General features: G+C 45.5%; 47 protein-coding genes, 6 rRNA genes and 1 riboswitch (1 of these 54 running past the window's edge). Of the genes, 49 read left to right on the forward strand and 4 right to left on the reverse strand.

Annotated elements, in window-relative coordinates; genetic code table 11:
• From dnaA to gyrB, 6 genes are all read left to right on the forward strand, one after another.
• Window positions 1–1347: a chromosomal replication initiator protein DnaA gene (gene dnaA / locus ACN6KS_RS00005; RefSeq protein ID WP_042183777.1), complete on the forward strand. Its 1347-nt coding sequence runs from the start codon at window positions 1–3 to the stop codon at window positions 1345–1347.
• Between the two features lie 198 nt (window positions 1348–1545).
• Window positions 1546–2688 carry a DNA polymerase III subunit beta gene (gene dnaN, locus ACN6KS_RS00010; protein ID WP_094869719.1) on the forward strand — a complete coding sequence of 381 codons (1143 nt, stop codon included), beginning with the start codon at window positions 1546–1548 and terminating at the stop codon, window positions 2686–2688.
• 48 nt (window positions 2689–2736) lie between these two features.
• Window positions 2737–2967: a S4 domain-containing protein YaaA gene (yaaA, locus tag ACN6KS_RS00015; protein ID WP_042123047.1), complete on the forward strand. Its 231-nt coding sequence runs from the start codon at window positions 2737–2739 to the stop codon at window positions 2965–2967.
• A 20-nt stretch (window positions 2968–2987) separates the two neighbouring features.
• Window positions 2988–4106 carry a DNA replication/repair protein RecF gene (recF, locus tag ACN6KS_RS00020; RefSeq protein ID WP_042123050.1) on the forward strand — a complete coding sequence of 373 codons (1119 nt, stop codon included), beginning with the start codon at window positions 2988–2990 and terminating at the stop codon, window positions 4104–4106.
• A 16-nt stretch (window positions 4107–4122) separates the two neighbouring features.
• On the forward strand, window positions 4123–4371 hold the full coding sequence (gene remB, locus ACN6KS_RS00025; protein ID WP_440961079.1) for an extracellular matrix regulator RemB: 249 nt from the start codon (window positions 4123–4125) through the stop codon (window positions 4369–4371).
• A gap of 47 nt (window positions 4372–4418) precedes the next feature.
• The gene (gyrB, locus tag ACN6KS_RS00030) at window positions 4419–6329 is read left to right on the forward strand and encodes a DNA topoisomerase (ATP-hydrolyzing) subunit B (RefSeq protein WP_094869718.1); all 1911 of its coding nucleotides are present in this window, start codon (window positions 4419–4421) and stop codon (window positions 6327–6329) included.
• Window positions 6330–6450: 121 nt separating this feature from the next.
• Here the strand turns inward: gyrB and ACN6KS_RS00035 are convergent, their stop codons facing one another.
• Complete coding sequence (locus ACN6KS_RS00035) at window positions 6451–7326, reverse strand: YheC/YheD family protein (protein WP_094874789.1); 876 nt, start codon at window positions 7324–7326, stop codon at window positions 6451–6453.
• A gap of 355 nt (window positions 7327–7681) precedes the next feature.
• Between ACN6KS_RS00035 and gyrA the strand changes: the two genes are divergently transcribed.
• The 16 genes from gyrA (at window position 7682) to ACN6KS_RS00115 (ending at window position 30427) form a co-directional block, all read left to right on the forward strand.
• The gene (gene gyrA / locus ACN6KS_RS00040; protein ID WP_094874790.1) at window positions 7682–10222 is read left to right on the forward strand and encodes a DNA gyrase subunit A; all 2541 of its coding nucleotides are present in this window, start codon (window positions 7682–7684) and stop codon (window positions 10220–10222) included.
• A 268-nt stretch (window positions 10223–10490) separates the two neighbouring features.
• Complete coding sequence (locus tag ACN6KS_RS00045; protein ID WP_280788005.1) at window positions 10491–11588, forward strand: HD-GYP domain-containing protein; 1098 nt, start codon at window positions 10491–10493, stop codon at window positions 11586–11588.
• A 389-nt stretch (window positions 11589–11977) separates the two neighbouring features.
• Window positions 11978–13535 (forward strand): 16S ribosomal RNA (locus tag ACN6KS_RS00050).
• A gap of 262 nt (window positions 13536–13797) precedes the next feature.
• Window positions 13798–16725, forward strand: a 23S ribosomal RNA gene (locus ACN6KS_RS00055).
• Window positions 16726–16857: 132 nt separating this feature from the next.
• Window positions 16858–16974, forward strand: a 5S ribosomal RNA gene (gene rrf / locus ACN6KS_RS00060).
• Together the 16S, 23S and 5S rRNA genes form the textbook arrangement of a ribosomal RNA operon.
• Window positions 16975–17129: 155 nt before the next feature.
• Window positions 17130–18746 (forward strand): ABC transporter substrate-binding protein, encoded by a 1617-nt coding sequence (locus ACN6KS_RS00065; RefSeq protein ID WP_440961080.1) that lies wholly within the window; start codon window positions 17130–17132, stop codon window positions 18744–18746.
• Window positions 18743–19732, forward strand: coding sequence for an ABC transporter permease (locus ACN6KS_RS00070; RefSeq protein ID WP_440961081.1), 990 nt, complete (start codon window positions 18743–18745; stop codon window positions 19730–19732). The genes ACN6KS_RS00065 and ACN6KS_RS00070 overlap by 4 nt, the downstream gene beginning before the upstream one ends.
• A complete protein-coding gene (locus ACN6KS_RS00075; RefSeq protein ID WP_440961082.1) occupies window positions 19729–20595 on the forward strand; it encodes an ABC transporter permease in 867 nt (288 codons plus the stop codon). Before ACN6KS_RS00070 ends, ACN6KS_RS00075 begins: the two co-directional genes overlap by 4 nt.
• Window positions 20592–21359: an ABC transporter ATP-binding protein gene (locus tag ACN6KS_RS00080; protein ID WP_280789135.1), complete on the forward strand. Its 768-nt coding sequence runs from the start codon at window positions 20592–20594 to the stop codon at window positions 21357–21359. The genes ACN6KS_RS00075 and ACN6KS_RS00080 overlap by 4 nt, the downstream gene beginning before the upstream one ends.
• Window positions 21350–22123, forward strand: coding sequence for an ABC transporter ATP-binding protein (locus tag ACN6KS_RS00085; RefSeq protein ID WP_440961083.1), 774 nt, complete (start codon window positions 21350–21352; stop codon window positions 22121–22123). Before ACN6KS_RS00080 ends, ACN6KS_RS00085 begins: the two co-directional genes overlap by 10 nt.
• Entirely contained in the window at window positions 22120–23178 is a 1059-nt protein-coding gene (locus tag ACN6KS_RS00090; RefSeq protein ID WP_440961084.1) for a pyridoxal-phosphate-dependent aminotransferase family protein, read from the forward strand. The genes ACN6KS_RS00085 and ACN6KS_RS00090 overlap by 4 nt, the downstream gene beginning before the upstream one ends.
• A 2-nt stretch (window positions 23179–23180) precedes the next feature.
• Window positions 23181–24332 (forward strand): amidohydrolase family protein, encoded by a 1152-nt coding sequence (locus ACN6KS_RS00095; protein ID WP_440961085.1) that lies wholly within the window; start codon window positions 23181–23183, stop codon window positions 24330–24332.
• Window positions 24333–24756: 424 nt separating this feature from the next.
• Window positions 24757–26314, forward strand: a 16S ribosomal RNA gene (locus tag ACN6KS_RS00100).
• A gap of 264 nt (window positions 26315–26578) precedes the next feature.
• Window positions 26579–29507, forward strand: a 23S ribosomal RNA gene (locus ACN6KS_RS00105).
• A gap of 133 nt (window positions 29508–29640) precedes the next feature.
• Window positions 29641–29757 (forward strand): 5S ribosomal RNA (rrf, locus tag ACN6KS_RS00110).
• A gap of 256 nt (window positions 29758–30013) precedes the next feature.
• On the forward strand, window positions 30014–30427 hold the full coding sequence (locus tag ACN6KS_RS00115; protein ID WP_094877212.1) for a hypothetical protein: 414 nt from the start codon (window positions 30014–30016) through the stop codon (window positions 30425–30427).
• Between the two features lie 72 nt (window positions 30428–30499).
• Here the strand turns inward: ACN6KS_RS00115 and ACN6KS_RS00120 are convergent, their stop codons facing one another.
• The gene (locus ACN6KS_RS00120; RefSeq protein ID WP_341133468.1) at window positions 30500–31024 is read right to left on the reverse strand and encodes a hypothetical protein; all 525 of its coding nucleotides are present in this window, start codon (window positions 31022–31024) and stop codon (window positions 30500–30502) included.
• A 208-nt stretch (window positions 31025–31232) separates the two neighbouring features.
• On the opposite strand from ACN6KS_RS00120, the gene ACN6KS_RS00125 reads away from it, so the two are divergent.
• The 10 genes from ACN6KS_RS00125 (at window position 31233) to rsmI (ending at window position 38996) form a co-directional block, all read left to right on the forward strand.
• Entirely contained in the window at window positions 31233–31418 is a 186-nt protein-coding gene (locus ACN6KS_RS00125) for a sigma factor G inhibitor Gin (protein ID WP_042123074.1), read from the forward strand.
• Between the two features lie 209 nt (window positions 31419–31627).
• Window positions 31628–33169, forward strand: coding sequence for an aminotransferase class I/II-fold pyridoxal phosphate-dependent enzyme (locus tag ACN6KS_RS00130; RefSeq protein WP_440961086.1), 1542 nt, complete (start codon window positions 31628–31630; stop codon window positions 33167–33169).
• On the forward strand, window positions 33170–33811 hold the full coding sequence (tmk, locus tag ACN6KS_RS00135; RefSeq protein WP_094877214.1) for a dTMP kinase: 642 nt from the start codon (window positions 33170–33172) through the stop codon (window positions 33809–33811).
• A 124-nt stretch (window positions 33812–33935) separates the two neighbouring features.
• Window positions 33936–34265, forward strand: a complete 330-nt coding sequence (locus ACN6KS_RS00140) for a cyclic-di-AMP receptor (RefSeq protein ID WP_042183817.1) — start codon at window positions 33936–33938, stop codon at window positions 34263–34265.
• Between the two features lie 49 nt (window positions 34266–34314).
• Window positions 34315–34758, forward strand: coding sequence for a YaaR family protein (locus tag ACN6KS_RS00145; RefSeq protein WP_094872035.1), 444 nt, complete (start codon window positions 34315–34317; stop codon window positions 34756–34758).
• A 117-nt stretch (window positions 34759–34875) separates the two neighbouring features.
• On the forward strand, window positions 34876–35850 hold the full coding sequence (gene holB, locus ACN6KS_RS00150) for a DNA polymerase III subunit delta' (protein ID WP_094872033.1): 975 nt from the start codon (window positions 34876–34878) through the stop codon (window positions 35848–35850).
• A 139-nt stretch (window positions 35851–35989) separates the two neighbouring features.
• Window positions 35990–36790 carry a PSP1 domain-containing protein gene (locus ACN6KS_RS00155; RefSeq protein ID WP_042123087.1) on the forward strand — a complete coding sequence of 267 codons (801 nt, stop codon included), beginning with the start codon at window positions 35990–35992 and terminating at the stop codon, window positions 36788–36790.
• A gap of 31 nt (window positions 36791–36821) precedes the next feature.
• Entirely contained in the window at window positions 36822–37187 is a 366-nt protein-coding gene (gene yabA, locus ACN6KS_RS00160; protein ID WP_042123089.1) for a DNA replication initiation control protein YabA, read from the forward strand.
• A gap of 124 nt (window positions 37188–37311) precedes the next feature.
• A complete protein-coding gene (locus ACN6KS_RS00165; RefSeq protein ID WP_440961087.1) occupies window positions 37312–38085 on the forward strand; it encodes a tRNA1(Val) (adenine(37)-N6)-methyltransferase in 774 nt (257 codons plus the stop codon).
• Window positions 38082–38996, forward strand: coding sequence for a 16S rRNA (cytidine(1402)-2'-O)-methyltransferase (rsmI, locus tag ACN6KS_RS00170; protein WP_440961088.1), 915 nt, complete (start codon window positions 38082–38084; stop codon window positions 38994–38996). Before ACN6KS_RS00165 ends, rsmI begins: the two co-directional genes overlap by 4 nt.
• A gap of 324 nt (window positions 38997–39320) precedes the next feature.
• Here rsmI and ACN6KS_RS00175 read toward each other — a convergent pair whose 3' ends face one another.
• Entirely contained in the window at window positions 39321–39575 is a 255-nt protein-coding gene (locus ACN6KS_RS00175) for an AbrB/MazE/SpoVT family DNA-binding domain-containing protein (RefSeq protein WP_042123095.1), read from the reverse strand.
• Between the two features lie 305 nt (window positions 39576–39880).
• On the opposite strand from ACN6KS_RS00175, the gene ACN6KS_RS00180 reads away from it, so the two are divergent.
• The 13 genes from ACN6KS_RS00180 to ACN6KS_RS00240 all read left to right on the forward strand — a co-directional run bounded on the left by ACN6KS_RS00180 (window position 39881) and on the right by ACN6KS_RS00240 (window position 52450).
• The gene (locus tag ACN6KS_RS00180; protein ID WP_440961089.1) at window positions 39881–41164 is read left to right on the forward strand and encodes an HD domain-containing protein; all 1284 of its coding nucleotides are present in this window, start codon (window positions 39881–39883) and stop codon (window positions 41162–41164) included.
• Window positions 41165–41206: 42 nt separating this feature from the next.
• Entirely contained in the window at window positions 41207–41977 is a 771-nt protein-coding gene (locus ACN6KS_RS00185; protein ID WP_440961090.1) for a TatD family hydrolase, read from the forward strand.
• 197 nt (window positions 41978–42174) lie between these two features.
• A riboswitch (cyclic di-AMP (ydaO/yuaA leader) is annotated at window positions 42175–42404 on the forward strand.
• Between the two features lie 281 nt (window positions 42405–42685).
• On the forward strand, window positions 42686–43849 hold the full coding sequence (locus tag ACN6KS_RS00190; RefSeq protein WP_440961091.1) for a ubiquitin-like domain-containing protein: 1164 nt from the start codon (window positions 42686–42688) through the stop codon (window positions 43847–43849).
• Window positions 43850–44024: 175 nt separating this feature from the next.
• Window positions 44025–44576, forward strand: a complete 552-nt coding sequence (gene rnmV, locus ACN6KS_RS00195) for a ribonuclease M5 (RefSeq protein WP_440961092.1) — start codon at window positions 44025–44027, stop codon at window positions 44574–44576.
• The gene (gene rsmA / locus ACN6KS_RS00200) at window positions 44573–45457 is read left to right on the forward strand and encodes a 16S rRNA (adenine(1518)-N(6)/adenine(1519)-N(6))-dimethyltransferase RsmA (protein ID WP_440961093.1); all 885 of its coding nucleotides are present in this window, start codon (window positions 44573–44575) and stop codon (window positions 45455–45457) included. Before rnmV ends, rsmA begins: the two co-directional genes overlap by 4 nt.
• A gap of 71 nt (window positions 45458–45528) precedes the next feature.
• Window positions 45529–46431 (forward strand): sporulation peptidase YabG, encoded by a 903-nt coding sequence (yabG, locus tag ACN6KS_RS00205; RefSeq protein ID WP_440961094.1) that lies wholly within the window; start codon window positions 45529–45531, stop codon window positions 46429–46431.
• Between the two features lie 317 nt (window positions 46432–46748).
• On the forward strand, window positions 46749–47024 hold the full coding sequence (veg, locus tag ACN6KS_RS00210; protein ID WP_019914493.1) for a biofilm formation stimulator Veg: 276 nt from the start codon (window positions 46749–46751) through the stop codon (window positions 47022–47024).
• Between the two features lie 135 nt (window positions 47025–47159).
• Entirely contained in the window at window positions 47160–47336 is a 177-nt protein-coding gene (locus ACN6KS_RS00215; RefSeq protein WP_042183837.1) for a small, acid-soluble spore protein, alpha/beta type, read from the forward strand.
• 140 nt (window positions 47337–47476) lie between these two features.
• Window positions 47477–48331, forward strand: a complete 855-nt coding sequence (gene ispE, locus ACN6KS_RS00220) for a 4-(cytidine 5'-diphospho)-2-C-methyl-D-erythritol kinase (RefSeq protein WP_094872022.1) — start codon at window positions 47477–47479, stop codon at window positions 48329–48331.
• 76 nt (window positions 48332–48407) lie between these two features.
• Complete coding sequence (purR, locus tag ACN6KS_RS00225) at window positions 48408–49235, forward strand: pur operon repressor (protein ID WP_042183840.1); 828 nt, start codon at window positions 48408–48410, stop codon at window positions 49233–49235.
• A 210-nt stretch (window positions 49236–49445) separates the two neighbouring features.
• On the forward strand, window positions 49446–49736 hold the full coding sequence (spoVG, locus tag ACN6KS_RS00230; protein WP_042123119.1) for a septation regulator SpoVG: 291 nt from the start codon (window positions 49446–49448) through the stop codon (window positions 49734–49736).
• A gap of 272 nt (window positions 49737–50008) precedes the next feature.
• Window positions 50009–51409 carry a bifunctional UDP-N-acetylglucosamine diphosphorylase/glucosamine-1-phosphate N-acetyltransferase GlmU gene (gene glmU, locus ACN6KS_RS00235; protein WP_440961095.1) on the forward strand — a complete coding sequence of 467 codons (1401 nt, stop codon included), beginning with the start codon at window positions 50009–50011 and terminating at the stop codon, window positions 51407–51409.
• An 87-nt stretch (window positions 51410–51496) separates the two neighbouring features.
• A complete protein-coding gene (locus tag ACN6KS_RS00240) occupies window positions 51497–52450 on the forward strand; it encodes a ribose-phosphate diphosphokinase (protein WP_036678796.1) in 954 nt (317 codons plus the stop codon).
• Window positions 52451–52633: 183 nt separating this feature from the next.
• Here the strand turns inward: ACN6KS_RS00240 and ACN6KS_RS00245 are convergent, their stop codons facing one another.
• Window positions 52634–52834 carry a hypothetical protein gene (locus ACN6KS_RS00245; protein ID WP_094872014.1) on the reverse strand — a complete coding sequence of 67 codons (201 nt, stop codon included), beginning with the start codon at window positions 52832–52834 and terminating at the stop codon, window positions 52634–52636.
• 125 nt (window positions 52835–52959) lie between these two features.
• On the opposite strand from ACN6KS_RS00245, the gene pth reads away from it, so the two are divergent.
• The 4 genes from pth to ACN6KS_RS00265 form a co-directional block, all read left to right on the forward strand.
• Window positions 52960–53520: an aminoacyl-tRNA hydrolase gene (gene pth / locus ACN6KS_RS00250; RefSeq protein ID WP_440961096.1), complete on the forward strand. Its 561-nt coding sequence runs from the start codon at window positions 52960–52962 to the stop codon at window positions 53518–53520.
• A gap of 83 nt (window positions 53521–53603) precedes the next feature.
• Entirely contained in the window at window positions 53604–53834 is a 231-nt protein-coding gene (locus ACN6KS_RS00255; RefSeq protein WP_094872013.1) for an anti-sigma-F factor Fin family protein, read from the forward strand.
• Between the two features lie 131 nt (window positions 53835–53965).
• Window positions 53966–57490: a transcription-repair coupling factor gene (gene mfd / locus ACN6KS_RS00260; RefSeq protein ID WP_440961097.1), complete on the forward strand. Its 3525-nt coding sequence runs from the start codon at window positions 53966–53968 to the stop codon at window positions 57488–57490.
• Window positions 57477–57671 carry the start of a foldase protein PrsA gene (locus ACN6KS_RS00265; RefSeq protein WP_440961098.1) on the forward strand. The gene runs 849 nt beyond the window's last position, so the window shows 195 of its 1044 coding nt (coding positions 1–195); its start codon is at window positions 57477–57479; its stop codon lies beyond the right edge, outside the window. Before mfd ends, ACN6KS_RS00265 begins: the two co-directional genes overlap by 14 nt.

Genomic DNA, 57671 nt, shown 5'->3' on the forward strand with positions numbered 1-57671 from the left:
GTGGACAGCCATACTTCCGAATTATGGCAGCAAATTTTATCGATTATTCAAACCAAATTAAGCAAGCCGAGCTTTGATACCTGGTTTAAGGCTACTAAAGCGATAACCTTCAACTCCCAGGTTCTCATTATCTCGGCACCTACAACGTTCGCAGTAGAATGGCTGGAAAGTCGCTACACCAAACTAGTAGGAGCAACGGTCTACGAAGTCACTGGGAAACAAGTGGATGTAAAATTCGTGATTGAAGAAAGCAAGCCGCCTGAGCTTGTGGTTCAACAATCCGCCCCCACTCCCGTAGTATCACGAGAAGAAGCGCAAACGCATCTCCTCAATCCCAAGTACACTTTTGACACTTTTGTAATCGGCTCCGGCAACCGTTTTGCGCATGCGGCCTCACTGGCAGTAGCCGAAGCGCCGGCCAAAGCATACAATCCCTTGTTTTTATATGGTGGTGTAGGTCTGGGCAAAACCCATTTAATGCATGCCATTGGGCACTATGTTCTAGAACATAACCCGAATAACAAGGTTATTTACATCTCATCAGAGAAATTCACGAATGAATTTATCAATTCGATCCGTGATAACCGCGGTGAAAGCTTCCGCAATAAGTATCGTAACGTTGACATTTTGCTTATTGACGATATTCAATTCCTCGCCGGAAAAGAGTCCACGCAGGAGGAATTTTTTCATACGTTCAATGCGCTCCACGAAGAACGCAAGCAAATTATCATCTCCAGCGACCGACCGCCAAAGGAAATTCCCACACTGGAAGAACGGCTGCGTTCACGGTTCGAGTGGGGCTTGATTACGGATATTCAACCACCCGATCTAGAAACCCGAATTGCGATTTTGCGCAAAAAGGCGAAGGCAGAGAACCTTGATATCCCTAATGAGGCCATGATGTATATTGCTAATCAGATTGATACCAATATTCGTGAGCTTGAGGGTGCATTAATCCGGGTTGTTGCTTACTCTTCGCTAACCAACCAGGATGTAACCACACATTTGGCAGCTGAAGCACTCAAGGATATCATTCCTTCCAGCCGCCCGAAAATGATTACCATCGCTGATATTCAGCAAAAAGTCGGTGAATACTACAATTTGCGCCTTGAAGACTTCAAAGCACGAAAACGTACAAAAGCCGTAGCGTTTCCACGTCAAATCGCAATGTATCTCTCCCGTGAACTAACGGATTATTCGCTGCCTAAGATTGGTGAGGCGTTCGGAGGACGTGACCATACGACCGTAATTCACGCGCATGATAAAATTACACAGTCATTAAAGGTCGATCAGGAGTTGTACAAAGTGGTAAATAATCTTGCGGAGAAAATTAAAAATCCTTCCTAAGAGGAACAAAGAGCCTATACACAATCTATACACATGTGGGTAGGCTTAATTTTATGCTATTTGATAGGGTTATCCACATATTAGACGCCCCTACTACTAATACTATTAAATAACTATAATAATTCATCATGTAAAGACTCGTAATAACGAGCAACAAAATACAACGAAATTCCCAATTTTTCAGCTAGGAGTGAAATCATGAAAATAAGCATTCTTAAAAATGAACTCAACGAATCCATTCAACACGTATCCAAAGCAATCTCCAGTAGAACAACCATCCCTATTCTGACCGGTATTAAGCTGGAAGTTAGCCATCAAGGCGTCACATTAACTGCAAGCGACACCGATATTTCCATCCAATCGTTTATTCCAGCAGAGAATGACAGCCATACGATCGTGAAAATAGATCAGCCCGGAAGTGTTGTTCTTCCCGCTAAATTTTTCGTAGAGATTATTAAGAAGCTGCCCTCCAAAGAGATTCACATGGAAGTTAAAGAAGGATTCCAAACATATATTTCTTCTGGATCCACTGAGATTCAGATTGTAGGTTTAGACCCTGAAGAATTCCCGGTGCTACCGAGTATTGAGGAGAACGAAACTATCTCTATACCAGGTGATTTGCTGAAAAATATGATTAAACAAACTGCTTTTTCTATTTCTACCCAAGAGACAACTCCGATTTTAACAGGTATACTGTGGAATCTGGCCGATAATGAATTTAAGTTTACAGCGACTGACCGTCACCGCTTAGCTACAAGAGCAGCAAGACTAGAAGGTACGGAGAATGTTCAATTTGCCAATATCGTAATCGCTGGTAAAACCCTTAATGAGCTAAGCAAAATTATCCCTGATCAAAATATGCTCGTTGATATTGTCGTTGCGGACAATCAAGTTCTTTTTAAACTCGACAAAGTTCTGTTCTATTCACGGATCCTCGATGGAATTTATCCGGATACTTCTAGAATTATTCCAACAACCTACAAAACAGAACTAACTTTGGACACAAAAAAATTAAGTGAATCAATTGATCGTGCTTATTTGCTGTCCCGTGAAGAAAAAACGAATATTGTGCGCATGCAGACACTTGATCAAGGCGGCATTGAAATTTCTTCTAGCTCTTCCGAGCTTGGTAAAGTTCGTGAGGAACTTGAAGTCATTGATTTCAAAGGTGAACCACTCAAAATATCTTTCAACTCCAAATATATGCTCGATGTCCTAAAAGTTATTGAGAGTGAGCAGCTTGTTATAGCCTTCACAGGGATGATGAGTCCGATCATTTTGAAGCCACTCGATCAAACCAATAGCTTGTATATCATTTTGCCTTACCGTACAACAAATTAATGCCAACATTCATGAACATGTGGATAAGTGGCTGAAAGGATAAAAATCATGAAAAAAATACTTATCCACAGTGGATATATCAAGCTAGATCAATTCCTGAAACTTTCCGATTGTGTATCCACAGGTGGAATGGCTAAAGCTTTATTGCAAGAAGGACATGTGCTGGTTAACGGAGAAGTAGAGGAACGGCGTGGAAGAAAGCTTTATCCGGGTGATCAAATTGAAGTGCAGGATAACGGCACATTTCAGGTTGAAGGCGGAGGAGTTAAAGAGGAGTAGGCTAGGGGAGGAACCATTTCGTGTTTGTTAAAAATATCGGTCTGCAGCATTATCGAAATTACGGGCTGCTGCGTCTGGAGAGCCTGGGCGATGTGAATCTGATTCTGGGTCAGAACGCCCAAGGCAAAACAAACCTCATGGAGGCATTGTTCGTCCTGGCGATGACCAAAAGCCACCGCACCTCGAAGGATCGCGAACTTATCTCATTCGATGCCCCTGGAGACGCTGCTCAGATCATTGCTGAGGTAGAACGTAAGTACGGCGATCTCAAGCTAGAGCTCACCCTATCTGCCAAAGGTAAAAAAGCTAAGATTAACGGTTTAGAACAACGACGTCTTAGTGAGTTTGTGGGATCACTCAATGTGGTCATGTTCGCACCGGAAGATTTAGAGATCGTAAAAGGCACACCTGGGATCAGACGGCGTTTTCTCGATATGGAGATTGGCCAAGTCCAGCCTAGTTATCTCTTTCACCTCCAGCAGTATCAAAAAATCCTCTTACAAAGGGGCAATTTGCTAAAGCAGTTGTGGGGAAAAGAGGCAGCGGGAAAAGACCTTTTGGAAATCTGGGATGCTCAACTTGTGGAGCACGGTGTTAAAATCGTAAAAAAAAGGAAACAATTCATAAAGAAGCTGCAAATATGGGCTGAAAGCATACACCGGGGGATTACGAACGGCGGAGAAGAACTGAAATTGCTTTATGTCCCCTCTTTCGGCGATCGGGATGAGGAAGATGAAGCTGTCTTATTAGACAATTTTATGTTAAAGTTATCACAAACGAGAGAACAAGAAATCAGGCGCGGCATGACGCTGACGGGTCCCCATCGGGATGACCTGTCCTTTTTTATCAACGGAAGGGAAGCTCAGGTCTACGGTTCTCAGGGACAGCAGCGTACAACGGCTTTATCGCTCAAGCTGGCGGAAATCGAGCTGATCCATGAAGAAATCGGAGAATATCCTGTGCTGCTTCTTGATGATGTTTTATCCGAGCTTGATCCTTACCGACAGACCCAGCTTATTGAAACCTTTCAAAGCAAGGTACAGACATTCATTACCGCTACTGGGATTGAGGGTCTGAATGCCGATAAATTAAAGGGCGCCAGCCTATATCATGTTCATGATGGAAAAGTGGAGTTATAAAGAGCGGAGGAAGATCATGTATATTCATTTGGGCGGGGAGAAGATTATTCGCTCTTCGGAGTTAATTGCAATATTTGATATTTCGATTGAGAAATCTTCCAAGGTGTCTAAGCAATTCGTCACTCACTCTGAGCAGGACAAGAAGCTTGAGCGGATTGGTGAAGAGGAAGCAAAATCTATTGTTGTAACTAAAAATATCGTGTATTACTCCCCCATTTCCTCCTCCACTCTCAAAAAAAGAGCCAAAATTTTGCTCGAAATATAACTTACGTTTAGTAACAAAGAGATAATCTGAAAGAAGTAGGTGAAGGCATGTCAATGAATCAACCGACATATGATGAGAGCCAGATTCAGGTACTGGAAGGGCTAGAAGCTGTCCGGAAACGTCCGGGCATGTATATTGGTTCCACTAGTTCTAAAGGTCTCCATCACTTGGTGTGGGAGGTCGTAGATAATAGTATCGATGAGGCCCTAGCAGGTTATTGTGACCGGATTCAAGTGATTATTCATGAGGATAACGGGATTACTGTTATCGATAATGGACGTGGCATACCTGTAGGTGAAAATGAAAAACTTAAAAAGTCGACGCTTGAAGTTGTAATGACAGTACTGCATGCAGGCGGTAAATTCGGCGGCGGCGGATATAAAGTATCAGGCGGCTTACACGGTGTGGGTATCTCCGTAGTAAATGCCTTGTCTGAGAAGGTTGTTGTTAATGTTAAGCGTGATGGGCATATTTATCAGCAGGAATACAGACGTGGTGCACCACAGTATGAGATTAAAGTTGTTGGAGATACGGACGAGACAGGTACGACTACAACTTTCCATCCGGATCCTGAGATCTTTACTGAAACCACGGTCTTTGAATATGCGACACTGCTTACTCGTATTCGGGAGCTAGCTTTTCTTAACAAAGGAATTGAGCTTTCACTCCATGATGAGCGGACCGATGTTACCAACGTGTTCAAATACGAGGGCGGTATCGTTGAATATGTGAAATATCTGAATGAGAAAAAAGAAGCGCTGCACGAGGATCCAATCTACGTGGAAGGCTCACGGGATATGATTCAGGTTGAAGTAGCTCTCCAATATAATGATTCGTATACAGAGAACATCTACTCTTTTGCGAATAATATTAATACCCATGAGGGCGGAACGCATGAATCCGGCTTCAAAAGTGCTCTAACACGTATCATCAACGATTACGCCCGTAAAGCCGGTGTGCTGAAGGATGGTAATTCAAACCTGACTGGCGACGACGTGCGTGAAGGATTGACAGCCATTATTTCTGTCAAAATTCCAGAGCCGCAGTTCGAAGGTCAAACGAAGACTAAGCTCGGAAATAGTGAAGTCCGTGGAATAGTAGAATCACTGTTCGGAGAGAAATTACAGGAATTCCTGGAAGAGAATCCGGCAGTATCACGCCGTGTCCTTGAGAAGTCGCTTTCAGCTTCACGTGCACGAGAAGCCGCTCGTAAGGCTCGTGAGTTAACCCGCCGTAAGAGTGCGCTTGAAGTCAGTGCACTACCTGGTAAACTTGCGGACTGTTCATCCAAGGATGCGTCTATCAGCGAACTGTATATCGTCGAAGGTGACTCTGCGGGTGGATCGGCCAAGCAGGGCCGGGATCGTCATTTCCAAGCGATTCTACCGCTGCGTGGTAAGATTCTAAACGTAGAAAAGGCACGCTTAGACCGTATTTTATCCAACGCCGAGATCCGGGCTATTATTACTGCTCTTGGTACAGGAATCAGTGAAGATTTTGACCTATCGAAGGCTCGTTACCATAAAGTCGTTATTATGACGGATGCCGACGTCGATGGAGCTCATATTAGAACTCTGTTGTTAACATTCTTCTACCGTTACATGCGGAAGCTGGTAGATGCAGGTTATATCTATATCGCACAACCGCCTTTGTTCAAGATAGAACGCAACAAAGTGATCCGTTATGCAGGCAGCGAGAAGGAACGCGATGAGATTATCGCCTCTTTTGGTGAGAATGTTAAGGTCAATGTCCAGCGCTACAAAGGTTTGGGTGAAATGAATGCTACCCAGCTGTGGGACACGACGATGGATCCTGAGGCTCGTATGATGCTACAAGTAACGATTGAAGATGCGATGCTTGCTGATAGTATCTTTGATACGCTGATGGGCGATAATGTTGAACCAAGACGTGACTTTATCCATGAGCATGCGAAGAGTGTCAGATACCTTGATGTGTAAGAAAATATAAGGATAATGTATAAAGTGAAACTTATACTTTCTTATATTTTAATAAAACCTCCGGCTTCTGTTCCTAATGGAATGAGAATGCTGGAGGTTTTTTGTTTTCAGATCCGGTTTTTTAGGCTTTATTATATTGTCTATTGCGGGTAGTATATGGCGATTTTCTAGCTTTTACACGTCCGTATGCTACAGCATAGCGGTGTATTCTACGATAGATAGATTTATCAGGAAATAACTTGAATACAACAATAGATGGAAGCGTGTTGACCTCAAGCAGCCACATATCCATATGCTGATCCATGGCAATATCCAGACCAATTTCTTTAATTCCTGGATAGGTAGTTTCCAATTGGCCTGCAATTTGTACACCTAAAGATTTTAATTGATTAATCGTGGAGAGTGTTTCAGAAGGGTTCATATGATTTTTTAATAATGTATTTACTGACTGAATACTGCCTCCACTATGATAATTGGTGACAATTTTCTGAGGGGCAGCTACTCTTCCGAGCATTCCTGTTGTTTCCCATGCACCTGATGGAGTCTTTTGGGCAAGAACTCGAAGGTCGAAGGGACGATCTTGGTGACGCAGGAGATCAATTCCTTTTTGGACGAGGTAGGTACGGTTCTGAATTCGTTTCTGTAAGGCCTCATGCAGCTCTTCGGGGGAGAAGAAAACTTCTGCCATCTTTGCATATCTTAGAATATATAGGACCTGTGCTTCTTGCTGTTGTCTCTCCTCGTTATCGGCGGTGACATTTATTTCAGTCTTTTGCTGGCTAGGACTTAAAATCACCGTACGCTGCTCAGCTCTCATTACACCAATACCAAAGCTTCCGCGATCAGGTTTTATATAGACCATAGCATATAACGCAAGCATTTCTTTAAGAACACTTAAATCGTATTTACGGGTATCAGGCACATATAGAGATAGAGATTGATTTTGAAGGATAACTTTTGTTTTAGCCCATTTACTTGGGACACGTTGAATCTTCATTATCTTCCTCCTTAACAATTTTGTGCAGCAATTGCTCATTTGAATTCCCTTGTACAAAACTTGCTGTGGAAGCATAATCTTTGGCAGCTGAAAATCAGGACAAGCTACCTAAACAATGGTATAATATAAGGATATGGGGTTATGCCTTATCGAACGATACTAGGATAATAAAACCGTGTTTCTTGTCTTTACAGTCTATGTACTAAAGACATTTGCGGAAAGGGCGAATACCCTAATCAGCGCAAAAGAAATCAATATTAGAAGATAAAAGGCTATCATGTTTAATTGTGCTACTTTTGTGAAAGTAATATAATTAAGGGTAGCGGTTTTTTAACTGAAGGAGGTCCAGCAACTCATGGCTGAACAAAATAACCCACAAGTCAAAGATCGGGACATTGGCGTGGAAATGCGTGAATCCTTTATGGATTACGCAATGAGCATCATTGTTAGCCGGGCTTTGCCAGATGTGCGGGACGGACTCAAGCCGGTTCACCGACGCATTTTGTTTGCGATGTCGGAACTTGGAATGTCTGCGGATAAGCCTCATAAGAAATCGGCAAGAATCGTCGGTGAGGTTATCGGTAAGTACCACCCTCACGGTGACTCAGCTGTCTATGAAACAATGGTACGGATGGCTCAGGATTTCTCTATGCGCTATATGCTTGTGGACGGTCACGGGAACTTTGGTTCGATCGATGGTGATATGGCTGCAGCGATGCGTTATACAGAAGCCCGTCTTTCCAAGATTGCAGGCGAAATGCTTCGAGATTTGAACAAAGAAACAGTAGATTTCGCACCCAACTATGATGGTGAAGAGAATGAGCCAGTTGTATTACCAGCTCGCTATCCGAACCTGCTCGTGAATGGGGTATCTGGTATAGCTGTAGGTATGGCTACTAATATTCCACCGCATAACCTAGGCGAAGTTATCGATGGTGTGCAGGCGATGATTAAGAATCCTGATATCACACCTATGGAATTGATGGAGTATATCCAAGGCCCTGATTTCCCTACGGCTGGATATATCTTGGGTCGTGAGGGCATTCGTCAAGCTTATCGTACAGGGCGTGGTTCAGTGACCATGCGTGCTAAGGCAACGATTGAAGAAAACAACGGTAAGGCGCGCATCATTGTACATGAGCTGCCATATCAGGTGAACAAGGCAAGATTGGTTGAGAAAATTGCAGAATTAGTACGTGAGAAACGGATCGAGGGTATAACAGATCTTCGAGATGAGTCTGACCGTAACGGTATGCGTGTAGTTGTTGAGATGAGACGCGATGTGAATCCAAATGTTGTGTTGAACAATCTATATAAACATACTTCTATGCAATCCACATTTGGGATCAACATGCTTGCCATTGTAAACAACGAGCCGAAAATTCTTAATCTGCGTGATGTGCTCTATCATTATTTGCAGCACCAGATTGAAGTTATCCGTCGTCGTACAATATTTGATCTTAAAAAAGCTGAAGCACGCGCTCATATTTTAGAAGGTCTGCGTATTGCGCTGGATCATCTGGATGAAGTTATTGCGTTAATTCGCGCGTCACGGACAACGGATATCGCCCGTGATGGATTAATGAGCACCTTTAGCCTCAGTATAGAACAGGCTCAAGCAATCCTCGATATGCGGATGCAACGTCTGACCGGTCTGGAACGGGAAAAGATCGAGAATGAATATAACGAATTGCTCGCTAAAATCGCAGAGTACCGTGAAATTTTGGCGAATGAGCATCTTGTACTGGAAATCATCAGCAACGAGCTGCAGGATATTCGTGATAGATATTCTGATGATCGCCGGACAGAGATTACGGTTGGTGAAGAAAGTATCCTGGATGAAGACCTTATTCCGCGTGAAGAGGTTGTTATCACTATTACACATACGGGATACATCAAACGTCTACCTGTCAGCACCTACCGCAGCCAGAAGCGCGGAGGGCGCGGAGTTATAGGAATGGACACCAAGGACCAGGATTTTGTGGAGCATCTCTTCGTGAGTAACTCTCATAACTATCTGATGTTCTTTACCGATAAGGGTAAGGTGTACCGGATTAAGGCTTATGAGATCCCAGAGCTGGGTCGTACTGCACGTGGGACACCAATCATCAACCTGATTCAAATTGAACAAGGTGAGAAGATTAGTGCCGTAATCCAAGTGGAAGAGAGCGATAGTGACAAGTACTTGTTCTTTGCTACCCGCGAAGGTATCGTGAAGAAGACGCCACTTGAGGATTACAATAACATCCGCAAGGGCGGACTTATCGCTATTAATCTTCGTGAAGAGGATTCCCTAATTGAGGTTAAGCTGACAGATGGTCAGCAGAATCTTATTATCGGTACAGCTCGCGGAATGTCGATTACGTTCTCAGAGAATGATGTTCGTTCTATGGGCCGTAGCGCGACTGGCGTGAAGGGCATTACGCTTGACAGTAATGACCATGTCATCGGTATGGACTGTGTTGATAAGGAGCTTGAGGTCCTGATTGTTACTAGCAAGGGTTATGGTAAACGGACCCCAGCTGGTGATTATCGTTCTCAGACTCGTGGCGGTAAAGGGATCAAGACCATTAATCTCACAGAGAAGAATGGCCCTGTAGTTGGTCTTAAGGTTGTTAGAGATGACGAAGACTTAATGATCATTACTACAAGCGGTACCTTGATCCGTACCAGCATGGATGGAATTTCTACTATGGGCCGTTATGCGCAAGGGGTTAAGCTAATTAACATCCGCGAGGATGATGCTGTGGCTACCCTGTGTAGAGCGGATAAGAACGAAGAGGACGAAATGTCTGAAGAGATGGAAGGCCTCGAGGAACAAGTAACAGTAGATGAATCTGGTGATATTGATCAACCGGAAACTATCGCTGAGGATCAAGAAGATAACTTAGAGTAGGTTATATTCAATAAAGAGCAAGGGATTCTATTACAGAGTCCCTTGCTCTTTTTGCTGTGATTAATTAATAGCAAGTTATTTAAAGAAATTTAATGAGAATTTTTATAAGAATAGTTTTCATTTCACTAGTCGCTTCCTTTTATCCGTACTATAATTAGCCGATAGAGTATAAATCAGTATATAAAGTACTATTTTCTCAGAAATTATCTGTCATATTAGATTTCGGTAATCCTGAGCTTATTGTTATAGAAATTAAGGGGCTGAGTATATGCCAAGTGTGTTGGCTGGAGAAGTTAAAGCAGGCTCAAAGATAACCAAAGATGTAACTACACCTCTGGGGGGGATTTTGTTCACTAAGGGAAAAATACTACTTCCCCGTGATCTAGAAATTTTAGAAGCTTTTTTGGTTGGGCAAGTGGAGATCGAAGGTGTTCAGGGAGAGGCCAACTCTGATGCTGTCAAAAAAAACGCCAAGCAGACAGCACTTAAAGCTGGAGCGATTATAAATGAATCGATGCTGATCAAGAACAATTCCCCACTACATGATGAATATGAAAAAATGATCGCACTTATTAGAACCAGCTATCGTTCGGTAACAGCAGCCTCACTTCCTATTTTTGAGTTGCGGAGTCAGTTAGAGTTACTAATTAGTCATTTAAAGGATTATCATGTGTTGAAGTTTTCTCCACGTACGCTAAAAGACGAGGATTACAACTATCACAATGCCGTGCTGTCCGCGTTAACATCCTATAAGATCGCTCAGTGGTGCGGGTATCCGCAAAAGGATTGGATGCAGATCGCTTTTGCTGGATTACTACATGACATCGGAAACGCGAAAGTAGATAGTTCTCTTTTACATAAGCCGGAATCACTTAATAGTGCCGAAATAGAAGAGGTTCGCAGACATACTACATATGGCTATCAATTACTGCGTAATGTCACAGCGATTAATGAAGGGGTAAGACTAACGGCATTGCAGCATCATGAGAAGGTCGATGGGTCTGGTTACCCACTTAAGCTAGAAGGTAGCCAGATTCATTTTTACGCCAAAGTAGTAGCGGTAGCAGATATATTCCATGCTATGACTCTAGAAAGGGCTTATAGAAAAGCACAGTCTCCTTATTTAGTGTTAGAGCAGATAATGACAGAAAGCTTCGGTAAGCTTGACCCAGTTGTTGTACAGACCTTTATACAGAAGAGCACAGATTTGTTTAATGGAACCAGAATACGTCTGAGCGATGGACGTCATGGAGAGATCATATTTACTGACCGTGCTAATCCAACACGTCCTATGATTAAGGTAGAGGGTACGATTGTTAACCTAATGTTGGAGCGAGATTTGTATATTCAGGAGATCATTGCTTAGAGAAAGAAGTATTAAGAGACTCCATAAATGTGACTGTGCTAACAGGTATACACCAATATATAAAGGGTGATTGATAGTACAGTCTCTTATTTATAGATTATTTTGAAAAAAGTGTTGCAATGAATCTCTATACATGATATATTCTAAGTCCGGCCAAGAAATACACATGCCGAGCTCGAAAAAGAAGTTAAAAAAAGAGCTTGACATTAAATAGCCGGACATGATATAGTATAAGAGTTGCTGCTGAGACATTAAACGGCGCCAACGAGAACTTGATCTTTGAAAACTGAACAACGAGTGAGTAGGAAATCACGAAAGTGAAATCCAAAATTAGAGAATTAATTTTCTCGTCAGATGTTTCAAAATGAGCATATCGCTCTTTTCAATACTAATTGGAGAGTTTGATCCTGGCTCAGGACGAACGCTGGCGGCGTGCCTAATACATGCAAGTCGAGCGGAGTTATTTTGAAAGCTTGCTTTCAAAATAACTTAGCGGCGGACGGGTGAGTAACACGTAGGCAACCTGCCCTTTAGACTGGGATAACTACCGGAAACGGTAGCTAATACCGGATAATTTCTTTTTTCTCCTGAAGAAAGAATGAAAGACGGAGCAATCTGTCACTGAGGGATGGGCCTGCGGCGCATTAGCTAGTTGGTGGGGTAACGGCCCACCAAGGCGACGATGCGTAGCCGACCTGAGAGGGTGAACGGCCACACTGGGACTGAGACACGGCCCAGACTCCTACGGGAGGCAGCAGTAGGGAATCTTCCGCAATGGACGAAAGTCTGACGGAGCAACGCCGCGTGAGTGATGAAGGTTTTCGGATCGTAAAGCTCTGTTGCCAGGGAAGAACGTCCGGTAGAGTAACTGCTACCGGAGTGACGGTACCTGAGAAGAAAGCCCCGGCTAACTACGTGCCAGCAGCCGCGGTAATACGTAGGGGGCAAGCGTTGTCCGGAATTATTGGGCGTAAAGCGCGCGCAGGCGGTCATTTAAGTCTGGTGTTTAAACCTTGGGCTCAACCTGAGGTCGCACTGGAAACTGGGTGACTTGAGTACAGAAGAGGAAAGTGGAATTCCACGTGTAGCGGTGAAATGCGTAGATATGTGGAGGAACACCAGTGGCGAAGGCGACTTTCTGGGCTGTAACTGACGCTGAGGCGCGAAAGCGTGGGGAGCAAACAGGATTAGATACCCTGGTAGTCCACGCCGTAAACGATGAGTGCTAGGTGTTAGGGGTTTCGATACCCTTGGTGCCGAAGTTAACACAGTAAGCACTCCGCCTGGGGAGTACGGTCGCAAGACTGAAACTCAAAGGAATTGACGGGGACCCGCACAAGCAGTGGAGTATGTGGTTTAATTCGAAGCAACGCGAAGAACCTTACCAGGTCTTGACATCCCTCTGAATCTGCTAGAGATAGTGGCGGCCTTCGGGACAGAGGAGACAGGTGGTGCATGGTTGTCGTCAGCTCGTGTCGTGAGATGTTGGGTTAAGTCCCGCAACGAGCGCAACCCTTAACTTTAGTTGCCAGCAAGTAATGTTGGGCACTCTAGAGTGACTGCCGGTGACAAACCGGAGGAAGGTGGGGATGACGTCAAATCATCATGCCCCTTATGACCTGGGCTACACACGTACTACAATGGCCGGTACAACGGGAAGCGAAACCGCGAGGTGAAGCCAATCCCATCAAAGCCGGTCTCAGTTCGGATTGCAGGCTGCAACTCGCCTGCATGAAGTCGGAATTGCTAGTAATCGCGGATCAGCATGCCGCGGTGAATACGTTCCCGGGTCTTGTACACACCGCCCGTCACACCACGAGAGTTTACAACACCCGAAGTCGGTGGGGTAACCCGCAAGGGAGCCAGCCGCCGAAGGTGGGGTAGATGATTGGGGTGAAGTCGTAACAAGGTAGCCGTATCGGAAGGTGCGGCTGGATCACCTCCTTTCTATGGAGAATCGTTTCCTGCAATGGAGACATTCAAATCGGAAGTTAAACTTCCAAATCTCAGGTTTAGGCCTGTTACTCACTCGTTGCTCAGTTTTGAGAGTTTAAGCTCTCAAGTAAGACTTGATCCTTGAAAACTGGATACCGAAACGAATTTGCGTTTTAGAACATCTTTTAGCTATAACTTGTGTAAACAAGTATGTTAGTTATTAGCTGGAAGCGAAGATTTTCGATTGTGTAAACAAGCGAAACATCAGAGCGAAGGTTAAGCTAATAAGAGCACACGGAGGATGCCTAGGCGCCAGGAGCCGACGAAGGACGTGGCGAACAACGAAACTGCCTCGGGGAGCTGTAAGCAAGCTTTGATCCGGGGGTGTCCGAATGGGGAAACCCAGCTGTGGTAATTCGCAGTTACTCATCTCTGAACACATAGGAGATGTAGAGGCAGACCAGGGGAACTGAAACATCTAAGTACCCTGAGGAAGAGAAAACAATAGTGATTCCGTCAGTAGCGGCGAGCGAACGCGGAACAGCCTAAACCTAAGAGCTTGCTCTTAGGGGTTGTGGGACGTCTCACATGGAGTTACAAAGGAATATGGTAGGCGAAGAGGTCTGGAAAGGCCCGCGATAGAGGTAAAAGCCCTGTAGCCTAAACTGTGTTCTCTCCGAGACGGATCCCGAGTAGTGCGGGGCACGTGAAACCCCGTATGAATCCAGCAGGACCATCTGCTAAGGCTAAATACTACCTGGCGACCGATAGTGAAACAGTACCGTGAGGGAAAGGTGAAAAGCACCCCGGAAGGGGAGTGAAATAGAACCTGAAACCGTGTGCTTACAAAAAGTCAGAGCCCTATTAATGGGTGATGGCGTGCCTTTTGTAGAATGAACCGGCGAGTTACGTTTAACATGCAAGGTTAAGTCGAGAAGACGGAGCCGCAGCGAAAGCGAGTCTGAATAGGGCGATTTAGTATGTGGACGTAGACCCGAAACCGTGTGATCTACCCCTGTCCAGGGTGAAGGTGCGGTAACACGCACTGGAGGCCCGAACCCACGCATGTTGAAAAATGCGGGGATGAGGTGGGGGTAGCGGAGAAATTCCAATCGAACTCGGAGATAGCTGGTTCTCCCCGAAATAGCTTTAGGGCTAGCCTCGGTATAAGAGTAGTGGAGGTAGAGCACTGATTGGGTGCGGGGTCCGCAAGGATTACCAAGCTCAGTCAAACTCCGAATGCCATATACTTATTGCCGGGAGTCAGACAGTGAGTGCTAAGATCCATTGTCAAAAGGGAAACAGCCCAGACCATCAGCTAAGGTCCCCAAGTGTGTGTTAAGTGGGAAAGGATGTGGAGTTGCACAGACAACCAGGATGTTGGCTTAGAAGCAGCCACCATTGAAAGAGTGCGTAATAGCTCACTGGTCGAGTGACTCTGCGCCGAAAATGTAACGGGGCTAAACACACCACCGAAGCTATGGCTAGATACTATGTATCTGGGGTAGGGGAGCGTTGTATGTGGGTTGAAGGTGTACCGTAAGGAGCGCTGGACAGCATACAAGTGAGAATGCCGGTATGAGTAACGAAAAGATCAGTGAGAATCTGATCCGCCGAAAGCCCAAGGTTTCCTGAGGAAGGCTCGTCCGCTCAGGGTAAGTCGGGACCTAAGGCGAGGCCGAAAGGCGTAGTCGAAGGACAACAGTTTGAAATTACTGTACCACCGTAATCCGCTATGAGCGATGGGGTGACGCAGGAGGGTAGTGACGCGGACTGATGGATATGTCCGTCTAAGCAGTGAGGCTGATGTGTAGGCAAATCCGCACATCGTTAAGGCTGGGCTGTGATGGGGAGCGAAAATTACAGTAGCGAAGGTCATGATCTCACACTGCCAAGAAAAGCCTCTAGCCAGGAGAAGGTGCCCGTACCGCAAACCGACACAGGTAGGCGAGAAGAGAATTCTAAGGCGCGCGGAAGAACTCTCGTTAAGGAACTCGGCAAAATGACCCCGTAACTTCGGGAGAAGGGGTGCCCCGGTAGTGTGAATAGCACGAGGGGGCCGCAGTGAAAAGGCCCAAGCGACTGTTTAGCAAAAACACAGGTCTGTGCGAAGCCGCAAGGCGAAGTATACGGGCTGACGCCTGCCCGGTGCTGGAAGGTTAAGGGGAGTGGTTAGGAGCAATCCGAAGCTATGAACCGAAGCCCCAGTAAACGGCGGCCGTAACTATAACGGTCCTAAGGTAGCGAAATTCCTTGTCAGGTAAATTCTGACCCGCACGAATGGCGTAACGACTTGGGCGCTGTCTCAACGAGAGATCCGGTGAAATTTTAATACCTGTGAAGATGCAGGTTACCCGCGACAAGACGGAAAGACCCCATGGAGCTTTACTGCAGCTTGATATTGAATTTGGGTACGATCTGTACAGGATAGGTGGGAGCCGTAGAAATCGGAGCGCAAGCTTCGGTGGAGGCGCCGTTGGGATACCACCCTGATCGTATCTAGGTTCTAACCTAGTACCGTAATCCGGTACGGGGACCGTGTCAGGCGGGCAGTTTGACTGGGGCGGTCGCCTCCTAAAGAGTAACGGAGGCGTTCCAAGGTTCCCTCAGAATGGTTGGAAATCATTCGAAGAGTGCAAAGGCATAAGGGAGCTTGACTGCGAGACCTACAAGTCGAGCAGGGACGAAAGTCGGACTTAGTGATCCGGTGGTACCGCATGGAAGGGCCATCGCTCAACGGATAAAAGCTACCCTGGGGATAACAGGCTTATCTCCCCCAAGAGTCCACATCGACGGGGAGGTTTGGCACCTCGATGTCGGCTCATCGCATCCTGGGGCTGAAGTAGGTCCCAAGGGTTGGGCTGTTCGCCCATTAAAGCGGTACGCGAGCTGGGTTCAGAACGTCGTGAGACAGTTCGGTCCCTATCTGTCGTGGGCGCAGGAAATTTGAGAGGAGCTGTCCTTAGTACGAGAGGACCGGGATGGACGTACCGCTGGTGCACCAGTTGTTTCGCCAGAAGCATGGCTGGGTAGCTACGTACGGACGGGATAAGCGCTGAAAGCATCTAAGCGTGAAGCCCCCCTCAAGATGAGATTTCCCAATTAGTAAGACCCCTTGAAGACGACGAGGTAGATAGGTTGGAGGTGGAAGTGCAGTAATGCATGGAGCTGACCAATACTAATCGGTCGAGGGCTTATCCTATACTTAAGACGCAAATTCAATTCGGATTCAGTTTTCAGGCATCAAGCCTGTAACCAATAAGCTGCATGTCCTTTCTGAGGACTGATATTTTCTAGCAGCGATTTCGAGAAGCGGAAGCTTCGAAAAATCATGTTTGGTGGCGATAGCGGAGGGGTTCCACGCGTACCCATCCCGAACACGACCGTTAAGCCCTCCAGCGCCGATGGTACTTGGACCGAAGGGTCCTGGGAGAGTAGGACGTTGCCAAGCACGCAAGACCACTGTTGAGTCATCGACAGTGGTCTTTTTGTTGTATTTATTTACTTAAAGGGTTAGTACGATTTAAATTTTGTTTGACAGACTACAGTGTTTAACCCATAATACAATTCATACTAAACATATATGAATTGTAGGGGGAATGGAGTATGTCATATTTTAATTTATCTTTAAAGAAGCCGCTTCTGTTTGGGGCAATATCAATATTACTATTGATGGTAATCGCGGGTTGCTCCGGATCTAATAATAAGGCTGATTCCAATAAGGAAGCTTCGGAAAATGCGAGTGCAGCAACTCAGAGTCCTCAAGCAGCAGAGCCGGCAGCAGGAGGAACCTTCGTCTATGGTCGGCCTGCTTCTGTAACCTCGCTGGATCTGCATAACCAGATTACGTCCAACAATGCTTTTGCTATCGACAAAGTATTTGAATCATTGGTTGCTTTTGACAGCAAGGGCGAAATTGTAGATTGGCTTGCGAAGTCACACAGTATTAGTGAGGATGGATTGACGTATACTTTTGAACTTCGTGAGGGTCTGAAGTTTTCAAACGGTACGGATGTGACTGCGGAAGATGCTGTATTCTCCCTTGAGCGCCACTTGAAGGTTGGTGGCCCACTGGCAATATCTGCAAAGGTGGACGCAATCAAAGCGCAAGATAACAAAACGCTTGTTATTACGCTTAAAGAGCCTTATACACCATTTATCTCAGAGCTATCCAATTTTTCAAATGGCATCTTGCCTAACCATTTTGGTGGAGTTCCCGAAGAAGAATTCTTTAAGAAGCCCATCGGAACGGGGCCCTTTGTCGTTGAATCATGGGATACAGCGGGTGATCTGACCTTCACTAAGAATAAATTCTACTGGCAAGAAGGTAAACCATATATTGATAAGCTAGTTTATAAGTTGATTGAGGATGATAGTCAAGCAATCAATCAGCTGAAAGCTGGAGAAGTTAATGCTATTGAATCTTTAGCGCTGCAAAATGCTAATGAGATCAAAGATGGAGCTGACACAAAGGTAATTACTAATGGTAGTTGGGTAACAGAGCAATTGTTCTTTAATACGCTGGATGAACATTTTTCGGATGTGCATGTTCGCCGCGCTCTGGCTCTGGCGCTTGATCGTGAAGGCTTGACCAAAGCGTTAACCTTTGGATATGCACAGACGGCAAACTCATTGCTGCCAACAACGATTCCTTACAACTCCAATGATACAATTAAGGCTCTGAACTTCAATGTCGAGGCGGCCAAGGAGGAGCTTGCTAAATCTGCCTTCCCTAATGGATTCACTACTAAATTACTTGTAGCTTCGGGCAATAGTACAAGAGCACAAGAAGCACAAATTATTCAGGCAGCGGGTCAAACGATCGGAATTACAATTGAGATTGAGTCGATTGAGCTTGCTACTTTCCGTGAACGGTTCTTTGCATATGATTTCGCCGCAATGCTCAACAGCGGTCAAGCCGACTCCCCAGAAGCGAACTCGATTATTGCTTTTCAAACTGATCCGGAAGGCTTCAGTAAATCATATTGGACCCATTATACGAATGATGAAGTAACGAAGCTGCTATATGAGGGCCAAAAAACAGCGGATGGCGATGGCCGTGCGCAAATCTATACTAAGCTGCTGCAGACACTTGCTGATGAAGTGCCGTATATTCCGCTTTATTATCCAGATGTTCTGAAAGGTATCCGTTCTTCAGTCGACGGCCTTGTTGTTCTACCTAACGGCAGCGCCCGTTTCGAAGATGTCCGCATCAGCCAATGACGAATCTTAAGCAGGTGTTAAATCAACCGAGAGGAAGCAAAGACTCTTACAACTGGCTTGTGATATCACTTATAAAAGCGCTGGCAGTAATCTGCTGCGTAATGATAGCAGTCTTTTTCATCATCCGGATTGTGCCTGGAGATCCAGCTAAAATGATATTGGGAGAATACAGTACCCCTGAGGCGCTTAAGAGTATGCATCATACTCTTGGGCTGGACCTCCCTTTGTGGGAGCAGTTCCTGCGATTTCTGAAGACGCTATTTACTCAGGGGGATACCGGAAACTCCATTGTTATGGGTACATCAACAAGAGAGTTGATTATGCAGCGAGCCCCTGTCACATTGTTGCTCATAGTAATAGCGTGTGTGTTGGCGATTTTGGTATCGCTTCTGCTTGCTACAGTAGCAGCTACGCATAAGGATAAACTGCTGGATCATTTAATACGTATTTTTCCTACAATAACTTTGGGTATGCCAATCTTCTGGGTTGGCTTACTTTTAATTTTGCTCTTTAGTGTCCGGCTTGGCTGGTTCCCCGTTGGGGGAGTAAGTGAAGGGTGGATTGGAACCTTGCACAGTCTTGCACTTCCGGCAATCACCGTTGCTTTCTCGCAGATTCCTACGCTGGTCCGTTCGTTAAGAGCGCAGATGCTTGAAGTGTTAGAATCGGATTTTGTAGTCACACTTAAGGCTGCCAGAATACCAAGCAGGGTTATTTTATTTAAACATGTGCTGCGTAATTCGGCTCTTCCAACACTGATGCTGATGGGTGTTAATATTTCTTATCTAATCGGCGGTACATTGGTCGTTGAACAGGTGTTTGGAATAAAGGGAATTGGCAGCTTGTTGTTCACTTCAATTTCGAAACGGGACTTTCCGGTTATTCAAGGAATAGCACTTTACTGTGCGTTAGCTGTTGTGATCATCAGTCTCTTGATTGAAATCATTTCTTGGTGGCTTGATCCCAGAACGAAGGGAAAACAATGAAAACTATAAGAATAGAGCCACGAATGTATGAGGGTGGCAAGATGACTAGTGGCTTAAAGCGAATATGGAATACCCCTTCACTTCTAGTGGGAATTATTATGTTTGCAGCTCTTATGTTCTTGACTGTATTCATACCGTATATAAGTCCCTATGATCCCTCCGAGCAAAATTTGAGTGCCTTTCTACAGCCTCCGTCAGCCGAGCATTGGTTGGGAACAGACCAACTGGGACGTGATCTGTTTACTAGATTGATTTATGCAGCGAGGACGGATTTAAAAATCATGGTCTTGGCAGAAATCATTCCCTTTTGCATAGGTGTGTTTCTAGGAATGCTAGCAGGATATTACGGCAAATGGATTGATACAGTTATTACGCTGCTGTCAGATACGTTGATCGCTTTTCCTTTTTATCTAATCGTCATTATCGTGGCTTTTGCCAGTGGAGCAGGAGAACGAGGCATCTATATTACGTTTATCCTTGTAGGTTGGATTGTTTTTGCTCGTGTAGTGAGAGGTCTTAGCGCATCTTTTCGCAATCAGGAATGGGTGGCATCCGCTCAAACCTTAGGGCTACCCGGAGTAAAAATTATTTTGCGTCATCTGCTGCCCAATGTGCTTCCGCAAGCCGTGGTCGTTCTTATGACAGACATGATAGGATTGCTTGTTGCCATTGTTACACTAGGGTATCTTGGGATCGGTATTACACCGCCAACTCCAGACTGGGGAACTATGATCTCGGATGGACAACCCTTCATCACTACAGCTTGGTGGCTCTCAGCTGTCCCAGGATTTGCAGTGGTGTATACCGGAATAGCTTTGTCGCTCCTAGGTGATGGTTTGGCAGACATATGGAGGAAAAAATGATGTCTATACAACCCATTTTAGAAATAAATGCACTATCGCTGGCTGCAAAATCAAAAGAGAGATTAGTCAACAATGTTAGCTTTTCGCTGAGCAAAGGGGAGAGTCTAGGATTAGTAGGTGAGTCGGGTTCAGGAAAATCGCTTACGCTGCGTGCAATTCTGGGACTACTTCCAAATGGTGTTGAACAGACAGGTGGCACCATTAAGAGTGACGTAAGCAGTGCGATGGTGTTTCAAGACCCGAGAAGTGCGCTTGATCCACTCTGTATGGTTGTCAATCAGCTGGCTGAAGTCGTGTATTACAGACAGAGAGTAAGCCGAAAGGCTTCGCGAATGATTGCGCTGGAGCTACTCGAAAGACTTGGTCTCCCTGATTCTTTAAAGAAAAAGGACCGATATCCAAGTCAGCTGTCAGGCGGTCAGTGTCAACGGGTAGTCATCGCTTTGGCACTGGCATGCAAGCCAGGCATTCTTCTCTGTGATGAGCCGACAACGGCGCTGGATGTCACGGTTCAACGGCAAATTATTGAAACGATCACGAACCTCCAGCAGGAGCTCAGTTTTGCCATGGTTTTTGTAACCCATAATCTCGCGATTGCAGCCAGCTTATGCTCACGCCTATGTGTAATGAAACAAGGGCAGATTGTTGAGCATGGTGCTACCCTTGATATTTTGCAAAATCCATCCGACCCTTACACACAGATGCTGATTGATTCGGTGCTTCCTTTGCCAGAGCTTGAAGGGAGTAGAGACTTATGGAACTAGCCTTGCAAATAAAAGATTTAACTGTTCACTATGGCGGATTTACTGCACTTGATGGTATCAATCTGAATCTTGAGCAGCACACCACTCTTGGACTTGTTGGTGAATCCGGCTCAGGCAAATCTACGCTGGCTCGAGTAATTGCTGGACTGATTGCCCCGCATGAGGGAAAGATCCTGTTAGGTACCCAAGAGTTAAAAAAGAAAAGAAGCCGGGAGCATCGTAAAATAATCCAGATGATCTTTCAAAATCCTGATGCATCGCTGAATCCAAAGCATTCGATTAGGCAAATTCTTTCCGAGCCCTTATTGTTTCATAAAATAGTGGGACGTTCGGGCGTTGAGCAAAGATGTAAAGAGCTTTTGAACCAGGTTCATTTGGAGCAAAAGGCTTTAGATAAATTCCCTCACGAATTTTCTGGTGGTCAGCGGCAACGGATAGCGATCGCTCGTGCATTAAGCGTTGAACCAAATATCCTGATCGCCGATGAACCTACGAGCGCGCTGGATGTATCTGTGCAGCTTAGTGTGCTCGAGCTGTTCAATACGCTGAAAACTGAGCTTAATCTCACTATGCTTTTTATTTCCCATGATCTAGGAGTTATCAATGCAATTAGCGATACGGTAGCAGTTATGCGGCAAGGAAAGCTCGTGGAGCAGAGTCCCAAGGATCAATTCTTCATCCGGCCTAAACATGAATATAGTTACGAGCTGTTGTCGGCGGTTCCTAAAATGCCAAAATCAAGTACATCAGGAGGTTTCTTATGAGCCCAGAACATAATATACATGTGCCACTTTCAGTGACTGAGTATAATAAGCTTACACAATTAATTTCTACAATCTTGTTTACTGAGCATCCACCAGTTATCATCCCAGCTGAGGCAATTCTGGGAATCGAGGCAGTGGCTGCAGGAATAGCCGCGCCTGGTCGAACCATTGTAAATGTAGTAACAGGTCCCTATGGAAGTCTATTTGGAAAATGGCTTGAGCGGGGAGGAGCAACGGTAATTGAAGTAAAGGTTCCTTTTGATGAAGTGGTCACTGGAGACCAAGTTGCTTCCGCAATTAAAGAGTTTAACCCTTGTGCCCTTTCCTTTGTTCAGGCTGAAGTGGTTACAGGTGGATCTAATCCGGCTAAAGAAATATTCAGGATTGCAAAGGAGTACAATCTCATTACTGTGACGGACTCGGTTTCTGCGGTTGGGGGAGAGGTGTTACTGGTCGATGAATGGGGAGTTGATTTTGCTGTGATAGGCGCGCAAAAAGCCTTGGCTGGACCTAACGGCGTTAGCGCCGTCAGTATTTCACCACGTGGCTGGAAATTTCTTGAGTCTAATAAAAATGCACCACGTAACTCCATTTTGTCCTTGCTGGATCTCAAACCTTCGCTGGATGGCGCCGCGCCACTACGAGTTGCTCCAAATATTCCGACATTAGAGGCTAGAGCTTTGATCCTGACCTTGACACGAATTGAAGAAGAGGGATTGGAGCAAATCATTCAGCGTCATGAAAGGGCTGCAGCTGCTACATTAGCGGGTATAGAATGCTTGGGGCTTGAGCCTTGGCAAAAGGACAGCAGACATTATTCTACACTGACTACAACGGTTCGGATTGGTGGAAGGCAAGACTTGCAGATCGAAAAACCTATAGGCATTGTGGCTCCAGGAGACGGAGAATTATTTGTACATCTTTTGCGGATCAATCATTTTGGAACAAATGCTGCTCGTAAAAGTGTAGAGGAAGCCATGTCAACGCTTGCTGAGTTGTTGAAACAAAACCCTGATCAGGCATTACAAGCTGTTCGGCTGGCTTGGGGGGTATGAAGATGATCCATAAGCATCCAGAGCTACATACATTCATGGATATTCATATAGCAGGCATCGAAGGAAAACGTTTTAATGTTGTGATCAAGGATGGCTATTTTTCATCTATTACTGAAGCGGAGCCGCAACAAAATAATACAACTCCTACAGGCACAGAACTATGGATAACGCCTGGTATTATTGATCTTCATACGCATCTTGCTTGGACAGACTTTGATCATACGGACCAATTGAAGCGCGACTCCCATCAGATCGAGGCCATGCAGGCGCAAGCATTTGAGGCTACTCTAAGGACTGGTGTAACGACTGTACGGGATGCAGGAGGAATTACCCCCAGCACAGTGAAGCATCTTGTTCAGCAGTATCAGCAGCCTTTAAGAGTGCATACGAGCAGTGAGATGCTTGGAGCAGCAGATGCCCGTGGATTTAAGTATTTGGAACAACGGATGGCGCAAATCTTTGCTACAGGAGCGGGCTGGATAAAAATCATGTCCACAGTCGGTCTTGGGGCACCCACCGAGAAAGTCGTAGATCCGATCTTTTCCGAAGAAGAGTTCGCATTCATTGTTCGTAATGCACATGCTTATGATAAGAAGGTACTGGTTCATACCTGGGGTGGAGTAACGATAGACTGGTCCATTCAGGCCGGCGTGGAATCTATAGAGCATGGGATGTTTCTAACTGAAGATCAGGCAGGGAGACTTGCTAGTTCAGGGGTGGCTTTTGTACCTACTACATCTATCTATCGCATTGCTGCAGATCCGAAAGGCGTTCTAGCCTTGAACCCGATTATTTGCGAACGAGCTGCCCGCGCTGCTGAATCGCATTCCAAAGCCATTAATTATGCAAAAAGAGAAGGCGTTCGTATAGGATTCGGTACAGATTATGCTACACCTTCATTACATGGTTATAACCTTCAAGAGCTGGATACGTTGATTGATTATGGCTTAACACGCAAAGAAGCATGGCAATCTGCTACTAAAAGCGCTGCTGATATTCTAGGGAATGGAAATGAGCTGGGGCAGATTGCAGAGGGTTTTATTGCAGATGCTGTTATTTTCAATGTTGATCCATACCAGGCCTATAATGCGGAGATACTTCGAAACAGTATCGTTTCCGTAATTACTGGAGCGAAGGAAGCGGAATTAATTTAGATTCTTTTAAGCTCTCTTCTAAAAACAACTGATATCTTTTGCAGTTGTTTTTCTTTTATATTATGGAATGTATACAAGGCAACAGTATATAAAGATAGAGTGTAATCATTAATACTTGATTTATGGTTTTTAAATATTTGAAAAAAGTGTTGCAATGAATCTCTATACATGATATATTCTAAGTCCGGCCAAGAAATACACATGCCGAGCTCGAAAAAGAAGTTAAAAAAAGAGCTTGACATTAAATAGCCGAACATGATATAGTATAAGAGTTGCTGCTGAGACATTAAACAGCGCCAACGAGAACTTGATCTTTGAAAACTGAACAACGAGTGAGTAGGAAATCACGAAAGTGAATTCCAAAATTAGAGAATTAATTTTCTCGTCAGATGTTTCAAAATGAGCATATCGCTCTTTTCAATACTAATTGGAGAGTTTGATCCTGGCTCAGGACGAACGCTGGCGGCGTGCCTAATACATGCAAGTCGAGCGGAGTCATTTTGAAAGCTTGCTTTCAAAATGACTTAGCGGCGGACGGGTGAGTAACACGTAGGCAACCTGCCCCTTAGACTGGGATAACTACCGGAAACGGTAGCTAATACCGGATAATTTCTTTTTTCTCCTGAAGAAAGAATGAAAGACGGAGCAATCTGTCACTGAGGGATGGGCCTGCGGCGCATTAGCTAGTTGGTGGGGTAACGGCCCACCAAGGCGACGATGCGTAGCCGACCTGAGAGGGTGAACGGCCACACTGGGACTGAGACACGGCCCAGACTCCTACGGGAGGCAGCAGTAGGGAATCTTCCGCAATGGACGAAAGTCTGACGGAGCAACGCCGCGTGAGTGATGAAGGTTTTCGGATCGTAAAGCTCTGTTGCCAGGGAAGAACGTCCGGTAGAGTAACTGCTATCGGAGTGACGGTACCTGAGAAGAAAGCCCCGGCTAACTACGTGCCAGCAGCCGCGGTAATACGTAGGGGGCAAGCGTTGTCCGGAATTATTGGGCGTAAAGCGCGCGCAGGCGGTCATTTAAGTCTGGTGTTTAAACCTTGGGCTCAACCTGAGGTCGCACTGGAAACTGGGTGACTTGAGTACAGAAGAGGAAAGTGGAATTCCACGTGTAGCGGTGAAATGCGTAGATATGTGGAGGAACACCAGTGGCGAAGGCGACTTTCTGGGCTGTAACTGACGCTGAGGCGCGAAAGCGTGGGGAGCAAACAGGATTAGATACCCTGGTAGTCCACGCCGTAAACGATGAGTGCTAGGTGTTAGGGGTTTCGATACCCTTGGTGCCGAAGTTAACACAGTAAGCACTCCGCCTGGGGAGTACGGTCGCAAGACTGAAACTCAAAGGAATTGACGGGGACCCGCACAAGCAGTGGAGTATGTGGTTTAATTCGAAGCAACGCGAAGAACCTTACCAGGTCTTGACATCCCTCTGAATCTGCTAGAGATAGCAGCGGCCTTCGGGACAGAGGAGACAGGTGGTGCATGGTTGTCGTCAGCTCGTGTCGTGAGATGTTGGGTTAAGTCCCGCAACGAGCGCAACCCTTAACTTTAGTTGCCAGCAAGTAATGTTGGGCACTCTAGAGTGACTGCCGGTGACAAACCGGAGGAAGGTGGGGATGACGTCAAATCATCATGCCCCTTATGACCTGGGCTACACACGTACTACAATGGCCGGTACAACGGGAAGCGAAACCGCGAGGTGAAGCCAATCCCATCAAAGCCGGTCTCAGTTCGGATTGCAGGCTGCAACTCGCCTGCATGAAGTCGGAATTGCTAGTAATCGCGGATCAGCATGCCGCGGTGAATACGTTCCCGGGTCTTGTACACACCGCCCGTCACACCACGAGAGTTTACAACACCCGAAGTCGGTGGGGTAACCCGCAAGGGAGCCAGCCGCCGAAGGTGGGGTAGATGATTGGGGTGAAGTCGTAACAAGGTAGCCGTATCGGAAGGTGCGGCTGGATCACCTCCTTTCTATGGAGAATCGTTTCCTGCAATGGAGACATTCAAATCGGAAGTTAAACTTCCAAAATAGGACCTTCGGGTTCGAACACTCACTCGTTGCTCAGTTTTGAGAGTTTAAGCTCTCAAGTAAGACTTGATCCTTGAAAACTGGATACCGAAACGAATTTGCGTTTTAGAACATCTTTTAGCAACTTGTGAAAACAAGTAAATGTTATTAGTGAGATTTTTCCAAGAGAAATGTCATTGTATGATATTTTCCTTAGGAAAAATCGAGGTTAAGCTAATAAGAGCACACGGAGGATGCCTAGGCGCCAGGAGCCGACGAAGGACGTGGCGAACAACGAAACTGCCTCGGGGAGCTGTAAGCAAGCTTTGATCCGGGGGTGTCCGAATGGGGAAACCCAGCTGTGGTAATTCGCAGTTACTCATCTCTGAACACATAGGAGATGTAGAGGCAGACCAGGGGAACTGAAACATCTAAGTACCCTGAGGAAGAGAAAACAATAGTGATTCCGTCAGTAGCGGCGAGCGAACGCGGAACAGCCTAAACCTAAGAGCTTGCTCTTAGGGGTTGTGGGACGTCTCACATGGAGTTACAAAGGAATATGGTAGGCGAAGAGGTCTGGAAAGGCCCGCGATAGAGGTAAAAGCCCTGTAGCCTAAACTGTGTTCTCTCCGAGACGGATCCCGAGTAGTGCGGGGCACGTGAAACCCCGTATGAATCCAGCAGGACCATCTGCTAAGGCTAAATACTACCTGGCGACCGATAGTGAAACAGTACCGTGAGGGAAAGGTGAAAAGCACCCCGGAAGGGGAGTGAAATAGAACCTGAAACCGTGTGCTTACAAAAAGTCAGAGCCCTATTAATGGGTGATGGCGTGCCTTTTGTAGAATGAACCGGCGAGTTACGTTTAACATGCAAGGTTAAGTCGAGAAGACGGAGCCGCAGCGAAAGCGAGTCTGAATAGGGCGAATGAGTATGTGGACGTAGACCCGAAACCGTGTGATCTACCCCTGTCCAGGGTGAAGGTGCGGTAACACGCACTGGAGGCCCGAACCCACGCATGTTGAAAAATGCGGGGATGAGGTGGGGGTAGCGGAGAAATTCCAATCGAACTCGGAGATAGCTGGTTCTCCCCGAAATAGCTTTAGGGCTAGCCTCGGTATTAGAGTAGTGGAGGTAGAGCACTGATTGGGTGCGGGGTCCGCAAGGATTACCAAGCTCAGTCAAACTCCGAATGCCATATACTTATTGCCGGGAGTCAGACAGTGAGTGCTAAGATCCATTGTCAAAAGGGAAACAGCCCAGACCATCAGCTAAGGTCCCCAAGTGTGTGTTAAGTGGGAAAGGATGTGGAGTTGCACAGACAACCAGGATGTTGGCTTAGAAGCAGCCACCATTGAAAGAGTGCGTAATAGCTCACTGGTCGAGTGACTCTGCGCCGAAAATGTAACGGGGCTAAACACACCACCGAAGCTATGGCTAGATACGTATGTATCTGGGGTAGGGGAGCGTTGTATGTGGGTTGAAGGTGTACCGTAAGGAGCGCTGGACAGCATACAAGTGAGAATGCCGGTATGAGTAACGAAAAGATCAGTGAGAATCTGATCCGCCGAAAGCCCAAGGTTTCCTGAGGAAGGCTCGTCCGCTCAGGGTAAGTCGGGACCTAAGGCGAGGCCGAAAGGCGTAGTCGAAGGACAACAGTTTGAAATTACTGTACCACCGTAATCCGCTATGAGCGATGGGGTGACGCAGGAGGGTAGTGACGCGGACTGATGGATATGTCCGTCTAAGCAGTGAGGCTGATGTGTAGGCAAATCCGCACATCGTTAAGGCTGGGCTGTGATGGGGAGCGAAAATTACAGTAGCGAAGGTCATGATCTCACACTGCCAAGAAAAGCCTCTAGCCAGGAGAAGGTGCCCGTACCGCAAACCGACACAGGTAGGCGAGAAGAGAATTCTAAGGCGCGCGGAAGAACTCTCGTTAAGGAACTCGGCAAAATGACCCCGTAACTTCGGGAGAAGGGGTGCCCCGGTAGTGTGAATAGCACGAGGGGGCCGCAGTGAAAAGGCCCAAGCGACTGTTTAGCAAAAACACAGGTCTGTGCGAAGCCGCAAGGCGAAGTATACGGGCTGACGCCTGCCCGGTGCTGGAAGGTTAAGGGGAGTGGTTAGGAGCAATCCGAAGCTATGAACCGAAGCCCCAGTAAACGGCGGCCGTAACTATAACGGTCCTAAGGTAGCGAAATTCCTTGTCAGGTAAATTCTGACCCGCACGAATGGCGTAACGACTTGGGCGCTGTCTCAACGAGAGATCCGGTGAAATTTTAATACCTGTGAAGATGCAGGTTACCCGCGACAAGACGGAAAGACCCCATGGAGCTTTACTGCAGCTTGATATTGAATTTGGGTACGATCTGTACAGGATAGGTGGGAGCCGTAGAAATCGGAGCGCAAGCTTCGGTGGAGGCGCCGTTGGGATACCACCCTGATCGTATCTAGGTTCTAACCTAGTACCGTAATCCGGTACGGGGACCGTGTCAGGCGGGCAGTTTGACTGGGGCGGTCGCCTCCTAAAGAGTAACGGAGGCGTTCCAAGGTTCCCTCAGAATGGTTGGAAATCATTCGAAGAGTGCAAAGGCATAAGGGAGCTTGACTGCGAGACCTACAAGTCGAGCAGGGACGAAAGTCGGACTTAGTGATCCGGTGGTACCGCATGGAAGGGCCATCGCTCAACGGATAAAAGCTACCCTGGGGATAACAGGCTTATCTCCCCCAAGAGTCCACATCGACGGGGAGGTTTGGCACCTCGATGTCGGCTCATCGCATCCTGGGGCTGAAGTAGGTCCCAAGGGTTGGGCTGTTCGCCCATTAAAGCGGTACGCGAGCTGGGTTCAGAACGTCGTGAGACAGTTCGGTCCCTATCTGTCGTGGGCGCAGGAAATTTGAGAGGAGCTGTCCTTAGTACGAGAGGACCGGGATGGACGTACCGCTGGTGCACCAGTTGTTTCGCCAGAAGCATGGCTGGGTAGCTACGTACGGACGGGATAAGCGCTGAAAGCATCTAAGCGTGAAGCCCCCCTCAAGATGAGATTTCCCAATTAGTAAGACCCCTTGAAGACGACGAGGTAGATAGGTTGGAGGTGGAAGTGCAGTAATGCATGGAGCTGACCAATACTAATCGGTCGAGGGCTTATCCTATACTTAAAACGCAAATTCGATTCGGATTCAGTTTTCAGGCGATTAAGCCTGTAACCAATAAGCTGCATGTCCTTTCTGAGGACTGATATTTTCTAGCAGCGATTTCGAGAAGCGAAAGCTTCGAAAAATCATGTTTGGTGGCGATAGCGGAGGGGTTCCACGCGTACCCATCCCGAACACGACCGTTAAGCCCTCCAGCGCCGATGGTACTTGGACCGAAGGGTCCTGGGAGAGTAGGACGTTGCCAAGCAGATTAAGCCATTGTTGATAATATCAGCAGTGGCTTTTTTTCTTTTTTTATTATGCAAGTATTTAAGGATAGTAATAACATTAGTATAGGTTACTGTGGAATGACATTTTTGTTACCGACGCTGCGGTGGATACAAGTATAATAGAAAAGTGCTAATAGTTAGCAGATCTTTAATACGAAGGAACTACTCATAAATTCTAACTTTGAATTTTCTTGTGTCTTTAGATGCATTGTAGAGGTAGGGAGGATTTAAGGCATGAAACAATTAAAAATATTTAAGTTAATAATGATTTCTTGTATTTTAACTTTAATACTGGCAAGCTGCGGGACTAAAGAACCTAAGTGGGATACTTTTGAGAGTGCACTCATTGAGAAAAGCTTTCCTGTCCCGCATGAAGCAAACTCACCAGACCAGACTACTACTAACGTTGCTATGGATTATGTACGTTATTCTTTACCTGGATTAAAGGAGAAGAATGGTATTCCGGATCCTTATTTGGAAGCTATTAAAGCCTGGGGATGGACAGAACAGGAAGATGATGATAGTGATTCTTCGGGTGTTTTTCTGAAGGATGGGTTAACGGTTCATTTAACAGTGCATGATGATTATTTTGTAGTGATGATTCCTAAAGAAAAGAAGACCTCCATTAAAGGCCTTAAGACAAAATAAAGAATCGCCATCCCTAAGGATGGCGGTTTATTTTTTAATAAGTGAAAATAATAAGAGATGTACTGATGCACTTTACTGAGAGTAATAGGATACATCGGTCGGATTGAATTTTAGCATACCTCCCTGATCCTGTCGATTCAGTCTGAACAGGGTATAAAGACGAGGCAGTAGGAGCCATAAGTGGCAAGTGATCAGTGAGACTGTAAATGCTGGCGGTGACCAGAAAATAAAGAGTGCTGCAATACAAAGACCGATATAGAAATTATGTAGCTGTACTTTACGGAATATACGGTAGCTAATGTGTTGATCAGGCATAAACCCTAACCAAGGCAGTTTAAATGAGACAGACCATCTTTTTGAAATGGGGTGTCCTGAGATTAAAAGAACTGAGCGTGAAATGACATATTGAACCCAGAAGGCTACAGGCGCTGCTATGATTATGTAGAGAATGCTCCACCAGGAAAGAAATACGGTTTCGAGCACAAGGACTATTAAGGGAAGCATAATATAAATAGGCAGCAGGCGTACCGTTAGATTGACTTTTTTAATTAGTTTATATTGATAGAATGTAGCTGCACCTTTGGTAGTGGGTTCCATAGATTATAGTCTAACCTCCTCGTGAATTCGTATGTTCTTAATATCGGCGATTGGATGTATTTTATTAAACTGCGGCGGAAATTCACCGATATAACTGCAACGGAATATATATAATGCACGATACAAAGGATATGAAAAAACTATGAAAAGGTTTAAAATGATAGAAGGTGTATCATACTGTTCTTAAAAGAGTCAAGGTGGGATGGTTATGGAACAGCAAACCGGGCAAGCTTGTATCATTTGTGGACAGGTAAAAGAGGAAGGTATTGTGATTGTCTCGCATTTTATTTGTGAGGAATGTGAGGCTGAGATGATACGTACCGAGGCTGAAGATGCCAAGTACCGTTTTTTTATCGGCCGGATGAAGAAGATCGGATTGCAAAAGAATGCTTAAGTAGAGTAACTCTGTTAAATGATGCAATTAAGAGAGCGGTCTGGATGAAAGATACGAAGGCTGCATTAGTAATATTAAATACACGGCTTCCTCGTTCTTCAGGCGGGAGGAGCCGTTTTGTTGTCCAAAGGGCTGCTTTTACACTGAAGCGTAGGCGTTTTCGAATATTTACGTTAAAATAGAAGGAACCCTATGGGAAGGAATTTAATATGAATAAATTAGAACGTTGTAGGGCGCCTATATACGAAATGCTGGAACAATATAGAATGATGGGTAATAGATCATATCATGTGCCAGGTCATAAGAATGGAGAGGCATATGATGGCGTTGAAGGCGCTGGCTTTTTAGATGAGGTAATGAAGTATGATGTTACGGAAATTTCCGGAACGGATGATCTTCATCATCCTGAGGGAGTTATCAAGGAAGCGCAAGAGTTAGCCGCAGATTGCTTTGGAGCAGAGGAAAGCTTTTTTCTGGTTGGAGGGAGTACAGCAGGCAATCTGGCTCTTATTCTAACCGCTTGTCCCGAGCCTGGAATGATTATGATTCTTCAACGCAATGTGCATAAGTCAGTCATTCATGGACTGATGTTGGCCGGAGTACGTGCTGTTTTTCTGGAACCGCAGATAGACCCGCTTAGCGGTTTGGCAGTTGCGCCGGCGGCAGAAGCTGTTAAGGCTGCACTTGCAGCCTATCCCGAAGCCGCAGCTGTGCTTGTTACCATGCCGAATTATTATGGCATGGGTAGTGATCTTACGTCCCTCGCGCGTATTTGTCACGACAGCGGTGTACCGCTGCTTGTGGATGAGGCGCACGGGGCGCATTATGGGCAGCACCCGGCGCTGCCAGCCGGGGCACTTGCTTGTGGCGCGGACGGCGTCGTGCAGTCCACGCACAAGATGCTCACAGCGATGACCATGGGCGCTATGCTGCATGTTCAGGGGCCGCGGCTCGACCGCGCCCTGCTCCGGCAGCGGCTCGCTATGGTGCAGAGCTCCAGCCCATCATATCCTATGATGGCGTCGCTGGATCTTGCCCGGCGGCTGTTGCACAGCCGGGGCAATGATGCCTTCACGGCGGGGCTGGCCGCCGTGGACGTCCTGAGGCGCGGGCTCGCGGAGCTGCCGCGCTACGGACTAGTGCAGCCGGCAAAGCCGCTGCACCCGAATACGCCGCCTGATTCTTTGGCGGCGTACGTGACACAGGACCCCTTTAAAGTCGTCATTTATGACGCCACCGGGGTCCTGAGCGGCTTCGAGCTGCAGCACAAGCTCGAAGCAAAGGGCTGCGTGCCGGAGATGAGCGACGAACGGCACGTAGTGCTGTTGTTCAGCCTTGGATCAAAGGCTGAAGACGCAGATCAACTGCTGCAGACGCTGCGAGAAATAGATTCGGAGGAACCTTACGAATCACTGAACGCTCCCGACTTATCAGGTTCTCGCAATATTTCCACGTGGAACAATTTCCATTCTTTGCAAATTTCAAATCCTGTCCCCTTCTCATTGAAGCCGGTGTCAGCGAATGAGATTGAAAGCATTGATCTTAAACAATGTGTGGATAGAGTGGCGGCAGAGATGGTTATTCCCTATCCACCAGGCATCCCAATATTATATCCGGGTGAAGTGATCACAGATCTGATCCAAAGAAGGCTGGCAGGTTTAGCTAAAGGAGGCGCCAAATTTCAGGCTTGTGCTGATCCGGTCTTGCAGCGTATTGAGGTATATAACATTAAGAAGGGCGGAGAAGCATAAGTGGGAAAAGAAGGTTTCTTTATAACATTAGAAGGGGGCGAAGGCTCCGGAAAAACAACGGTACTAGGTAGAGTAGCAGCCTATTTACAGAACCGGTCCATGCCTTATCGAATTACACGTGAGCCGGGTGGCGTTGAGATTGCTGAGAAGATTCGCTCCATTATTCTTGATCCTTCCCATACAGCTATGGATGCGCGTACAGAGGCATTGCTATACGCTGCAGCAAGAAGCCAACATCTCGCTGAAGTCGTTGAACCGGCTCTTAGAGAAGGGCTTACTGTGCTCTGTGACCGCTTTGTAGACAGCAGCCTTGTTTATCAAGGGCATGCGAGAGGGCTCGGAATGGATGAGGTATGGAGTATTAATCGTTTTGCGATTGGGAACCGGATGCCGGATCTAACCTTTTATCTGGATGTAGATCCAGAGATAGGGTTGTCACGAATTGCAGCGAATGAAGAACGGGAAATCAATCGCCTGGATCTGGAAAGTCTTTCTTTTCATCAAAAGGTTCGTGAAGGCTATCAATTATTAATCCAGGACAATCCGGACAGAATAGTAGTTCTGGATGCTAATCGCCCGATCCATATGGTAGAACAAGATATTGTGAGAACTCTTGAAGAGAGAGTATTAAAGGGTTTTTAGGGTGTTTTGTCTAATATACTAAGAGAAGTGACATATAATTAGGCATGTGCTTATGATGTAAGGGTTACTACGAGAGGGCTTTCAGTAGTAATACACCATAAAATTATTGGGAGGGAATGCGAAGATGAAGTTGATCATTGCAATTATCCAGGATAAAGACAGTAACCGGTTGTCCAGCGAGCTAGTCAAAGCCAATTTCCGTGCTACTAAACTTGCAAGTACAGGTGGATTTCTACGGGCAGGGAATACGACATTTATGATCGGGGTAGAAGACAGTCAGATTGAATCTGTATTAACCGTAATCCGAAACAGCTGTAAAGTCCGTGAGCAATTAGTTACTCCGGTAACACCGATGAGTGGAACAACGGATTCGTATTTGCCACTTCCTGTCGAAGTACAAGTCGGTGGAGCTACTGTATTCGTACTTCCTGTAGATCGTTTTGAACATTATTAAGTATAATATAGAGTAGCAAGTCATTTACAAAAAGGGCGGTAGATAACCTTTGAAGATCAATCCGGGGTATAGGCCCTTGAAGAGTGAAATGACAAATGCAGAAGGGGCTAATAAACCCGTTCAGCAAAAAACATTCTCTGATGTTTTTCAGCAGCAAAGTGAACAGAAAACCAAAGACGAACTAAATCGCCAGATCAAAGAGATACAGTCTCAAGGGGATCGTTTATCTAAGTCCATGACGATTCGTGAACTCACTATATACCGGATGATGATCAAAAGGTTTCTGGAAGAAACGGCTCGAAGAGGCGTTACTCTGAAAGAAACACGCGGATGGGATCGGCGTGGCCGTGGCAAGCGTTACAAGCTGCTTGAGGAAATTGATTCGGCTTTGCTATCTATGGCAGATGATTTGCTGAATAGCGAGCAGGGCCGGATAGATTTGTTGGGACGTGTTGGAGAAATCCGCGGGTTGTTAATCAACCTTTCTTTTTAAATTATAAGAAAGTATATGCTTTACACTATACTTTATCCTTATATTTCTTGATTAAACACTTACCGTCCTTATAAGGGCGCCGAAGGCGTTTATGTTTGAAAGTTTTGGGAGGAAATTATGCCTTTTCATGATATAGTAGGCCAGGAGAACGCCACGCGGCTACTCCAAAATGCCTTGCGCAAAGAAGCTGTGAGTCATGCTTATTTATTTACAGGGCCAGCAGGCAGTGGACAAATGAAAACGGCGCTGATGTTTGCCCAAGCTATATTTTGTACCCAGAGCAAGGACGATGCCTGTGGGGAATGCCTGGAGTGCCGCAAAGTAGAGCATGGAAACCACCCTGATTTGTCACTGCTGCAGCCAGATGGGGCAAGTATTAAAATAGATCAAATCCGTGAGCTGCAGCGCGTCTTTTCCTATCGGTCAGAGGGTGTGAATCCGAAAGTATATATTATAGATGGAGCAGACAAAATGACGGTACAAGCTGCCAATAGTCTGCTGAAATTTCTGGAGGAACCACCAGCTCCGGCTGTTGGAATCTTAATTTCTGATAATAGCCGTTCCTTATTGCCAACCATTCAGTCGCGGACCCAGCGGATTCCATTTAGTCCGTTAAACCCGGATATTATGCTCCAAGCTCTGGCAAGTGAGGGCGTTCCCATACCCTTAGCTCGATGTGCAGTATCACTTAGTTCAGGATTTGATGGTTGCAGGAAACTTTTGGAACAGAATTGGTTTGCAGAAATGAGAAATGTAATGTTACAATTAGCTAAGGAGTCCTTAGGCAAGGGCAGCTCCGCTGTAGCAACTGCTGGGCAGAAGCTGTTCAAGACCGGACTCGCTGAACATTTGGATATCTTCTTCAGCATGTTCCATCTGTGGTTTAAAGATATGCTTTACTTCCTGTATCGTAAGCATGAGAGTATCGTTTTCATAGATCAGTTAGACTTTATTTCCAGGCATGCCCGTGAGCGGAGTGCGGAACAATGGGTGGCTTATATGGGATTTGCTGCAGAGAGTTCGAAGAAGCTGCGATCCAATGCCAATGCCCAGTTGTGTCTGGAGCAGTTTTTAATCCGACTGGAAAGTTAAAGGATTAGTTATGATATATCCTCCGGATGTCGCTTTACCTGGAAATATCGTTTTAACAGACGAGGAAGGACAAGCATGGATCATCAGGGAGCGGACATGCCCATAGGTTCCTTTTACCGGCAAACAAGGGGGTTAATTTTTGTACAGCGTAGTAGGTGTCCGTTTTAAAAAAGCGGGTAAAATATATTATTTTGATCCACTTGATTTTCCGATTGAACGGGATCAATATGTTATTGTGGAGACAGCACGTGGGGTTGAATACGGTAAAGTTGTCGTAGGTAAAAAAGAGGTGGAAGAATCCGACGTAGTTTTGCCCCTCAAAAAAGTGATGCGTATTGCCGGAGAAACCGACGCACGCGTAGTTGAAGAGAACAAAGGGGCCGCTAAAGAGGCTTTTACCACCTGTTTAAATAAAATACGCGACCATGGTCTCAAAATGAAGCTCGTCGATGTAGAGTTTACTTTTGACCGTAATAAGATTATATTTTACTTTACGGCCGAAGGACGGGTCGACTTTAGAGAATTGGTTAAAGATCTAGCAAGTATTTTCCGGACCCGCATTGAGCTACGGCAAATTGGGGTGCGTGATGAGGCTAAAATGCTAGGTGGACTTGGACCTTGTGGGCGAGTACTTTGTTGTTCATCTTGGTTAGGGGATTTTGAACCCGTATCCATTAAAATGGCGAAGGATCAGAACCTGTCACTTAATCCGACGAAGATTTCAGGACTTTGTGGACGTCTGATGTGTTGTTTGAAATTTGAGCATGACAATTATGAGAGTGTGAAGGAAGAAATGCCAGCGGTCGGCAAGATTGTCGTGACCTCATTGGGTGATGGCAAAGTAGTAGGACTTAATGCCGGAAGCCGTACGGTTCATGTACAGTTGTTTGAAGTGGGCAAAGTTAAGGAACTTCCAATGGATGATGTTGTCGTCAAGTAAACCATTATAAGGTTACTTTCGGGGTGGAAACTTGGAGAAGAAAAATATATTTGCACACATGCAGGATATGGAAGCACAGATGGAAACGATGCGCGCCAATCTTGGAGAATGGAAACAGACGGTAAAAGAGCTGATGGAAGCTAATCAGAGGTTAACTCTGGAGAATGAACAGCTTCGCAAAATTTTAAAGCGGGATGCACCTTTGGATCCTACCGTAGATTCTGCGGAGGCGGAAGCTCTTTTAGCTGCCGGAGAGGGAACAGAAGAGGTTGTCGGGGAAGGTTATGACAACTTGGCCCGGCTTTACCATGAAGGCTTTCACATCTGTAATGTTTATTTTGGACATTTACGTACGGAAGGTGATTGTCTGTTCTGTCTTTCTTTTCTTAATAAATGAGGATATCCAGCCGTAGGAGATTGATCCTACGGTTTTTTTTGAATTTTAGCTGAATGAAGATAGTCTTGTTTCGATGATTATGCACAGAGATTTTAGCTCAACAAAAATTTTAGGAGATTACTACATGACAAATTCTTTTAACGATATATCTGTTCCTTTGCTGCCGACGGAGCGGGTGGATGATTTATTAACGCATGACTTGCGAATTATTCAAAGTGATGAAGTATTCAGCTTTTCTATGGATGCTGTACTGCTTGCCCGTTTCGCCAGCGTTCCGCCCCGTGGGAGAGTCCTGGATCTTTGTACTGGAAATGGCGTAATTCCTATTTTGATGACGACCCGAACTAAAGCTTCTATAGAAGGGATTGAAATTCAGCCCCGTTTAGCGGATATGGCTCGGCGTAGCGTGGCTCTAAATGGGCTACAGGATCAGGTTGTGATGCATGAAGGCGATTTACGTGAGTTATATAAAGTGGCAGGGCATGGCGTATATGATGCGATAACAGTCAATCCTCCTTATATGCCGCTTAACGGCAGTGACCTCAAGCTGAACACTCATCAGGCTATGGCTCGTCATGAAATCGGATGTACACTGGAGGAGGTTATTCAAGCCTGTGTGAGACTGGTTCGCACCGGAGGAAAGGTAAGTATGGTTCACAAGCCACAACGATTGGTCGATATTATTAGTTTGATGAGAAAATATAGGCTCGAGCCCAAAATTATCCGCTTTGTACATCCACGTGCGCATCTGGAGGCTAACATGGTATTAATCGAAGCGATGCGTGATGGTAAGCCGGAGGTTCGTTTACATCCACCACTCATTGTATATAATGAGGACAATCAATACTGTCCAGAAATTATGGACATCTACTATGGTGCTAAAGAGGGTAAATCATGACGATATCATGCCAAAGCAGTTTTCAGAACAATAACAATACACATAAGCAGGAATCAACCGGTTCACTCTTTTTGGTGGCAACACCGATCGGTAATTTAGAGGATATGACTTATCGTGCTGTTCGCACATTGCAGGAATGCGATATTATTGCAGCTGAGGATACAAGACAAACCCGAAAATTGTTGAGTCATTTTGAAATTACACCCTCTATGCTGTTCAGTTATCATGAGCATAATAAGGCTGCCAGTGGACCTGAACTTATCCGCTATATAATAGAAGGAAAAAATTTGGCTCTCGTCAGCGATGCCGGTTTACCAGCCATTTCTGACCCTGGTGCAGACCTTGTAGCCCTTGCCATAAGTCACGGTATACCAGTAATTCCTATACCTGGAGCTAACGCAGCTTTGTCAGCATTGATTGCCTCTGGTCTGCCTACGACTACTTTCACTTTTGTCGGCTTCTTACCTCGAGAACGTAAAGATATCCGTGCGGTATTAAGTCCACTTCGTTCGGCGCAAGGAACTATATTGTTCTACGAATCTCCACATCGCGTGGTGAAGACACTGGCTCATCTCCATGAAGCATTTGGCAATCGGCGAATTGTGCTTGCTCGTGAACTGACGAAGAGATATGAGGAGTTTCTACGTGGGACGATCGAGGAATGTACGGATTGGCTCGCTGAACATCCACCGCTTGGTGAGTATGTCATTGTCGTTGAAGGTGAGAGCAAGGAAGATGCTGAAATGGCGGAATCGGCTTGGTGGCGGACGTTAAGTATTGAAGAACATGTTGCTCATTACGAAGCAGCAGACATGCCTCGTAAAGAAGCTATGAAAAAAACGGCCTCTGATCGTGGTGTGTCAAAGCGTGATATTTACAACGCACTTCTGGATAAAGCTAAGCAGGAGTAAGTACTATTAATGGATTCTAATTCTAAGAGGTTAACAAGGAGCGAAGGATATTACGAAGCTGACGAGGTTATAGCCTGAAGGTGGTTCCCAAAAGGAAGCCCATTATAGACCAGAGCAAGGTAAAAACTCGGATTACTTCGTGCTCTCACCGTATTACCCATCATTAATAGGTGTCATGGGGGGAGTAAAGCCTTTAGACACCTTTTGGGGTGGGAAACACAGGTAATTGCAGAAAAAAAATACCTCCCGCGGTCACGGGAGGTCAAGGAGATATGAAAAGGTTAGAATTAACAATTTGATTAGTTCTATTATATACTATTTATTTTAGTTTGTCACAGGGGTAGGGATAGTAGAAATGCATTCATGACAAACTATTTTTCCTTTGAAGTAAGTTACGTTCTCAGCGTTGCCGCAGAAAATGCAGGCAGGCTCATATTTTTTAAGCATAATGCGTTCACCATCAACGTAAATTTCAAGTGCGTCTTTTTCACCAATGCCAAGAGTACGGCGCAATTCGATGGGAATAACTACCCGTCCAAGTTCGTCTACTTTTCTTACAATTCCTGTTGATTTCATCATACCAATCGTTACTCCTCTCAATGTTCCAAAAACGTCATTATTCGACATTGTTCACTGTTTTATGATATTCATAATACCAACGATTCCCAAAACAGTCAACCTTTTTTCATAGGTTGAATTAAGAACTTTTTCACTAAAACTTTGAATTGCCTATACCAATTGCGAATTCTAAATAAAAAGTAAAAATAAACTTTGTCGATTTACCAAGACTAAAAACGTCATAATTCGACAAAGTACGACATAATTACTTATTATATACTTATATTGGTTAAAATCATATTAAATTTAATAAAGGAGTTGATCTCATGAAGCAGCCGCTCACAGAAGAAAAGGTTTTCAAAGATCCGGTTCACAATTATATCCACGTGCAGGATACTATTATTTGGCGACTAATAAATACAAAGGAATTTCAGCGTTTACGCCGAATTCGCCAGCTGGGTACCTCGTATCTTACCTTTCATGGCGCAGAGCATAGTCGGTTTTCTCATTCTCTAGGGGTATACGAAATTACACGTAGAATTATTTCGCAATTTGAACGAAGCGGTTATAAGGATTGGATTCCTGAAGAAAGTCTGCTCACCTTGTGTGCGGCTTTGCTGCACGATCTGGGGCATGGTCCATTTTCCCATTCTATAGAAGAAGCTTTTGAAATGAATCATGAGGATTGGACTTGTCGAATTATTCTGGAGGACACAGAGATTACTGAGATCTTGCGTGATGTGGAGGAGGATTTTCCTCGTAAAGTAGCCTCAGTAATCGCTAAAACTTATGAGCATGAAATTGTTGTAAATCTGGTTTCAAGTCCGCTAGATGCTGATCGCATGGATTATTTGCTGCGTGATGCGTACTATACAGGTGTAAACTATGGAACGATCGACATTGATCGGATTTTAAGAATGCTGCGTCCTTATAATGGTCGAGTTGTTGTAAAAGAATCGGGAATGCATGCCATTGAAGATTATTTAATGTCGCGTTATCAAATGTACTGGCAAGTGTATTTTCATCCGGTGACACGTAGCTCAGAGATTATTTTGCGACAAATTTTCCGCAGAGCCAAGGAGCTTTTCCAAGAGGGGTACAATTTTAGTTTCATGATTAATCCGCTGGAGGATTTGTTCCGTGGTGAGGTGACAGTAAAGCAATATTTAATGCTGGATGAAGCATTGGTACAGACGGCTTTTATGCAGTGGACGCTTGAAAAAGATGAGCTACTAAGCGACTTGTGCACCCGTTTTATTCATCGTAAACTGTATAAATACGTTGAGATGGAGAATCTCGATACAGATATGATTAGTGAAATTCGCAGCAGTTTTGCGGCAGCGGGTCTTCACCCAGAATATGATTTGGAGATTGATTTTCCGACAGATCTGCCCTATGATGTGTTCCGTCCGGGAGAAGCTTTTGACAATAAACAAATTCTGCTGCTTGATCGGCATGATCATCTGCGGGAAATTTCAGAGGTATCCGATATTGTACGTTCTATTAGCGGCATTCATCGTGGCAGATATCATCTTTATTTTCCTCAGGATAAGTTGAGAAAAGTGCTTACACGATTGCCTTCTTCTATCGCAGAGATTTTTGCAAAATAATACAAAAAAATATAGCATTTTTGACAAGGAGTGAAGGTTAAAATGTATCTGTTTGACACACATACGCATCTGGATGCGCCTCAATTCGACGAGGATCGCGAAGAAGTTATCGCTCGTGCTGTAGAAGCAGGAGTTAGCAAGATGATTAATATCGGATTTAATCGGGAGACGATTCCCTCAACGATGAAGCTGGCGGAATCTTACGATTATATTTATGCGGCAGTGGGTTGGCATCCTCAGGATGCGATTGATATGAAGGATGGAGATCTCGATTGGATCGCTTCTCTATGCAGTCATAAGAAAGTAGTGGCGATCGGTGAAATCGGACTGGATTATTACTGGGATACTTCTCCCAAGGATGTGCAGCATGAAGTTTTTCGCAAGCAAATTGGACTAGCCCGCGAACTGAATATGCCGATTTGTATTCATGATCGTGATGCCCATGAGGATGTTGTACGGATTTTACGGGAGGAAAAAGCAAATGAGGTTGGAGGCGTGATGCACTCGTTCTCAGGAAGCTGGGAAACAGCTAAGATGTGCTTGAATCTTGGTTTTCATTTATCCTTTGGAGGACCTATTACGTTCAAAAATGCAAGAGTGCCAAAAGAAGTACTTGCGCAGACCCCTCTAGACCGATTATTGATTGAAACCGATGCTCCATATTTGACTCCGCACCCCTTCCGCGGAAAGCGAAATGAGAGCGCTCATGTGAAGCTGGTAGCAGAGGCAGCAGCTGAAATTAAAGGGTTAACATGGGAAGAATTGGCTAATATAACGTATGCGAACGCACTGGAACGATTTGGGATTGAGTGAAAACGGAAGAAAAACAGGCGAAAAATAGAGAATGGCCGATATATTAAACTTTTTTAATATAAAAACGGCTGAATATTACAATATTTTAACCATATTTTTGCTTAAACGTGGTTGAATCGTCCTTTACAACATGCATCAAAACAGGATATCATCTTTTCAGTGATGTGAGCTGTGTTACAGTGACAGCCATATATTCATGGATCGTCTCGCTGAGTCTCCGTATGGAGAACGGGGGAACCAATATTGACCTGCCGCATGCCTGTATTTAAAATACGGTTTAGACGTGCCGTAGGACAGTATTTGATTTCTTCACGTGGTCTTTGGGGTGAATTTAAGGGCAACCGCCATGAGCGGGTGACCTGAAATAGGGCGTCTCTCTTTCGTCCGAACCCGACAGCTAACCCCGTAAGCGCAAGTAAGAGAGGCAACCTCGTGCATAAGCATTCTCTATTCTGATATTGGAGAAGCCACGAAAGAGTCCTCAGTTGAACTCTTTTTAGGCTTTTTTATTTTTGAATAAATAGAATGTTACCCACATACTGTTATATAACAGGGGTGGGAGTAGCTGTGCCGAGCAGGCGATCCATGAGCAGGAGACGCTAAGTTATTACGTGCGTGTCCTGTGACAATCTCAAATAGTTTCGTCAAAGGAATTCAGTCCTCATGATATACAATTGACGACGGGGCTATGTAAGGAGGATGGAGAGAATGGGCGTATTCCAACCAGAAGTATCCCATGATTCGCAGTCATCCAGCAGGTCTTTCGCATTACGGTGGGAGCAAGTAAATACTCGCGTGCTTTTACTTGCAGGCGTGATTTCAGTCGCTATCGCGTTACTTATTCTGCTGTACGTACACGGTCAAAGTAACAAACAATTATTTTTAGTAATAGACGGGCAAACACAGACGCTTGAAACGCGGGAAGCGCTTCTTGGTGATGTGTTGGAGAAAGAGCAAATTTCGCTACAGCCGCATGATGAACTATCTTTAGGTCTGAGTGATGAAATAAAAGACGGTGACCGTGTCGTTATCAATCGTGCGCAGAAAATTAGTCTTACTGCGGATGGAGCAACAAAAACGTTATATACGACCGAGGATACAATTGGTAAAGCAATTGAGAAAATGGGCATTACCCTAGAAGGTCATGATAAGATTTTCCCTTCGTTAGACACCACCATTTCTGCAAACATGGAGGTTAAGATTGTTCGCATCAACAAACAGACCGTACAGCGAACAACTAACTTACCCTTCAGAGTCATCAAGACAGCAGACCCCTCCCTTACTGTGGGAACAGTTAGAGTGGCACAGGCAGGCAAACCAGGCGTCATGATTCAGCATATTGAAAAGATCTACCAAGACGGAGAACTGGCCTCTATGCGCATGATTGGTAAGGAAGTACAAACGGTAACGAAAGATAAGATTATTGCCGTTGGTACCAAAGCACTTCCTAAGCCGGCTGTAGCTAAGACTACAACAACTTCCAAATCAAACACTACTTCAAAAACGGCTAAAGTTAGCGCCAAGACTAATAACGTCACAAGCAAGGCTGGCGTAGACTTTGAGTACAAGAAGATGATTAAGAATGTCTCCATGACAGCCTATTCGTCAGAAGAGGCAGGTATAGGTACCAAAACGGCTTCCGGAACACGCGTAACGGAAGGTCGCACAATTGCAGTAGACCCGAATGTAATTCCTATTGGCTGGTGGGTATATATCGAGGGACTTGGATTCCGCCGAGCAGAAGATACTGGCGGCGCCATTAAGGGCAATAAAGTAGATGTCTACTACGATTCACTGAGCCATGTTCGTAATTTCGGTCGTAAATCACGAACCATTTATGTGATTGGACCTGTGAAGCCGGAGTTAAACTAGGCTGAAGCTTTTGCAAATTATTCTTTGATAAGCTATAGTGATGATAACCGTTAAGGAACGCCAGATGATCATTTCGTTGATCGCAGAGCAACCGCTCATCACTTATACATTCTTTAACCAAAAGAAGAGGAGCGAAACCTCTTCTTTTTTGCTTTTTTTGGAAGGAGTCAGAGATATGATTAAGGAACTAATTGTCGTCGAAGGTAAGAGTGATACCGTCGCTGTTAAACGCGCTGTAGAAGCAGATACGATTGAAACTGGGGGCTCGGCTGTAGACCGGACCGTAATTGGGAAGATCGCGCTTGCTATGGAGCGTAGAGGGGTGATTATTCTTACGGACCCAGATCACGCCGGTGAACGAATTCGCAAGATTGTGTCTGCAAAGGTGCCGGGCTGCAAGCATGCCTTCATTCCGGAGAAGGACGCAACCCGCAAAGGAGATATCGGTGTGGAGAACGCTTCTCCAGAGGCGATTCGTCATGCGCTGCGGAATGTACATACCTCTTTTGAAGGAGCACCTGCTTTAATCGGACTTGAAGATCTAATGGCCGCTGGAATGCTTGTACACCCTCGGGCAGCTGAAAGACGTATGGCACTTGGTAATTTGCTTGGAATCGGATATTGTAATGGCAAGCAGCTGTACAAGCGGCTGGCGATGTTTGGAATTACGCGGGAGGAATTTGCCGGAGCTCTCGCCCAAATTGATCAGGGGGGCATTACTTCATGAGTGGTAGAGAGGAAATTTCAACTCCAAAACGGACGAAAGAAATTATTCAACGTTATGGATTCAAGTTCAAGAAGAGCTTAGGACAGAATTTTTTGATCGATCAAAATATATTGGACAAGATTGTAGACGCTGCCGGGCTAGATAGCGGCTCTGGGGCATTGGAGATCGGTCCCGGCATTGGGGCGCTGACAGAACGTTTGGCGCTAACATCTGGAGCGGTAACCGCTGTGGAGATCGACCGTAGATTGATTCCTATTTTAAGGGACGTACTTTCCCCTTATCCGCATGTTAAGGTTCGTAATGATGATGTTCTGAATGTAAATCTGCAGGAGTTGTTCAAAGAAGATTTTGCATCCGTGAACAAGGTAAGCGTAGTTGCCAATCTGCCGTATTATGTAACTACTCCGATTCTGATGAAGCTGCTCGAAGAGAAGCTTCCACTTGATAACATCGTTGTAATGATTCAGAAAGAGGTTGCGGAGCGTATGGCTGCTTCTCCGGGTGGGAAGGAATACGGAAGCCTTAGCATTGCCGTGCAGTATTACAGCGAGCCTGAGCTCGTCTGCATTGTGCCGCGTACAGTATTCATTCCTCAACCTAATGTGGAGTCCGCTGTAATCCGTCTAAAGGTAAGAGAGCGTCCACCGGTAGAAGTTGAGAGTGAGAAGCATTTCTTTGAGGTCGTCCAAGCTTCTTTCACACAGCGCCGCAAAACGATTGCTAACAATCTCAAGGCTCGTTACTTCCCTGAAGAGGGACGTGAGCGTCTGGAGGCTTTACTCGCAGAAGCTGGGATTGAACCAACCCGTCGTGGAGAAACGTTAAGTCTAGAAGAATACGCCCGATTGAGCGGTGTTCTGTTGGCTGCTGGAATCGTATAAGCTAAAAACACGGCTAGTTATGAACCAACTGAGGCCTTTGCCCATACGATGGGGTAGAGGTGGTGGTTGTAATGAATTTAGGAGACTTGGTCGTTCGTAAATCTTATGGCGGAGATTTGACTTTTCGTGTAGATCATATTGTGCAGGACAGAGCGGTCATCAAAGGCACAGATTTCCGTCTGTTGGCGGATTCTCCTCTGAATGACTTGGTTCAAGTGCCTCCTACCCGGATTACGGAACGAGGACAGCAGGCACAGATTAAAGCGAATGAATCACTGACACAGCTGCGGAAAGACCGACAGGAGCAAAGTCAGCGGAGCGGGAGCGCTCTATCAGAAGGCGCATGGGCTCCATCGCCTAAGGAAGCTGCTTATTTTGAAGTACCGGGGAAAGTACTGCATCTGGATGGCGATCCAGCGTATTTGAATAAGAGCCTTAGCTTATACGAACAATTGCGGATCCCTGCTGAAGGTCATCATGTTCATGAGTCCGCAATGGCTGACACTTTATACCGGCTGCTGCCCCGCGTGCGTCCAGACATTGTGGTGATTACCGGTCATGACGGGGTGCTGAAGCAACAGCATACTTACGATCTTCACAGTCTGAGCGGCTATAAAAATTCGCAAAACTTCGTAGCTGCTATTAGGGTGGCTAGGGACTATGAGCGAAATTTTGATGCGTTGACGATTGTTGCAGGTGCTTGTCAGTCACATTTTGAAGCACTGCTGGGGGCAGGGGCCAATTTCGCCAGTTCTCCTGGACGGATATTGATCCATGCCTTAGACCCAGTTTATGTAGCGGCAAAATCGTCGTTCACGCCCATTAGGGATATGGTGAATCTGAGTGAGGTTTTGAACAACACCATTAGCGGTAATCAGGGAATCGGCGGTATTGAGACCCGTGGCAGCTTCCGTATTGGGATGCCGCGTCTGCAGAACCTGTCAGAACTAAAAGTGACACCTTCCGCAATTTAATCGACATGTACTGATCATATTTTTCAAAGCTAATAGGTAATTTGGAGTGGCCGAATAGAGTAACGCGAAGAAAGGGTGAGCGATGAGCTTAACCCTTTTTTTGCGTGAAATGGTAGTTATCTTTAAAAATCTACAATGTTATTTTTCTTGCTTTGTGCTGAACCTATTACAGATAACAAGGATATTAGTTCGCCTCTGATTCTCCGCAAAAAAATTCCGTTGACAACCAAATATTCATCATCTATAATTATTTATTTGCTTTGACAAACACCTGGGGAAGTTGTATAATGGACAAGAAAAGAGGTGGTCGTCAGGCAATGGCTAATAACGCGCTGTTGGAAATCAAACGCAGTCTCGAAGCTCACGTCGGTCATAAGATCACGTTGCGTGCAAACGGAGGTCGTCGTAAAACCGTAGAACGCACCGGTGTCCTGGAAGAAACGTACCCTTCTGTATTTATTGTCAAACTGGATCAGGAGCAGCAAACATTCAAGCGAGTCTCCTATAGCTATGCCGATATCCTTACTGAATCTGTGGAAATTACAGTATGTGAAGATGATGGGCAGATGCGGATTATGTATATTAAAGCTTAATGTTTCACGGGCAGCTTCCTTTGGGGGCTGTTTTTTATTTGCAGATAAACATTCAGTGAATGATCCTTGTTCTTAGCAAGCATACTAATTGAGCAATCGGTTTATCATTTTCTTTCATAAGGGAGGAATTCCGTAATGAGCCGCAGAAAACGAGGCATGATGTCGGAAGAACTAAAGACAGAGTTAGCCAAGGAGCTTGGTTTTTACGAAACTGTGGAACGTGAAGGCTGGGGAGGAATACGGGCGAAGGATGCCGGCAATATGGTAAAAAGAGCGATTCAGCTCGCTGAAGAGGCCGCGCGGAAATCTTAATCTTTAGCGTGTGAACAATTATTTAACGAAAAAGGGTGCGTCCAACTGGCGACACCCTTTTATTATTGGACTTCATTAGAAGTTTTTCATATAATATGTTAAGTTGTTTTTACGGGAAAAGCTGAAGGTGGGTGAACGCCTTGAAAATGTATGAGAAGGCACCAGCTAAAATCAATTTGATGCTGGATGTGCTGCACAAGCGTGCTGACGGTTTTCATGAGGTGGAGATGATTATGACCATGGTAGATCTAGCAGACCGTTTAGAGCTGTCTGAGCTGCCAAGGGATACTATTATAATATCAAGTCAAGCGGGTTATATTCCTCTAGATGAGAAGAACCTGGCCTTTCAAGCGGCTAGGCTTATTAAAGAGCGTTATAACGTGAAGAGTGGTGTACATATCCATCTGGATAAAAGAATACCGGTTGCAGCTGGCCTGGCTGGCGGCAGCAGCGATGCAGCGGCTACGTTACGTGGCCTGAACCGACTGTGGCGCCTAGGAATACCTGCGCAGGAGCTGCAGGAGCTTGGCGCTGAGCTTGGCTCAGATGTGCCTTTCTGTGTTACAGGTGGTACTGCCTTAGCAACAGGTCGTGGCGAGAAGCTGACGCCGATTAAGAACCCTCCGCAATGCTGGGTAGTTTTGGCTAAGCCACCTATCAATGTATCGACAGCGGAAGTATACGGACGTGTTCGGAGCAATAATATAGCTGTGCATCCTTCGGCTAGAAGGATGCAGGATGCGATCGAAGCTGGAGATTTTGGGGGCGTATGTAATCATTTAGGCAATGTGCTTGAGGATGTTACCCTAAAGCTTCATCCAGAGGTCCAGCAGCTCAAAGAGGCGATGGTTAAGCTCGGAGCAGACGGAGTGTTAATGTCCGGCAGCGGACCTACTGTATTCGGTTTAGTGTCCAAGCAGTCTAAAGTAGCAAGAATTTATAATGGACTGCGTGGGTTCTGCAAGGAAGTCTATGCAGTGAGATCACTCAATTAGTATGCTTCTCTTGTGTAAACCCGTACAAAAGTGATATATTTTTCATAAAATATTCGGTTTTGGCGAGGAGCATTCCGTGAAGAAATTAAAAAGAAGCCAACGTTTGGTAGACATGACTCAGTTTTTACTTGAGCGGCCACATGACCTACTGCCGCTGTCTATATTTGCCGATCGGTATGGAGCGGCTAAGTCCTCCATCAGTGAAGATTTGGCGATCATAAAAGAAGTATTTGAAGGTGAGGGCATTGGTGAGCTTCAGACCTTGGCCGGTGCAGCAGGTGGAGTACGTTATATTCCTGTGATGCCTAAAGAAATGGCGCTCTCTTTTGTTAAACGTTTATGTGTGCAGTTGGAACAGACAGATCGGATACTGCCTGGTGGTTACTTGTATATGTCGGACCTGCTTGGACTGCCATCTTTGATGGAGCAAGCGGGGAAGATCATCGCAACGGCCTTTTATGGATCGGAAATCGATGTGGTGATGACAGTAGAAACTAAAGGGATTCCGCTAGCCTATGCAACGGCAGCGCAGCTCGGCTTGCCAGTAGTGCTGGTACGACGTGACCATCAGGTTACAGAAGGCTCAGCAGTAAGCATTAATTATGTATCTGGATCACATAAGAGCATACACACCATGTCTCTTTCTAGACGAGCACTCAAGGAGAAATCGCGGGTACTCATTGTAGATGACTTCATGAAGGCAGGCGGAACCGTTCGAGGAATGGTTGATTTACTCGGTGAGTTCAATGCCGAAGTTGCTGGAGTGGGTGTATTGGTCGAATCAGGCGCAGTAGAGACGGAAGAGCGTCTGTTGCATGACTATGTTTCTTTAGTGAAGCTCAGTGAGGTAGACTCGAAAGAGCGGCGGATTTCCGCGCATCCGGGTAACTACTTTTCCTCTTGATAGATTGGTGTTTCATTGTTTTCAAAAAGCGTGGAAATTGTCGAAAATGTAAGAGATATTAAGAAAATCACCCGATGCGTGTCGAAAACAACAGATCCTAAAAAATATATTTCTTTTTTAGGTATTTTATGGAATCAAAAAGAAGGAATTCGCTTTGCTGTGTGGAATTATACACCAAGTCTCTGATGGAAAAAGGTGGTGAACACACACATGCAAATTACGGATGTCAGACTCCGCCGCGTTAACTCTGAGGGGAGAATGAAAGCAATCGCATCCATTACAATCGATAACGAGTTTGTTGTTCATGACATTCGCGTCATCGATGGTAATAACGGGATGTTTGTTGCAATGCCCAGCAAGCGTACACCGGATGGCGAATTCCGCGATATCGCTCACCCGATCTCTTCGGGAACACGCGAGAAGATTCAATCCGCGGTTCTGGCCGAGTACGATCGCGCCGCTACTGAAGAAGAAGAAGAAGTTATTGAAGAGGGAGCTTAGGCTACCTCGGAAGACGGCTACCTTTTGGGTGGCGTAGGATCCGCCGTTTTTGATAAGATCATACCGAATATACTTCATGACTTAAGCAGCTTGATCTTGCAAGAAAAGCTAGCGCTAGTGAAGGATTTGACGACATCTTCGAAAGGCAGCGATAAATGCTTTTCTAACATGGGGTTTATAGAAAAGAGAACCATGACTTCATGGTTCTCTTTTCTTTTTGCCCGGAATGAGATATATTCAGTAGTGAGTTCAAGAGTAGGAGGTTGGCATTCTTGAAAAGAATGGCTGTAGTTCTTGCCGCAGGTCAAGGCAAGCGAATGAAATCTAAATTATATAAGGTGCTGCACCCCGTTTGCGGTAAGCCAATGGTAGGGCACGTGCTTGATACAGTAGAAGCGACCGGATGCCAGCGCACCGTTGTTGTTGTTGGGCATGGCGCAGAGAAGGTTAAGGCCTATGTAGGGCAAAGTGCGGAATACGTGCTGCAGGAAACTCAGCTCGGTACGGGTCACGCTGTCAAACAAGCTAAGGATTTGCTCGGTGGCGAAGAAGGAACGACGATTGTTGCTTATGGTGACACTCCGCTTATTACATCGGAGACGCTGATAGGATTGATGGCTCTGCATGAGGAGCGTCAGGCAGCAGCGACTGTATTAACTGCAGTAATGGATGATCCATCTGGATTAGGACGGATTATACGTAGTGAAGATGGCGGCTTAATGAAGATCGTCGAACAGAAAGATTGTAATGCCGAACAGGCAGCTATTCATGAAATCAACACAGGAATTTATTGCTTTGATAACATCAAGTTATTTTCAGCTTTAGAGAAGGTTACTAACAGCAATAATCAACAGGAATATTATTTGACAGATGTTATCAGTATTCTTCGTGAGCAAGGTGATCTTGTTCTAGCATTCCAGACTGAGGATGCTAACGAGTCTATTGGTGTTAATGACCGTCTAGCTTTATCTGATGCGGAAGGTATTATGCGTCAACGTATTAACCGCAAACATATGCTGGGTGGCGTAACCATAATCGATCCTGCCTCGACATATATCGGAGCAGATGTAGTCATTGGGTCAGATACAACGATTTATCCAGGAACCATCTTGAAGGGTAAAACTGTAATCGGTGAGAACTGTGTGATCGGACCGGCAAGTGAAATCGAAGATTGTCAGATCATGGATGACGCAACGATTAAGCAGTCCGTATTGAATCAAGCACAAGTTGGCGCACGGACTACCGTTGGGCCTTTTGCCTATTTGCGTCCAGGTTCTATACTTGGAGAAGAAGTGAAGGTTGGGGATTTCGTCGAGATCAAGAATGCTACGATAGGTGATGGTTCTAAGGTGTCACATCTTAGCTATATTGGTGACGCATCTGTGGGTAAGAATGTAAACGTCGGTTGCGGTGCGATTACTGTTAACTACGACGGGTATAATAAATTTACGACCACAATTGAAGACGATGCCTTTATTGGCAGTAACGTTAACCTTATCGCACCGGTTTCTGTGGGCAAGGGGGCTTTTGTTGTAGCTGGTTCGACAATTACACGTTCCGTTTCAGAGAACGATCTGGCTGTTGCCAGAGTACGGCAGGAGAATAAACCGGGATATGCAGAGAAGATCCGTTCCCGTGCAAAATCGAAGAAAGACCACTCGAGTCCATCGTAAAGCGTTGCTAAGAAGCGCCGGACGGACTTATATTTCCGCGCCGGCGCCTTTGGAAAGCTAAATTCCGTCACGGAGGGTTTAAATTTTATGACTTATTGTGATTCCAAATTAAAGATTTTCACCTGTAACTCCAACCCAAAGCTTGCTAGTCAAATCGCTGATTACATCGGAATTCCGATGGGTGAATCGCATACTACAAGTTTTAGCGATGGAGAAATCCAGGTCAAGCTGTCAGAGAGCGTTCGGGGTTGTCATGTGTATATTGTTCAATCCACCTGCGGCCCAGTTAATGACAACTTAATGGAGCTTTTAGTTATGGTGGATGCACTCAAACGCGCCTCCGCAAAAAGCATCAATGTGGTTATCCCTTACTATGGTTACGCTCGTCAAGATCGGAAAGCTCGTTCCCGTGACCCTATTACGGCCAAGCTGGTAGCAAATTTGATTGAAAAAGCCGGCGCTCACCGTGTAATTACGATGGACCTCCATGCTATGCAGATTCAGGGATTCTTTGATATTCCAGTGGATCACTTGCTGGGTGTTCCCATCCTGGCTCAGTATTTCCGTTCCAAACAAATCGAGAACCCAGTTGTCGTATCGCCAGATCACGGTGGTGTAGTACGTGCAAGAAAGCTTGCTGACTTCCTGAACGCTCCGCTTGCAATTATAGACAAGCGTCGTCCAGAGCCGAATGTCAGCGAAGTCATGAACATTATCGGTAATATTGAAGGTAAAACAGCTATTCTGATCGATGATATTATCGATACTGCCGGAACTATTGTACTTGGTGCTAATGCTTTGATGGAAGGCGGCGTGAAAGAAGTATACGCTTGCTGTACACACCCGGTATTGTCTGGTCCTGCACATGAACGTCTGGAGAATTCTCCAATTAAAGAGATTATCGTGACAGATACGATTCCAATTCGCAGCGCGAACCCAACTTCTAAACTCAAAGTGTTGTCCGTGGCTCCACTTATGGGTGAGGCAATTATCCGCGTTCATGAAGAGTTGTCGATTAGTAAATTGTTTGAAATTGAATAAATATAATCAATGCATACAAGCATAAATGCTCTACCGTCCTTATAAGGTCGGTAAGCGTTTATGCGAGAAATATAAGAAAGTATAATGTGAAGCTTATACTTTCTTATATTTGTAAAAAAGGGTTACACCTCCGTTCTCGGAGATGTAACCCTTATCGGCGTGATGCAGGTAGAAGCGCTGGCTTCAATACCCGGCGCGGGAGACGAAGGTGAATATGCTGCGGTTATAGAGTGTCCCTTGCAGCTCCACGAATCCTTCGTCCACTGCTGTCAATACACCAATGTCAATGTGCACGTCGCCTCTGTATATTTCCACAGGCACAGCATATTGGATATGGTACTGAAAATCGCGCTGATGTGTTAAGATTCCACCTTGATGTTGCATAGGTTATCACCTGTCTTCGGAGTATAATTTCGCTCTGGTTGCTTAAGAGTATGCAGATAAGATCTATTGTACCAAAAACGGACTTCTCTTGCCGGAGAGCCCGCATGGAAAGGAAAGGTTCGATAATGAAATGGATCGTCGGATTGGGAAATCCGGGAACACAATACGCGAAAACCAGGCATAATGTTGGTTTTATGGCATTGGATGAGCTTGCGGCTCAGAACGGGATTTCTTTCAACCAAAGCAAATGTAAATCTGTGATCGGTGAAGGCGTTATCGGGGGAGTCAAAACCGTATTGATTAAACCGATGACCTTTATGAATTTGTCCGGTGAGGCTGTTCGAGCTTATATGGATTATTACAAAGTTAAACTAGAAGATATGATCGTCGTCTACGATGATCTGGATACCGAAATTGGGAAAATTCGCTTGCGTTATCAAGGTAGTGCTGGTGGACATAACGGAATTAAATCGATCATTCAGCATGTAGGTACACAAAACTTTAATCGGGTACGAATGGGTATTTCTCGTCCTGAACCGGGTTTTGCAATAGTGGATTATGTTCTCTCTTCTTTTCCTAAAAAAGAAGGGGATCCTCTGAAGCAGATGATCCTTAATACTTGTGATGCACTGGAGTTTAGCTTAAAGAATTCATTCGAACAAACGATGGCAAAATTCAATGGTTGATCTGTAAACTCTGTTGTTATGAGGCTAAAGATGATGCTCCCCGGACATACTGAAGGTATATAGTACCTTCAGGAGGCATATAGATGGCAATAAACTATGTATGTAGGCACTGCAAGACATCTCTAGGCAGCATTAATAGAAGTGATGTTACAGAAATGCAGTTGGGACTTCATTCCTTGACCCCTGCGGAGCGCAGAGATATAATAGCGTATAATTCAGAAGGTGAGATCACGATAAAGGTGACTTGCGACTATTGCAAGGAGGCTTTAGAGCATAATCCGGAGCTTAGCCTGCTGACGAGTCCGCTTCAGTAGGTGATAGCGCCTGTCTCTATCGTCATCCGCAAGCCTTGGCGTTACAGCTGAGGCTTCTTTTCGATTCCAATCATAATAGGTGACGGTGGCTTTGACTTCCGTTAGCCTGTTTAGTAAGAGAGGTGCGCCTGTTGTTACAAGGTATTATAGAAGCTTTTTCCAAGGATCCCGATTTCCAGTCTATCACCCAGGGTGTAGCTGCAGGTATGAAAGAGCAGCTCATATCGGGGCTTACAGGTTCAGCTAGACAGATCATGCTTGCGGCACTGCATGAAGAGACAGCTCGTCCCTTGCTTGTGGTGACTCATAATATGTTTTCGGCTCAGAAGATGGCCGATGATTTACAGGAAGCGCTTTCCCCGGAACGAATTCTGCTCTATCCTGCTAATGAACTTGTGGCTGCGGAAGCAGCTGTTTCAAGCCCAGAGACCCTGGCTCAGCGTATTGATGTACTAACCAAATGTGCACAGGGCTTTCGTGGTATTGTTGTTGTCCCCTACTCGGGCGTGCGTAGATTGCTTCCTGCTCCAGAGGTTATGGCAGAGGCCCAGGTTACGGTTTCTCAGGATGGAACGCTTGCTCTGGATGAATTCTTGATGTCCATGATCGAAATGGGTTATGAAAGAGTAGAGCGGGTTGAGAATCGCGGTGAACTGAGCGTTAGAGGTGGAATTATTGATTTTTATCCAATGACTTCTCCTTTGGCATATCGTGTTGAGTTGTTTGATGATGAGGTTGATTCCATCAGAACTTTTGATCCAGTGGATCAGCGTTCTATTGATAAAGTACGAAGTGTGAAGATTACACCGGCTAAAGAGATCATTGCGAGCAGGTTTCGCCAGGAATCCGCTTCTGCTGAAGCATCTGTTATGCTGGAACGACAGCTTGAGAAAATGGCGGATCGGCAGGCTAAGTTGCGTCTAAAAGAAGAAATTGGACGCGAGCTAGAAATGCTGCGCGAAGGAACCTATTTTCCTGAAATCTATAAATATATCAGTCTTTTATACCCTGAACGCTCTCATTTATTTGATTACATGGCCCAGGATACGATCCTTATTCTCGATGAGCCGACAAGACTGCTTGAAACGGCAAAACAGCTCGAAAGAGATGAATCGGAGTGGAACCTCCATCTGATGCAAAACGGCAAAACATTGCCGGATTTGGATCTCTCTGTCGAGACAGATGTTGTGATGTACAAACGTCCGTTCCAAAGCCTGTTTATGTCGATCTTTTTGCGCCAGGTCCCACACATTCAACCACAGAATATTCTTGGGTTTATTAGTCGTGGGATGCAGGATTTCCATGGTCAGATGAATGTGCTCAAATCGGAAATGGAGCGTTGGCAGAAGTCCGGTGTAAAGGTAATGATGCTTGCGAGCAGTGAAGAACGGATTGAGCGTGTACGCAGAGTCCTTTATGACTATGGTATTGATGAGCCAACGATCGTACAAGGAAACCTGGGTTCAGGCTTTGAGCTGCCTTCTATTCATTTAGCCGTTATCACTGAAGGAGAGATGTTCTCTCAGAAGCAGCGGAAGGTACGGAAGATCTCTAAAGGGATAGATAATGCTGAACGGATCAAGAGTTATACGGAGCTGAAAATTGGTGATTATGTTGTTCACCAGAACCATGGTATCGGTAAGTATATGGGGATCGGTACGCTGGAGGTCAGCGGTATTCATCGCGACTACATGCATATTTTATATGCGGGTGGTGATAAGCTCTCGGTTCCGATTGAGCAAATTGACTTGATTCAGAAATATGTCGGTTCAGAAGATAAAGAGCCGAAAGTATATAAATTAGGCGGTAATGAATGGACGCGGGTGACGAATAAGGTCCGTTCCTCCGTTCAGGATATTGCTGATGATCTAATTAAGCTGTATGCCGAACGCCAAAGTGCAGCAGGGTATGGTTTTGAGAAGGATACTCAGGAACAGCATGAATTTGAAGAAATGTTCCCTTATGAGGAGACTCGTGATCAGCTTCGAGCGATAGAAGAGATTAAGAAGGATATGGAACAGAACCGCCCAATGGACCGACTCCTCTGTGGAGACGTTGGTTATGGGAAGACAGAGGTAGCTATACGAGCAGCCTTTAAATCGGCGATTGAAGGTAAACAGGTGGCTGTGCTGGTACCAACAACGATTCTAGCTCAGCAGCATTATGAGACCTTCCGGGAACGCTTCGCTAACTATCCGCTTAATATTCAAGTCTTAAGTCGTTTCCGCAGCCGTAAGGAGCAGAATGAGACAATTAAAGGCGTTCGGGCAGGAACAGTCGACGTGGTCATTGGAACCCACCGTTTGTTGTCTCAGGACCTTGTATTCAAGGACCTCGGTTTATTGATTGTGGATGAGGAACAACGGTTTGGCGTGACTCATAAAGAGAAGCTGAAAAAGCTAAAAACGAATGTAGATGTTCTCACCCTGACAGCAACGCCAATTCCTCGTACACTGCATATGTCGATGCTGGGAGTGCGTGATCTGTCTGTCATTGAGACGCCACCGGAGAATCGTTTTCCCGTGCAGACTTATGTTGTCGAGCATAGTCAGACACTTACTCGGGAAGCTGTAGAGCGCGAATTAGCCCGTGGGGGGCAAGTCTACTATCTGTATAATCGTGTGCAGGGCATTCAAGAAATGGCCGCTCAAATTTCCATGCTTGTTCCTGAGGCTAGAGTAGGTATCGGACATGGCCAAATGTCGGAAGCGGAGCTGGAGAAGACGATCCTTGATTTTCTTGATGGAGAATACGATGTACTGGTCAGCACAAGCATTATTGAGACGGGGGTAGATATTCCTAACGTAAATACACTTATTGTGCATGATGCGGATAAGATGGGTTTGTCTCAGCTCTATCAATTACGTGGACGTGTAGGCCGGTCCAACCGGATTGCGTACGCCTATTTTACCTATCAGCGGGACAAGGTTCTGACTGAAGTGGCAGAGAAGCGGCTGCAGTCTATTAAGGAATTTACGGAACTCGGTTCGGGTTTCAAAATAGCGATGCGGGATTTATCTATTCGTGGTGCCGGTAACTTACTTGGTGCAGAACAGCATGGTTTTATTGCATCGGTAGGATTTGATTTATACTCACAAATGCTGGCGGAGGAGATCCGCAAGCGTAAGGTTACTGTGCTTGGAGAGGAAGATACCTCGCTCAAAGAGGGCAATACCGTCATTGATTTGTCGATTGACGCATATCTGCCATCCGAGTATATTTACGACAGTATTCAGAAAATTGAAATCTACAAAAAAGTTGCGGCAGTAACATCCTTTGATGATGCTTCTGAGCTTGAGGATGAGCTCTTGGATCGGTTCGGAGAACTGCCTGAAGCCGTTGTTAATCTATTAACTGTGGCTCGTCTGAAAGTGTATGGAAAAATGTATGGCATTGATTCCATGATCAGACGTGGTGATGAGGTTACCCTGAATTTCTATGAGGGAAGTCTTGGCGCTCTGGATACGGCGAAACTCGCCAAAGTTGGAAATAGCTTCGAAAGACGTGTACAATTCGATAGAGATGCTAAAGCCAGTATCCGAGTGAAGTCGAAAGACTTAAGTGATAAACAGCTGCTTGACTTGCTTGAACAGTTTCTTAAGGAAGCTAAACAGTCTTTTAAATCGAAGGGAGAACTACACAATGTCGTTAAATAAAAAAAAATCATGGAAAGTGCTGCTCGTTTCATTGGTAGCAGCGGTTTCCTTTTCTATGCTAGCAGCATGCGGTAGTAGTGCTGATGATAGCAAGGCAGTTGCGACTTATAAAGGTGGAACAATCACAGAGAAGGAATTTGCTATGGATCAAAAAATCATGAAATTCCTCTCCCCACAGCAA

Origin of the sequence: Paenibacillus nitricinens (genome assembly GCF_052056485.1) — a bacterium.
GTDB classification, from domain to species: domain Bacteria; phylum Bacillota; class Bacilli; order Paenibacillales; family Paenibacillaceae; genus Paenibacillus_AQ; species Paenibacillus_AQ nitricinens.

Coding starts and splice junctions, on each gene's coding strand:
- rsmI (WP_440961088.1), top strand. CDS start 38,082: ATGACGATATCATGCCAAAGCAGTTTTCAGAACAATAACAATACACAT.
- ACN6KS_RS00085 (WP_440961083.1), top strand. CDS start 21,350: ATGGAACTAGCCTTGCAAATAAAAGATTTAACTGTTCACTATGGCGGA.
- holB (WP_094872033.1), top strand. CDS start 34,876: ATGCCTTTTCATGATATAGTAGGCCAGGAGAACGCCACGCGGCTACTC.
- veg (WP_019914493.1), top strand. CDS start 46,749: ATGGCTAATAACGCGCTGTTGGAAATCAAACGCAGTCTCGAAGCTCAC.
- spoVG (WP_042123119.1), top strand. CDS start 49,446: ATGCAAATTACGGATGTCAGACTCCGCCGCGTTAACTCTGAGGGGAGA.
- ACN6KS_RS00130 (WP_440961086.1), top strand. CDS start 31,628: ATGAATAAATTAGAACGTTGTAGGGCGCCTATATACGAAATGCTGGAA.
- gyrA (WP_094874790.1), top strand. CDS start 7,682: ATGGCTGAACAAAATAACCCACAAGTCAAAGATCGGGACATTGGCGTG.
- yaaA (WP_042123047.1), top strand. CDS start 2,737: ATGAAAAAAATACTTATCCACAGTGGATATATCAAGCTAGATCAATTC.
- remB (WP_440961079.1), top strand. CDS start 4,123: ATGTATATTCATTTGGGCGGGGAGAAGATTATTCGCTCTTCGGAGTTA.
- ACN6KS_RS00080 (WP_280789135.1), top strand. CDS start 20,592: ATGATGTCTATACAACCCATTTTAGAAATAAATGCACTATCGCTGGCT.
- ACN6KS_RS00035 (WP_094874789.1), bottom strand. CDS start 7,326: ATGAAGATTCAACGTGTCCCAAGTAAATGGGCTAAAACAAAAGTTATC.
- pth (WP_440961096.1), top strand. CDS start 52,960: ATGAAATGGATCGTCGGATTGGGAAATCCGGGAACACAATACGCGAAA.
- gyrB (WP_094869718.1), top strand. CDS start 4,419: ATGTCAATGAATCAACCGACATATGATGAGAGCCAGATTCAGGTACTG.
- ACN6KS_RS00185 (WP_440961090.1), top strand. CDS start 41,207: ATGTATCTGTTTGACACACATACGCATCTGGATGCGCCTCAATTCGAC.
- ACN6KS_RS00180 (WP_440961089.1), top strand. CDS start 39,881: ATGAAGCAGCCGCTCACAGAAGAAAAGGTTTTCAAAGATCCGGTTCAC.
- ACN6KS_RS00215 (WP_042183837.1), top strand. CDS start 47,160: ATGAGCCGCAGAAAACGAGGCATGATGTCGGAAGAACTAAAGACAGAG.
- yabG (WP_440961094.1), top strand. CDS start 45,529: ATGAATTTAGGAGACTTGGTCGTTCGTAAATCTTATGGCGGAGATTTG.
- dnaN (WP_094869719.1), top strand. CDS start 1,546: ATGAAAATAAGCATTCTTAAAAATGAACTCAACGAATCCATTCAACAC.
- rnmV (WP_440961092.1), top strand. CDS start 44,025: ATGATTAAGGAACTAATTGTCGTCGAAGGTAAGAGTGATACCGTCGCT.
- ACN6KS_RS00070 (WP_440961081.1), top strand. CDS start 18,743: ATGACGAATCTTAAGCAGGTGTTAAATCAACCGAGAGGAAGCAAAGAC.
- ACN6KS_RS00165 (WP_440961087.1), top strand. CDS start 37,312: ATGACAAATTCTTTTAACGATATATCTGTTCCTTTGCTGCCGACGGAG.
- rsmA (WP_440961093.1), top strand. CDS start 44,573: ATGAGTGGTAGAGAGGAAATTTCAACTCCAAAACGGACGAAAGAAATT.
- ACN6KS_RS00045 (WP_280788005.1), top strand. CDS start 10,491: ATGCCAAGTGTGTTGGCTGGAGAAGTTAAAGCAGGCTCAAAGATAACC.
- ACN6KS_RS00120 (WP_341133468.1), bottom strand. CDS start 31,024: ATGGAACCCACTACCAAAGGTGCAGCTACATTCTATCAATATAAACTA.
- ACN6KS_RS00255 (WP_094872013.1), top strand. CDS start 53,604: ATGGCAATAAACTATGTATGTAGGCACTGCAAGACATCTCTAGGCAGC.
- ACN6KS_RS00245 (WP_094872014.1), bottom strand. CDS start 52,834: ATGCAACATCAAGGTGGAATCTTAACACATCAGCGCGATTTTCAGTAC.
- ACN6KS_RS00175 (WP_042123095.1), bottom strand. CDS start 39,575: ATGATGAAATCAACAGGAATTGTAAGAAAAGTAGACGAACTTGGACGG.
- ACN6KS_RS00065 (WP_440961080.1), top strand. CDS start 17,130: ATGTCATATTTTAATTTATCTTTAAAGAAGCCGCTTCTGTTTGGGGCA.
- ACN6KS_RS00140 (WP_042183817.1), top strand. CDS start 33,936: ATGAAGTTGATCATTGCAATTATCCAGGATAAAGACAGTAACCGGTTG.
- ACN6KS_RS00090 (WP_440961084.1), top strand. CDS start 22,120: ATGAGCCCAGAACATAATATACATGTGCCACTTTCAGTGACTGAGTAT.
- ACN6KS_RS00125 (WP_042123074.1), top strand. CDS start 31,233: ATGGAACAGCAAACCGGGCAAGCTTGTATCATTTGTGGACAGGTAAAA.
- ACN6KS_RS00095 (WP_440961085.1), top strand. CDS start 23,181: ATGATCCATAAGCATCCAGAGCTACATACATTCATGGATATTCATATA.
- ACN6KS_RS00240 (WP_036678796.1), top strand. CDS start 51,497: ATGACTTATTGTGATTCCAAATTAAAGATTTTCACCTGTAACTCCAAC.
- ACN6KS_RS00190 (WP_440961091.1), top strand. CDS start 42,686: ATGGGCGTATTCCAACCAGAAGTATCCCATGATTCGCAGTCATCCAGC.
- ACN6KS_RS00075 (WP_440961082.1), top strand. CDS start 19,729: ATGAAAACTATAAGAATAGAGCCACGAATGTATGAGGGTGGCAAGATG.
- ACN6KS_RS00115 (WP_094877212.1), top strand. CDS start 30,014: ATGAAACAATTAAAAATATTTAAGTTAATAATGATTTCTTGTATTTTA.